Source organism: Inhella gelatinilytica (assembly GCF_016093295.1).
Classification (GTDB): domain Bacteria; phylum Pseudomonadota; class Gammaproteobacteria; order Burkholderiales; family Burkholderiaceae_C; genus Inhella; species Inhella gelatinilytica.
In genome coordinates this window covers 112,569-169,389 of record NZ_JAEDAL010000004.1, presented here as the reverse complement: position 1 = coordinate 169,389, position 56,821 = coordinate 112,569, and the positions used below count along the sequence as shown (strand labels likewise).

Below are 56,821 nucleotides of genomic sequence, written 5' to 3'. Positions count from 1 at the left end.
GTGCAGGTGCCGATGGAGTTTGTCCAGGATGGCGTCATTACGCTCAATGTGAGCTATGACGCGACACAAGGTTTGCGGCTGGATGACGAAGCCGTGACCTTCAAGGCGCGGTTTGGTGGCGTGGTTCGTGAGGTCATGGCCCCCATGAGCGCGGTGTTGGCCATCTACGCCCGCGAGAATGGCCAGGGCATGGCCTTTGCCCCCATCGAAACCGAAGATCTGGCCAGTGACCTGCCGCAGCAGGACGCGGAGGGCGCCGAGCCCGAACCGTCCCCTGCTTTGCGGTTGGCGCCGGTGCCCACAAGTTCTGGTGATAATCCGCCCCCCGAACCTTCACCCACCGGCCCGCGGCCGGCGCTCAAAAGGGTGAAGTGATTGATGCGGGTCGTGCTGTGAGGCGCGACCTGGACGCCGGCTTAGCTCAGTTGGTAGAGCACCCGCCTTGTAAGCGGAAGGTCGTCAGTTCGATTCTGACAGCCGGCACCATCCCTCAGGATTGGGTCAGCACTTTGATTCGGAGTGCGATGCCAGCGCCCATGCGTTCGGCCAAGAGCAAATCCAGGTGGGGTTTCAATTGCCGCAGCTTCGCGGCAGCCGCTGCGTTCTGGACCAACAAGGTCCACCCGGACTCGTCCACCGGGCCGGCCTGCACCACGCCGCGTAGCGAGGGGGGAATGGCCACCTTGACGCACTCCAAGCAGTCTCGAGAGGCCGCCATCCGTCGCCCGAGCTCTCGAAGCGGATCGCTCGCGCGCAAGGCTTGCTGGACGCTGAGCGGGGCGGGTACCGCGGGCGGGGTGGGGCGGCTGGGACGCATGGGCACAGTGTAGGGCGCTGATAACATTCGCCGCTTTGCCGCGCGCAGCCCTTGTGTTGCGGCGTCGCGCCCCCACCTGCTCGGGTTCTCGCCCGGGTTGGGCGCTTCCAACGATTGATTGCTCCCATGTTGCCCAAGCTTCTTACCGCCATCTTTGGCAGTCGCAATGAGCGATTGCTGCGCCAGTACCGCCGCGCGGTGGCCACTATCAACGCGCTGGAGCCCCAGATGGAGGCGCTCAGCGACGACGGATTGCGTGCCAAGACGGCTGAATTCAAGGTGCGCGTGGCCGGCGGAGAGAGCCTGGACAACCTCCTGCCCGAGGCGTTTGCCGTGGTCCGTGAGGGCAGCAAGCGGGCGCTCAAGATGCGTCACTTTGACGTCCAGTTGATTGGCGGCATGGTGCTGCACAGCGGCAAGATTGCGGAGATGCGCACGGGCGAGGGCAAAACCCTGATGGCCACGCTGCCGGTGTACCTGAATGCACTGACGGGCAAGGGTGTTCACGTGGTGACGGTGAACGACTACCTGGCGCGCCGTGATGCGGATTGGATGGGCAAGCTGTACACCTTCCTGGGTTTGACGGTGGGGGTGAACCAAAGCCACGTGTCGCGCGATATCAAGCAAGCGGCTTATAACGCCGACATCACTTATGGCACCAATAACGAGTACGGTTTCGATTACCTGCGCGACAACATGGTGCAAGGTACGGACGAGCGCGTCCAACGGGGTCTGGCCTATGCGATCGTGGACGAAGTGGATTCGATCCTCATCGATGAGGCTCGCACGCCCTTGATCATTTCGGGTCAGGCGGACGACCACACCGAGGTTTACCTGCGCATCAATGCCATCGCGCCCAAGCTGAAGAAGCAGATCGGCGAGGCGGACCCTCGCACCGGCGAAGGGGTGATCGAACCGGGTGACTTCACGGTCGATGAAAAGTCGCACCAAATCTTCTTGACGGAAGCGGGCCACGAAACGGCGGAGACGCTGCTCAATGAGGCCGGATTGCTGCCCTCGGGGGCCAGTCTGTATGACCCGAGCTTCATTTCCCTGGTCCATCACCTCTACGCCGCCCTGCGCGCTCATCACGTATTTCAGCGCGATACCCACTACGTGGTGCAAGACGGTGAGGTGGTGATCGTCGACGAATTCACCGGCCGCCTCATGACGGGGCGCCGCTGGAGTGAGGGCCTGCACCAAGCTGTCGAAGCCAAAGAGGGTGTGGCCATCCAGGCCGAAAATCAGACGCTTGCCTCCATTACCTTCCAGAACTACTTCCGTATGTACGGGAAGCTGGCGGGGATGACGGGCACCGCGGACACCGAAGCCTACGAATTCCAGGAGATTTACGGCCTAGAGACGGTGGTGATTCCGCCCAACCGCCCCACGATTCGCAAAGACGAGCTGGACCTGGTCTACAAGAGCACGCCAGAAAAGTATCAGGCCGTGCTGAATGACATCCGCAATTCGCACGAGCGTGGCCAGCCGGTTCTCGTGGGCACGACCTCGATCGAAAATTCGGAAATCGTGGCCAAGTTGCTTGAGAAGGCCAAGCTTCCGCACAACGTTCTGAATGCCAAGCAGCATCAGCGTGAAGCGGAAATCATTGCCCAAGCAGGGCGCCCGGGCATGATCACCATCGCCACCAACATGGCGGGCCGCGGCACCGACATCGTGCTCGGCGGCAATGTGGAAAAACAGGTTCAGTTGCTGGAAGCCGATGTAAGCATTCCGCAGGGCGACAAAGCGACGCGCATCCAAAAGCTACACGATGAGTGGCAGGGCTTGCATGACCAAGTGAAGGCTGCTGGCGGCCTGCGTGTGATTGCCACGGAACGTCACGAAAGCCGACGCATTGACAACCAGCTGCGGGGTCGCTCCGGACGGCAAGGTGACCCGGGCAGTTCGCGCTTTTATCTCTCGCTCGATGATTCGCTGATGCGCATCTTTGCCGGCGAACGCGTCAAAGCCATCATGGAGCGCCTGAAGATGCCCGATGGCGAGGCGATCGAAGCGGGCATCGTGACCCGGTCGCTGGAAGGTGCCCAGCGCAAAGTGGAGGCGCGCAACTTCGACATCCGCAAGCAGTTGCTGGAGTACGACGATGTGGCGAATGATCAGCGCAAGGTGATCTACCAGCAGCGCAACGACATTCTGGAGGCGCAAGACTTGCTGCCGCAGATTCGTCACCTGCGCGAAGGGGCCGTGACCGATGTGGTGCGCGCCCATGTCCCGGTTGAGAGCCTGGAAGAGCAATGGGATTTGCCGGGCTTGCAGCGTGTGCTCAAAGACGAATGGCAGTTGGACCTGGATCTGCTCGGGCTGACACAGGCGTCGGACTCCATCACGGACGAGGATATCTTGGCCAAGGTCATCGCGGCGGCCCATGAGCGCTTCGAGGGCAAGGTGCAAATGATTGGCGCCGAGCACTTCACGCCCTTCATCCGCATGGTGCTGCTGCAAAGCATCGACCACCGCTGGCGCGAGCACTTGGCGGCATTGGACTACTTGCGTCAGGGCATTCATTTGCGCGGCTATGCGCAGAAAAACCCCAAGCAGGAGTACAAGCGCGAAGCATTTGAGTTGTTCTCGCAGCTCTTGGATGCGGTGAAGATGGAAGTGACCCGCGTGCTGATGAACGTTCGCATCCAGACCGAGGAAGAGGCCCAGGCGGCCGCAGAAATTGCGGCGGCGCAGGCGGAGACGCCGCGCAACGTCACTTACACGCACCCGAACGAAGACGGCTCGGTGTCGCAGGAGTCGGAGCCGAACGCTCAGCAATTCGTCGGTGTCGGCCGCAATGATCCCTGCCCCTGTGGCAGCGGCAAGAAGTTCAAGGCCTGCCACGGCAAGCTGGCCTAAGCGGGGTTTGACTGGGTTGGACGAGGCCGCCTGCGGGCGGCTTTGTCGTTTCTAGAATGGCCGGCTGTCCCTTTGGAGTCCGCCATGCCCGTTGATTTGCAAGCCCCCAACCCCCAAGACCTGCTGCCCGTGGCGGGGGTGCGAATTGGTACCACGATGGCGGGCATCCGCAAGCCGGGGCGGCGGGATTTGTCGGTGTGGCTGTTGGATGAAGGCGCGGCGGTGGGCGGCGTGTTCACCCAAAACCGCTACTGTGCCGCGCCGGTGCAGGTGTGCCGCGAGCACCTGCAGGACTCCTCTATTCGGGCGCTCTTAATCAACACAGGCAACGCCAATGCAGGCACCGGCGCCGATGGCCTGGCGCGCGCGCGTCGCAGCTGCACGGCCTTGGCGGCCAAGCTGAACGTGGCGCCCCAGCAGGTGTTGCCGTTTTCCACCGGTGTGATCATGGAAACCCTGCCGGTGGAGCGCATTGAAGCCGGGCTGGATGCTGCCGTGTCGGCCGCCGCGCCGACGCAGTGGTTCGAGGCGGCCCAGGCCATCATGACCACGGATACCTTGCCCAAGGCGGCTTCCCGGCAGCTGCAGATTGAGGGCCGCACCGTCACCCTGACGGGCATCGCGAAGGGGGCGGGCATGATCCGCCCCAATATGGCCACCATGCTGGGGTTTATCGCCACTGACGCCTGCGTGGCCCCGGCGCTGATGAATGCCCTGGCGCGGGAGGCTGCCGATGCGTCGTTCAACCGCATCACCGTGGATGGCGACACTTCAACGAATGACAGCTTTGTGGTAATCGCCACCCAGCGCGCCGGCCACACACCGATCACGGCACTGGACAGTGCCGCGGCGCAAGCCCTGCGGGCGGCACTGAACGAGCTGGCTGTGCAGTTGGCCCAGGCCATCGTGCGTGACGGCGAGGGGGCCACCAAATTCATCCGTGTTCAGGTCGATGGGGGGCGCGACGAGGCTGAGTGCCGTCTGGCCGCCTACGCGATTGCGCACTCGCCCCTGGTTAAAACCGCCTTCTTCGCCAGCGACCCCAACCTGGGGCGCATCCTGGCCGCGGTGGGGTATGCGGGCATTGCTGATTTGGACCAGAACCGTATCGAAATGCACCTGGGCGAGGTGCATGTGGTGACGGCGGGTGGACGCCACCCTGAATACGTCGAGGCTGAAGCAGCCGAGGTCATGGCGGGATCTGACGTCCTGGTGCGGGTGAACCTGAACCGCGGGGTGGCCAGCACGACGGTTTGGACCTGTGATTTCAGCGAAGAGTACGTCCGCATCAATGCGGACTACCGCTCCTGATCAGAAATCGACGGCGCGGGTCTTCCAGCCCCGTGCCACCATGGTGGCATTGACGATCTGGGCTTCTGCACGGGTCGCAAAGGGCCAAACAGCAGCGCGCCACCCTTGCGGCGTTTCAAAGACTTCTCCTTGCAAGTCACCCTCGCGCACGGTGGCCTGCAGGTGGGCCTGCATCTGCGACAGGCGCTCTTCAGCCTCGGCCTTTTTGGCAAAGGCCGGACTGACCAAGGCCACTTGGGGGCCGGCCGCGGTCGGTGCGGCGCGAATGTGCTCGGGCTTGTCGGCTCCGGACCGGGGGCGGTCGCGCCCGGTCAGCGCGGGCGGGGCGGATTCACGTTCGCCCGCCTCAGACTGAATCGCTGATTTCGGCGATCGGCGACTCGCTTTTTCTGCCGGAGGCGGGCCGACCAATTCGGATGCGGCCGGTTTGGGCGGTCGCACCCGATGGACCGGCCCAAGTCGAGGCCGGATGTCCGGTTCGCCGTCGGCGCGCAGCGGCACCGAGGCCTTGGATCCGGGCGATGACGTCCCCACCGGATGGGGCGGCCCGCCACTGCTGGGGGTGTTGGCAGTCCCGGGCGCTGCGCTGGCGGCGGCGGGGGGAAAGACCGGTGCTGACGGGATCGGACCCGGCTCAGGCGGGTCGCTGGCCGGCGCGGCACTCTGAACCGAAGGCGCGGAGGGCGCCGCCGAGGCGGAAGCGGCCGTGGCTGGTGCCGAGGCCGGCGCGAGCGGGGTCGGAGATCCTGAAGACCGTGCCGATGGGGCGCTGGCGGGGGCCTGAGGCGATCGAACCGGCTCGTTGGAAGGGCTGGGGCGATCCAAGATGGCCGCCATGCCCAGGGCCCCCGCGCCAGCAATGAGCAGGCCGGTTCCGGTCAACTTCAGCCGATCCCAATGGCGGTGGCGCCCCAAGACCTTTAGCTTGCCCTGTGATTCACCAATCAGCACCCGAATCTTGTCGCCGCGGTATTCGATGGCGGCCGTGAGTAACCAGCGCTCTGTTGGCCAAGCGCCGTGACAGGCTTCCGCGAGACGTTCGTCAACCTGGATGCGGCGCAGCGGCCAGTCTTCCGTCCCCTCCAGCACGTGCACCCAGGCGCAGTGGCCGGCGAAAGCGTCCACCGCTCTGGGTGCGATACCGTCGATGAAGGTCTCTGAAAAAACGCGCCAAGGCCCGGCGCCGCCATTCCCGCGCCGCCAGCGATGCCACCCCAGCGACTTCGGTCGGGGGGGGGCGGGCGGTGCCGCCGGTGCATCAAGGCTCGGTTCCGCTGCTTGGCTGGCACGCATATAGGGCAAGCCCACCCAGCCCACGCTGTGGATGGCTTCCCCGCGGACGCGCCGTGCCAGCGGGTGGCGGTTGTGCCACTCGCGGACCACGCGTTCGATATCAGCCAGGGTGACGGTCATGGGGAAGAGCGAAGGCCGAAGCATCGCGATGCTACGCGGTCGACAATGCCCCCCATGAGTGAATCAGACCCGGCGCAGGCGCGCTTTTTGGTTTTGTGTGCGGAGGCCCTGGTCTCTGGCGCCGGTTTTCAACTGCAGCTGAGTCATCCGTCGGCTGCAGCGGGGGATCTGGAGCGCATCCGCTTGCGGCCCGTGCGCCTTCAGGGGGGCGAAAGAATTCAGGTGGTTTGGCGTCACCGCACCCGGGATCTGACTCAGAACCTGCTCCCCGGTGAGGTGCCCTCGCTTTTGGCTCAGTGTGTGGGTTCACAGATGCGGTCCGCCACGCTGTTGATGCCACAAGCCCATTGGCAGCTGGATTTCAACCGCAAAGGCCGTGGTCGCTTGAGTCAGCATCCGCTGCGGGCTGTCGCCGCTCCCGCTGGACCGGACACCCAAGCGCAGGCTCACAACCGCGCCAAGCCGCGCTGGCTGGATCTGCAGCAACCGGCGTGGCACGCCCTGGGGGTGGCACAGGCGGGGCGTGACAGCGTGGCACAGCTGGTGCCGGCCATGGCGCGCAAGTGGCGGCAAATCAATCACTTTGTGGAGCTGTTCGATGCAGCGCTTCGTACCTCCGGTATTCCCCCGGGGGCTCGGGTGCGGGTGGCGGATTTCGGGTGCGGGAAGGCCTATCTGACGTTTGCCGTGCACGAGCACTTGCTGAAGCAAGGCTGGGTACCGGATGTTCGTGGCGTGGAGCTGCGGTCAGATTTGGTGGAGGAAACCGAGGCCATTGCGCGGCGCTTGGGCCTGACCGGACTGCACTTTCACCAAGGGGACGTGGGCCACGCCAAGGTGGAGCCGCTGGACGTGATGATTGCCCTGCATGCCTGTGACACGGCCACGGACCACGCCTTGCATCACGGCTTGCGCGCCCAGGCTCGCATCATCTTGACTGCGCCGTGCTGCCACAAGCAACTCCGAGGGCAGTTGCAGCCCCCGGGGGTCCTGAAGCCGTTGTTCAAGCACGGGGTACACCTCGGGCAGGAGGCAGAAATGCTGACCGATGGGCTGCGCGCCCTTTTGCTGGAGGCGCAGGGTTTTGATACCCAGGTGATCGAGTTTGTCAGTCTGGAGCACACGGCCAAGAACAAAATGATTCAGGCCGTTCGACGCCCACAAGCCAATGCGACGGCACAAGCCCTGGCGCAAGAGCAGGCGACCGAGTTGATGGCGTTCTGGGGTGTTCGGGAGCAGGCCCTGAAGGCTCTGCTTGAGCGCACGACCTAAAAAACGCCAGCCGGCCCCGGGGATGCGGCCCCGGGGCCGAGCCAGCGGCGCACAGGCTTCGCCCATGAACACCCGAAGGCGTGGGGCTGCGAAGCGTGCGCGCAGTCGGGGATGCGGCCCCGACCGACTGACGCAAACGGTCCGGCGAGGCCGGTGCTCGTCGCTTGGCCCCGGAGGACTTCAGCGCGTCGTCTTGGGATGCATCTTCGCGGGGCGCTCCCGCGACTCAAAGCTCGAGAAATCCGCCCCGACCGGCCTTAATGACTGGTTCGGTTTTGTCGGCCTTTTCCACGCGCTGCGGGGCGTGTGGCGCCGATTGGGCCCCTTGTCGTGGCATCTGAGTCTTGGGCCATTGACGGCATCGAGGTCGCCTGCGTTAGGGCAGGAGCAAGGGTGGCCAGGCCGGGCTGCGTCCGAAATCCGACGACGGCCACCCCGGGGTGCTGGGGGGATGATCTACGCCGGATCAAAGGGCTTTGGCTTCGTCAAATGGGGGGTATGGCGGGTTTACCCGAGCTTGTTCTGGATCAAGGCTGGAGCCGAGGGCCTGAGGTAGCGGCATAGAATGCGCCGCTTTTCCGCCGACCCCAATTCGGGGCCGGGCCTTGCACTCATGGCAACCGCACCTGCGGTTGCGACGTGAACCGCAGCAACCGGAGTCGAACTGCAGACATGAATAACGCACACAAGAAAGCCCTGCATGGCATGGGGCACCTGGCGCAAGCCGGTCTGGCCTTGGCGGCCGCGGTCGGGGCGCCGGCAGCCTTCGCCGTGAACGATCTTCCCGGTGGCCCGGCGGTCAATCAATTGAACTTGCATCCGCCGGTGACGCAGATCGCAGCGTGGCAAATGGATCTGCACGTCATGATGATGTGGATCTGTACCGCCATCTTTGTGGTGGTCTTCGGCGTGATGTTCTATTCCATCTTCAAGCACCGCAAATCGCGGGGTGCGAAGCCGGCCAATTTTCACGAATCGGTGGCGGTGGAAATCGCGTGGACGGTGGTGCCGTTCATCATCGTGATCGGCATGGCCTTGCCGGCTACCAAGGTGGTGGTCGCAATGAAGGACACCACCAACGCCGACATCACCATCAAGGCCACCGGCTACCAGTGGAAGTGGGGCTACGACTACCTGAATGGCGAGGGCAAGGGCATTGGCTTCCTGTCGTCGCTGGACCCGGCTCAGCGCGAACAGAGCGACAGTGGCAAGCCTGAAAAGGTGGACAACTACCTCTTGAAGGTGGACAACCCGCTGGTGGTGCCGGTGGGTAAAAAGATTCGCATCATCACCACCGCCAATGACGTGATCCACGCCTGGATGGTGCCAGCCTTTGGGGTGAAGCAAGACGCGATCCCCGGTTTTGTGCGGGACACGTGGTTCAAAGCTGAAAAGGAAGGTGACTTTTACGGCCAGTGTGCGGAGTTGTGTGGCAAAGAACACGCCTACATGCCCATCCACGTGAAAGTGCTGTCGGCTGAGAAGTACAGCGCCTGGGTGGCGGACGAACTGAAAAAGGCCGCTGCTAAGGCCGATGACCCCACCAAAGAGTGGACGCAAGACGAGCTGATGGCCCGGGGCGAAAAGGTGTATAGCGCCAACTGTGCGGCTTGCCACCGAGCCGATGGCAAGGGGGCCGGCCCGATCAAGCCTTTGGATGGCTCGGCCATCGTCACGGATGCCGACAAGGGCAAGCAAATCGCTGTGGTGCTCAACGGCGCCGCCAACGGCACGATGCCGGCCTGGAAGCAGCTCAACGACGTCGAGTTGGCTGCGGTCATCACGTACACCAAGAACAGCTGGTCCAACAAGACCGGCCAGATCGTGCAGCCGGCCGAAATGGCCGCTGCCCGCAAGTGATCTGAGAAGGAATTGACATGAGCGCAGTGATGGATCACCACGCCCACGGCCACGATCACCATGACGATCACCATGCCCCCACGGGCTGGCGCCGTTGGGTCTTCGCGACCAACCACAAAGACATTGGTACCTTGTACCTGCTGTTTGCCTTCACCATGTTGATGGTGGGCGGCCTCTTGGCGCTGTTCATTCGCGCTGAGCTCTTCGAGCCGGGGCTGCAGTTCTTCAACCCCGAGCGCTTCAACCAGTTCACGACCATGCACGGTCTGATCATGGTGTTCGGCGCCATCATGCCGGCCTTCGTGGGCTTCGCGAACTGGATGATTCCGCTGCAGATTGGCGCATCGGACATGGCCTTCGCGCGGATGAATAACTTCAGCTTTTGGCTGATGATTCCGGCGGCCATCATGCTGGTGGCGAGCTTCTTCATGCCCGGTGGTGCGCCTGCCGCCGGGTGGACGCTCTACGCGCCGCTGACCCTGCAGATGGGGCCCTCGATGGATGCCGGCATCTTCGCGATGCACATCCTCGGCGCCTCGTCCATCATGGGCTCGATCAACATCATCGTCACCATCCTGAACATGCGCGCTCCGGGCATGACCTTGATGAAGATGCCGATGTTTGCCTGGACCTGGCTGATCACGGCGTATCTGCTGATCGCCGTGATGCCGGTGTTGGCCGGTGCCATCACGATGACCCTGACGGATCGTCACTTCGGCACCACCTTCTTCAACCCCGCCGGCGGCGGTGACCCGGTGATGTACCAGCACATCTTCTGGTTCTTCGGTCACCCCGAGGTCTACATCATGATCTTGCCGGCCTTCGGCATCGTCAGCCAGATCGTGCCGGCCTTCGCGCGCAAGCGCCTGTTTGGCTACGCCTCCATGGTGTACGCCACGGCTTCGATCGCCATCCTCTCGTTCATCGTCTGGGCCCACCACATGTTCGCCACCGGCATGCCGGTGACGGGCCAGTTGTTCTTCATGTACGCCACGATGCTGATTGCCGTGCCCACGGGCGTGAAGATCTTCAACTGGCTGGCCACGATGTGGCGCGGTTCGATGACCTTCGAGACCCCGATGCTGTGGGCTGTGGGCTTCATCTTCGTGTTCACCATGGGCGGCTTCACCGGTCTGATCTGCGCGATGGCTCCGGTGGACATCCAGATTCAGGATACCTACTACGTGGTGGCGCACTTCCACTACGTGCTGGTGGCCGGTTCGTTGTTCGCACTTTTCGCGGGCGTGTACTACTGGGGCCCGAAGTGGTCCGGTGTGATGATTTCGGAGTTCCGTGGCAAGCTGCACTTCTGGGGTTCGTTGGTGTTCTTCAACATCACCTTCTTCCCCATGCACTTCCTGGGCCTGGCCGGTATGCCGCGCCGTTACGCCGACTACCCCATGCAGTTCGCCGATTTCAATGCGGTGGCCTCGATCGGTGCCCTGGGCTTTGGTCTGATGCAGGTTTACTTCTTCTTGGCCGTGGCACTGCCCATGCTGCGCGGTAAGGGCGAGAAGGCACCGCAAAAGCCCTGGGAGGCCGCGGAAGGCCTGGAGTGGGAAGTGCCGTCGCCGGCGCCCTTCCACACTTTTGAGACTCCGCCCAAATTGGATGCCTCGGCAACCAAGGTGATTGGCTGATGAGCCCCGAGCAAGAGAAGGCCAACCGCAAGCTGGGCTGGATTTTGCTCAGCGTGGCGCTGGCGTTCGGTCTGGGTTTCATGGCCAAGATGATGTGGCTTTAAGGGATCCAGGGTGAGCACGTCGTCCTGGCTGAACCGGCTCAAAGTGGCCAACCGTGAGCTTTTTTTCAAGCTCGCGGTGGTGGCACTCCTGATGTTTGGCTTCGGGTATGCCTTGGTGCCTTTGTATCGCGCCGTTTGCGAGGCACTGGGTATCAATGTGCTCAGCCTTTCCGAGCGCCGGGAGCAGGCCAAGAATACGCAAGTGGACGAGGGGCGCTGGATCACGGTTGAGTTTGATGCCAATGCGCGGGGTCCCTGGGACTTCAAGCCTGAAATCAGTCAGATGAAGGTTCACCCGGGCCAGATGGCGACGGTGATGTACACCTTTCGCAATCGGCAAGACCGGGTGATGGCGGCCCAAGCCATTCCGAGCTATGCGCCCAAGCAAGCGGCCTCTCACTTCAACAAAGTCGAGTGTTTTTGCTTCAACGAATACACGCTTCAGCCTGGCGAGAGCAAGGAATGGCCGGTGGTGTTTGTGGTCGATCCCAAGTTGCCGAAGGACGTCCACACCATCACGCTGTCCTACACCTTCTTTGAGGTGCCAGGCAAGAAGCTGGCGTCGCTGTGAAGGCCGGGCGAGTGGATCCGGTGGATGAATTGAAAGAGGCCGTGGCTCGGCCCCTGTCTTTTGGGCAAACGGTGCGGGCCGTGGCCTGGAGTTTTTTTGGTGTGCGCAAAGGGGCTGAGCACGAGGCCGATATGGCACGGCTCAATCCGGTGCATGTAATTGTTGCTGGCGTGATTGGGGCTGCGCTTTTTGTGTTGGCCTTGGTGATGCTGGTGCGCTGGATCATTGCCTCAGGCGTGGCCAGCTGAGTTTGGTAGAGAAGAACCATTCGAGGAGAACCTGAAATGGCAGCTGCAACCCCTGGGGCCGCGCCCCATTACTTTGTTCCGGGGCCGTCGCGCCACCCGGCTATGGCGGCCTTTGGCCTGTTCTTCGTGATCCTGGGCGCGGGCCAGTGGGTCAATGGCCAAGGTTGGGGCGCTTATTCGCTGGCTTTTGGCTTGCTGTGGTGGCTGTTTGTGCTCAAGCAGTGGTTCGGCGATGCCATTCGCGAAAGTGAAGGCGGCCTGTACAGCGATCGCATTGATGTCTCCTTCCGTTGGAGCATGGGCTGGTTCATCTTTTCGGAGGTGATGTTCTTTGCGGCCTTCTTTGGGGCGCTGTACTGGGCCCGGGTGCACTCTGTGCCCATGTTGGGTAACGCGGAGCATGCGCTTTTGTGGCCAGACTTCAAGGCCCTGTGGCCGAGCACTGGCGGCGGTACGGCCTCCCCTGCGGGCACCATTGAAGCCTTCCAGACCATCGGGCCATGGCCCCTGCCGACGGTCAACACCGCGCTGCTGTTGACCTCAGGCCTGACGCTGACCATCGCACACCACGCGCTGATCGCTGGCAATCGCGCTAAGACCATCCAATTCATGTGGTTGACCGTGTTGCTCGGTATTACGTTCCTGTTCGTTCAGGGCTACGAGTACATGCACGCCTACCGTGACTTGAACCTGAAGTTGAGCTCCGGCGTGTTTGGGTCCACCTTCTTCATGCTGACCGGCTTCCACGGCTTTCACGTTTTTGTCGGCATGCTGATGTTGCTCTTCATCACCCTGCGTCTGCAAAAGGGACATTTCACGCCAGATCGTCACTTCGGTTTTGAAGGGGCTGCCTGGTATTGGCACTTCGTGGACGTGGTGTGGTTGGGGCTCTACGTTGTGGTTTACTGGATGTAAGCCCCCAGATCCCTCCAAAGCAAAGCGCCGCTCTGATGCGGCGCTTTTTAGTTGGTGGTCGGTTCAGCGGCCCAGCGGGTTCGCACGGGGCTGAATCCACCCCAATTTCCAAGCCAGCAGGATCAGCGCGAACAAGGCGATGGAAATGAGCACGCGAGCGAGCAGCGCGCGGGCCATGGCTTTGGTTGGGGGGTGCCCTTGCGGAGGACGTCTCAACATGAACACGCCAGCTGCGGCCAAGGCGCCGAGAATGCCCACAAAGGCGACGAGAAAAATCCAGTTCATGGGGCCCCATCCGGTATGCAGCGAAAACGTTTAATTGTGACTCTCGCTGCTGCCGCTGGCGTGGTCGGCACCGCCGCGCTGGGCCTGTGGCAGGTGAATCGAGCCCATGGCAAGAGAGCCTTGCAGCAGGAGCACGCTCAACGCGAGAGGGCTCCGGCAATCGATGGGGCTCAATTGGTCGCACGGCCTAACGGGGATTGGCATCGCCAACCGGTCCGATTGCGCGGACGTTGGCGGCCCGAGGCTCAGTTCTGGTTGGACAACCGGGCCCATGACCGTCGTGCGGGGACCATCTTGGTCACGCCCCTGGCACTTGAAGGCGGGGGGGTGCTCTGGGTCCAGCGGGGGTGGCAGGTGCGTCAACCTGGACAGCACGGGGTGCCGCCATGGCCGATCTCGCCGCCGGGTGTTGTTCAAGTTGAGGGGTATTTGGCGCGCCAGGCCTCACAAGCCTATGACCTGGGAGGCCCAAGGACGGGGCCACTTCGGCAAAATCTTGACCTTGGGGTCGCCTCCCGTGAGATGGGGCTGCCAGTCTTGCCTTGGGTAGCCTGGCAGACCGGCCCAGGTTGCGCGCCGCTGCAGTGCAATTGGCCTCCGCCAGAAGACGGGATTCATAAGCATTGGGGTTATGCCGTGCAGTGGTTCGCGCTGTCGGCTTTGATATTGGGTTTGTATGTCTGGTTCCAACACCTCCAACCACACCGCGCCGGTGCACGATCCGGCTCAACTGACGGTTCACGAATTGAACGAAGTTGAGAAACTGGCCGATTGCGACCGCACGCGGCGGGGGCGACGCATGATGGCCTGGGTGGTGTTTTTGTGCGCTCTACCGGTACTGGCGAGTTATTTCACTTTCTATGTGATTCAGCCGCGCGGCCAGGGCTACGGTGACTTGATCACGCCATCGCTCGAAATGCCGGGGGATCTGGCTTTGCGAACGCTCTCGGGCGAAGCGGTGTCCCCAGGGGAATTGAAAGGCCAATGGCTGCTGATCGTGGTTGACGGGGGCAGTTGCGTCGGCGATTGCGAGCAGCGGCTTTTCATGCAACGGCAGTTGCGGGAGATGCTGGGCAAGGAGCGCGAAAAACTGGACAAGCTCTGGTTGATCAGTGATGACGCCGCTGTTCGCCCTGAGTTGTTGACGGCGCTCAATCAAACCCCGGCCTTCCGCGCCTTGCGTGTGGATGGGGCGGCGCTGTCGCGGTGGTTGGCCCCGGCGGCCGGTCAGGGACAAACGGCCCATTTGTATTTGGTCGATCCGCTGGGGCGTTGGATGTGGCGGGCGCCGGCGCAGCCGGAGCCCGCACGAATCAAGAAGGACCTGAGCCACTTGATGCGGGCCAATGCCGGCTGGGATCGGGCCGGACGATGACTGGCGTGGACTTCTCCCCGCTGATTCAGCTGATGCTGCTGGGATTGGCGCTGGGTGCTGTGCCGCTGGCCGTATGGGGCCTTCGAACCCGAGGGGTGCCTGCGGCGGTGCGTCTGCGCCGCTTGTGCTTGCTGACCGCCTTCTTGACCTTTGACTTGGTGGTCTTCGGGGCGTTCACCCGGCTCTCCGATTCCGGTTTGGGCTGCCCCGATTGGCCTGGCTGCTATGGCGAAATGAGCCCGATCGCGGCGCATGCGGACATCGCCGCTGAGATGGCCCAGCGTCCGCATGGGCCGGTGACCCACACCAAAGCGTGGGTTGAAATGGTCCATCGCTATTGGGCCAGTGCGGTTGGTTTTTTGATTCTTGTGCAGGCCGGGCTGGCCCTGTATTGGCGGTCGCACTTGCATCGGTCGGTCCCGTGGCTGGCCGGAGCCAGCTTGGTTTGGGTCGTGATTCAGGGGGTGTTTGGTGCCTGGACGGTTACCTGGGGCCTGTTTCCCGCCATCGTGACGGCCCACCTGCTGGGTGGTTTGATTCTGCTGGCGCTGCTGGTGTCGATGGCTTGGGCCTTGGATCGGTCTACTTGGTGGGCCAGCGCCGGTCAGCGTTGGGCGCTGCGAGGGGCGCTGGGATTGACTGTGTTGCAGATTCTGCTCGGCGGCTGGGTGAGCACCAACTACGCGGTCATGAGTTGCCCCGACTTCCCAACCTGTCACGGGCAGGCGTGGCCACCCATGGATTGGGCGCAGGGTTTTGAAGTGTGGCGTGAATTGGGCGTGACCGCGGGCGGTGAAGCGTTGCCGGCTTCGGCATTGACTGCCATTCACATGGCCCATCGACTGGGTGCTTTGGCGGTAACGTCCGCGCTCCTGGCGGTGGCCTTCGCCCTGCGCAGGGGGCAGGCGCGGGCGGCGCTAGGCTTGGTTGTGTTAACGACGGTGCAGGTGTTTACGGGCATCTCAAATGTCGTCCTGGGTTGGCCCTTGGTGGCGGCATTGGTGCATTCCGCGGGAGCGGCGGCTTTGTTGGTGCTCCTGTTGCATCTGTCGCTCGGGGCGTCAGAAGGTCAGAAATCATGAACACCCTTGAAGCCCGGCCTCCGTTGTGGCGGCAGTACTACGCGCTCACCAAGCCGCGTGTGGTGCAGTTGATCGTCTTTTGTGCCCTGATTGGCATGGCTTTGGCCGTTCCCGGTCTTCCTTCGGGGGCCGAGGCCGCGGTGATGCTGGCGGCCTGCTTGGGTATTTGGCTCGTGGCCGGCGCAGCGGCGGCCTTTAATTGTTTGATTGAGCAGCGTATTGATGCGCAAATGAAGCGAACGGCTTGGCGTCCCACAGCGCGAGGCGAGCTGTCACCCCGGCAAGCCTTGGTTTTTTCCGCGATTTTGTGTGCCGGCGGCGCGGTGGTCTTGCTCGTTTGGGTTAATGCCTTGACCCTGTGGTTGACGCTCGCAACGTTCGTGGGCTACGCGATTGTTTACACGGTGTGGCTCAAGCCCACGACCCCACAAAACATCGTGATTGGGGGCGCTTCCGGGGCCATGCCGCCCGTGCTGGGTTGGGCGGCCATGCGGGGCGACTTGGGCGCCGAAGCCTGGCTCATGTGCTTGATCATTTTTCTTTGGACGCCGCCGCACTTCTGGGCGCTGGCGCTGTACCGCGTTGAGGACTACAGACGCTCCGGCTTGCCCATGCTGCCGGTGACGCATGGCAGCGAGTTCACGCGCTTGCAGGTTTGGCTTTACACCTGGATCTTGCTGGCGGCCACGCTGTTGCCCTTTCTCATTGGCATGAGTGGCTGGATCTATCTGGTGAGCGCGCTGGTCCTGGGCCTCCGGTTTTGCCATTTGGGGTGGAAACTGTGGCGGCGTTATTCCGACGCCCTGGCGCGGCAGACTTTTTGGTTTTCGATTTGGTATTTGACGCTGCTCTTTGCAGCGCTCTTGGTGGACCACTATGTACCGCTGTGAGTCAGGGCTAAACCGACGGTCGTTTGGCCTTTCCTTGGCGGCTGCCAGCAGCGTTCTGGCGTGCCAACCCGTGAGCCGTTTTGAAGGCATAGATTTAACCGGTGTGGGCTACGCACGCGACTTTGAATTGCGCACGCCGGAGGGCCAAGTGCGGCGCTTGGTCGACTACCAGGGGAAGGTCGTTGTGCTCTTCTTTGGGTACACCCAGTGCCCCGATGTGTGCCCCAGTACGCTGGGGGAACTCAAGTTGGCCAAACAGAGATTGGGTGCCGCCGGTGAGCGTGTTGTGGGCCTCTTCGTGACGGTGGATCCCGAGCGCGACACGCCCGCCGTATTGAAGGATTACATCGCGCACTTTGGACCGGGCATGGAGGCTTTGTGGGCCCCACCGGAAGCCCTCCCCGCACTGGCCCAGGAGTTCAAGGTTTTTTTCGCCAAAGTGCCGCGCAAAGGTGCTGACGGCTACAGCGTGGACCACACAGCGGCGAGTTTCCTCTTCGACGACAAGGGCAGGATTCGTGTGTATCTGCCGTATGGGAAACCGCCGCAGGCGCTGGATCACGACCTGCAGCAGTTGCTCAAAGGCGGCTGATCAAGCGGATGCCAGAGTGGCGCGCATCTTCTTGAGTGCAGCCGTTTCGATTTGACGGATTCGCTCCGCACTCACCCCATATTCCGCCGCCAACTCGTGCAGGGTTTTGCCACCGCTGGCGTCGTCGTTGACATCCAGCCAACGGGCCTCCACGATTCGGCGGCTGCGGGCATCCAATTGCTCCAGCGCATGCGTCAAGCCGTGGCTGGCCAACTGGTCGCGGGCTTGGCGTTCGATTTGACGGCTGGGCTCGTGGGTGTCGTCGCTCAAGTAGTGGATGGGCGCCAGAGCGCCGCCTTCTTCCTCGTCAGACGGGGCTTCTAAGGCCACCTCACCCCCGGCGAGCCGGGTTTCCATCTCCACCACTTCGTCTGCGCTGACGTTCAGACTGCGGGCGACTTGGTCAATTTCTGCTGCGGTGAGGGCATGTCGGACCGGGTCTTCGGCCTGGGCCTTGAGGTCATGCTTGAGCGAGCGCAAGTTGAAAAACAACTTGCGCTGGGCCTTGGTGGTGGCCACCTTCACGAGTCGCCAGTTGCGGACGATGTAATCGTGAATTTCCGCTTTGATCCAGTGCAGCGCATAGGAAACCAGCCGCACACCTTGGTCAGGGTCAAAGCGCCGAACCGCCTTCATCAGGCCGACATTGCCCTCTTGAATCAGATCGCCTTGCGGCAACCCGTAGCCCAAGTATTGGCGCGAGATGGACACGACCAGCCGCAGATGGGACAACACCAGCCGGCCTGCAGCGTCGACATCTTCGTGGTCGCGCAGACGGCGGGCGCTTTCGGCTTCTTCCTCAGCGGTGAGTAACGGCAGGGCGTGGACGGCCCGAATGTAGGCGTCCAAATTGCCCAACGAAGGCACCATTGCCCAAGGGCTTCGCAGGGCGAGGCTGGTCGATGCAGTGGTAGCGGTCATCCTGAATCCTCCAACTGCGAGGCTTGGCTCGCATTCGGAAGATATTAGCACTCAATGGTGGAGAGTGCTAACGAATCAAAGGAGCCCCTCAGTCGCCGAGGGGGGTCACTCCGTGAGGCCGAATTCCGGACTCGTGACCATGCCCTGAATGTCCAAGAGGATCAGGATGCGGTCACCCACCTTGCCCAGGCCGGTAACAAAGCGCGAATCAATGGCTGCGGCGATATCGGGCGCTGGCTTCACCTGGTCATCCTCCAACTCCAGCACGTCGGACACAGAGTCCACGACCATGCCGAGGATGCGGTGCCCCACATTGAGCACGATCACCACCGTAAAACTGCTGTACTGGGCTTCGCAATTCAGGCGCAGTCGCAAGTCCATGATGGGCACGATTACGCCCCGCAAATTGACGACGCCCTTAACAAAGCTTGGCGCGTGCGCGATCCGGGTGGGGTTCTCATAGGACCGAATTTCCTGCACTTTCAGGATGTCGATCCCGTACTCCTCGCCGCCGATGCGAAAGGTCAAGAACTGCTTGCTGGGCTTGCTGCTGCCCGTTGTTGCTGCACTGGGGGAAGAGAGCACCAAATCCGTAGAGCTCATGGCTGCCTGGGCTTGCGGTTGAGAAGGATGTGAGCCATTGTGCCAAGACCGCGCCGCCGTCAACTTGGCACACACCCGAATGTCCCTGGGAAGATCCCTGAGTGGCGTGGCCCCTCTCACCCGTGGAACAAGGAAAACGCCCCCTGTCAAGCGGATTGATACGCTAGGAATAGTGGTTGAGAGATCGAATTACCCTAGATATAGTGTTTGCCTGAGATCAAAAAAGCCCCGCCCGAACTGAGCCGACTGCGAAAAATTTGGCAGTGAACAAGCAGTCGAGGCGGGCGAAATGAACGGTCATCCGAGTCGCCCCGTGTGGGGCGGCGCCTGGGTCGGCTCCGAAGTCGACCCCAAATCCACCACCACTGAGGAATCCATGCACGACGCCTTTGTTGCCGCTGCTCCCCTGACCGATCGCCCGGTCACCCTGAACCCCGAGCCGCAGAACCCGGTATCCGCCTATTTGGCCTACCACATCATTCGCCGCAACGGTGCGGTGGTGGCTTTTGAGCCCAGCAAGATTGCGGTGGCTTTGATGAAGGCCTTCTTGGCGGTTCATGGGGCGCAAGGGGCGGCGTCGGCCAGTGTGCGTGAAACGGTTGATGGACTGACGGAAGCCGTTGTGCGGGCCTTGCTGCGCTCGCGTCCCGGCGGCGGCACCTTCCACATTGAAGACGTTCAAGACCACGTTGAATTGGCCCTGATGCGTGGGGGGCACCATGAAATTGCTCGGGCGTACGTGCTGTATCGCGAGCGTCGTGCGTCGGACCGTGCGGCCAAAGGCGAGGCTCCTGTTGCGCCGCCGCCAGCCGAAGCCTTGCACGTGTTGGATGGCGGCGTTCGCAAGCCCCTGGATTTGGCCGCCTTGCAGGCGCTGATCGAATCGGCCTGCGCGGATTTGGGGTCGGAGGTCAAGGCGGCTCCCATCCTGGCAGAAACCCAGCGCAACCTGTATGACGGCGTCGCACTCGATGAGGTCTACAAGGCGGCCATCTTGTCGGCCCGCACCTTGATCGAAAACGAGCCCGGCTACACCCGGGCGACGGCGCGCATCCTGTTGCACACCATCCGCAAGGAAATCTTGGGGCGCGAAACCACCCAAGCTGAAATGGCGCAGCGGTACGTTGAGTACTTCCCCAAGTACATCAAGAAGGGGGTTGAGGCCGAGTTGCTCGATCCGCGGCTCGCGCAATACGACCTGGCCAAACTGGGCGCCGCGCTCAAGGCCGAGCGCGATCTGAACTTCGACTACCTGGGTTTGCAGACGCTGTACGACCGCTACTTCTTGCACATCAAGAAGACCCGCATTGAAATGCCGCAGGCTTTCTTTATGCGCGTGGCCATGGGGTTGGCGCTCAATGAAATTGACCGCGAGGCGCGCGCGATCGAGTTCTACGAGGTGCTGTCGAGCTTTGATTTCATGAGCTCCACGCCGACGCTGTTCAACAGCGGCACGTTGCGTTCGCAGCTGTCCAGCTGCTACCTGACAACGGTTGCAGATGACCTCGACGGCATCTACGAGGCCATCAAGGAAAACGCGCTGCTGAGCAAGTACGCCGGCGGCTTGGGCAATGACTGGACCCCGGTGCGCGCGCTGGGCAGCCACATCAAGGGGACGAACGGCGAGAGCCAGGGCGTGGTGCCCTTCCTGAAGGTTGTCAACGACACCGCGGTCGCGGTCAACCAGGGTGGCAAGCGCAAGGGTGCGGTCTGCGCCTATCTGGAAACCTGGCACCTGGACATCGAGGAGTTCCTGGAGCTGCGCAAGAACACGGGCGACGATCGCCGCCGCACCCACGACATGAACACGGCGAACTGGATTCCCGACCTGTTCATGAAGCGGGTGATCGAAGGCGGTGAGTGGAGCCTGTTCTCGCCCAGCACCACGCCCGATCTGCACGACCTCATCGGCGCCGAGTTCGAGAAGGCCTATGTGGCCTACGAGGCAAAGGCCGCGCGGGGCGAGATCAAGCCTTACAAGAAGGTCGGTGCGCGCGAGCTGTGGCGCAAGATGCTGACCATGCTGTTTGAGACCGGCCATCCCTGGATCACGTTCAAGGACGCTTGCAATGTGCGCTCGCCGCAGCAGCACTGCGGGGTGGTGCACTCCAGCAATCTGTGCACAGAAATCACGCTGAACACCAACGACAGCGAGATCGCCGTCTGCAACCTGGGCTCGATCAACCTCGCGCAGCACCTCAAGAACGGCGATGTGGACCACGACAAGCTCAAGCGCACGGTGTCGACGGCCATGCGCATGCTCGATAACGTGATTGACATTAACTACTACGCGGTCAAAAAGGCGCGGGACTCCAACTTGCGCCACCGCCCGGTTGGGCTGGGTTTGATGGGCTTCCAGGATGCGCTGTATCAACTGCGTACGCCCTATGCCAGCCAAGCCGCCGTCGAATTCGCGGATCGTTCTATGGAGGCCATTTGCTACTACGCCTACTGGGCCAGTTCGGAGTTGGCTCAAGAGCGCGGCCGTTACAGCACGTATCAAGGCTCGCTGTGGGATCGTGGCATCCTGCCCCTGGATACCCTGAACTTGTTGGCCGAGCAGCGGGGCGGTTACGTTGACGTGGACCGCAGTCAGACGTTGGATTGGGAGGCGCTGCGCGTTCGAATCCAGCACCACGGCATGCGCAACAGCAACTGCGTCGCCATTGCTCCCACGGCCACGATTTCAAACATCATTGGTGTGGACGCGTCCATTGAGCCCAGCTTCGGCAACATTTCTGTCAAGTCCAATTTGTCCGGCGAATTCACCGTGGTCAACGAGTACCTCGTTCGGGACCTGAAGAAACTCGGGCTGTGGGATGAAGTGATGGTCATGGACCTCAAACACTTTGACGGTTCGTTGCGCCGCATCGATCGGGTGCCCGAGGACCTGAAGCAGTTGTATGCCACGGCATTTGAGGTGGAGCCGCAATGGCTGATCGAGGCAGGCTCGCGCCGTCAGAAGTGGATCGACCAGGCGCAGAGCTTGAACATCTACATGGCGGGCGCGTCGGGGCGCAAGCTCGACGAAACCTACAAACTCGCTTGGACGCGTGGGCTCAAGACGACCTACTACCTGCGCACCATTGGTGCCACGCACGCCGAGAAGAGCACGGTGGCCAAGGCGGGGCAACTCAATGCGGTTTCCAGTCATGCTCCCATGGCCGCTGCGGAGCCTGAGTTGCCGGCGACCGATGCCAAGTTCTGCAGCATTGACAACCCCGATTGCGAAGCCTGTCAGTAACTCGGTCTCTGCAATTTCAGTCATTGGATTGTTTGATTAAACGTTCAATCCTTTGAACAAAACCCCATTTCGATGTCCTGTGACAACGAAATGGGGGATTGAATGCAAATTCAAACCAAAAAACACTTGGTGATTTGTATTCATCACTTTGATAATTTCGTATAGAGGAACGCCCCATGTTGAATTGGGAAGACGAAGTCAAATCCACTCCCCAACTGGCCACTCACGGTGGCGAAGTTGCCGCCTCAAAGAATGCGGCCAGCGTTTCTGTCTCTCCGTCGGCAACTGGCTCTTCGTCCGCGCACCGCCGTGTGAACGTAGCAGACAAGCGCATCATCAATGCGCAGACTGACGTCAACCAGCTGGTCCCCTTCAAGTACAAGTGGGCCTGGGAGAAATACCTCGCTACCTGCGCCAACCACTGGATGCCGCAGGAAGTGAACATGAGCCGCGACATCGCGCTCTGGAAAGACCCGAACGGCTTGAGCGAGGACGAACGCCGCATCATCAAGCGCAATCTCGGCTTCTTCGTCACCGCCGACTCGCTGGCCGCCAACAACATCGTGCTGGGCACCTACCGCCACATCACGGCGCCCGAGTGTCGCCAGTTCCTGCTGCGTCAGGCTTTTGAAGAAGCGATCCACACCCACGCCTATCAGTACATCGTCGAGTCGCTCGGCCTGGACGAAGGCGAGATCTTCAACGCCTATCACGAAGTGCCGTCGATCCGGGACAAAGATGAGTTCCTGATTCCGTTCATCGACGCGATCATGGACCCGGCCTTCAAGACCGGCACCTTCGAGGCCGACCAGACCCTGCTGAAAAGCCTGATCGTGTTCGCCTGCTTGATGGAAGGCCTCTTCTTCTACGTTGGCTTCACGCAGATCCTGGCCATGGGCCGGCAGAACAAGATGACTGGCGCTGCTGAGCAGTACCAGTACATCCTGCGCGACGAGTCCATGCACTGCAACTTCGGCATTGATCTGATCAATGCCCTGAAGCTGGAGAACCCGCAGCTTTGGACGGCGGAGTTCAAGGCCGAGATCAAGGCTCTGTTCTTGAAGGCTGTCGAGCTGGAGTATCGCTACGCCGAGGACACCATGCCGCGGGGCGTGCTGGGTCTGAACGCAGCCATGTTCAAGGGCTACCTGCGCTACATCGCAAACCGCCGGGCGGTGCAAATTGGCTTGGATGCGCTGTTCCCGAACGAGGAGAACCCGTTCCCTTGGATGAGTGAAATGATTGACTTGAAGAAGGAGCGCAACTTCTTTGAGACCCGCGTCATTGAATATCAAAGCGGGGGCGCGCTGAACTGGGATTGAACGTCAAGGCCGGTGGCTGCGCTGACTGTGCTTTGAATCGAGATTGACAACAAGCCCTAGCGGAAAGGCGCTCCTTTCCGTTGGGACACAAGAATTCGTTCAAGGTTGCTTGAGTGACCGTGAACGAATGGTCGTACCGGCCCTGTTACGCGTGGGGCTGGGCGATGGTTCCTCCCCTTGATCAAGGAGATTCACATGGCAACTGCGAAGAAAGCGGCTCCGGCCAAGAAGGCGGCAGCTCCGGCCAAGAAGGCGGCAGCTCCGGCGAAGAAGGCGGCAGCTCCGGCGAAGAAGGCGGCAGCTCCGGCGAAGAAGGCGGCAGCCCCGGCGAAGAAGGCGGCAGCCCCGGCGAAGAAGGCGGCAGCTCCGGCGAAGAAGGCGGCAGCTCCGGCGAAGAAGGCAGCGGCTCCGGCGAAGAAGGCGGCAGCCCCAGCCAAGCAGGCCTCGCCCACCAAGTCGCCCCCGGTGAAGAAGGCCGCCGAGAAAAAGGCAGCCCCCACGAAGTCGCCTCCGGTGAAGAAGGCCCCTTCGGCCAAAACGACGCTCAGCCCGCAAGCGGCTTGGCCGTTCCCGACCAGCAACAAGCCCTGAGGGCCTGTTCAGGGCGGTGGTGAGTCGGCCGCCCGTGTTTGTTGGAGGAAAACCGCCTTCGGGCGGTTTTTTTCTGGCCGGGTCAGGCTGGGGCCATCTCCGGGGTCAGGGCTGGAAAATGCCCACCTCATACCCATTGAGCCGCTCATCGACCGTGAACGTGGCTTCCATTTCCAACTTGTCACCGGGCACAAGCCGTTGGACCTGGACACCGAGCTCGGCCGGGCTGAGGCTGCGACGCAGCAAGGGCTTGCCCTCCCGATCGGTGAGTAGCAAATCCAGTGAAGGTGGGGTGACGGGCCAAGGGCCTTGATGGTCAAGGCGCACTCTGAGGTGATAGGCCTGACCTTGGGGGGTGGGCTGCAGACTGGAGGCCGCCACGACCAGTCCGTCCAGGCGACGAAGCGCCACAGGCTCACAGTTTGTGCAAACTTTCTGCCACGTTGCTTCGGCCCAGGGCCAACGGGCGCGAATCTCGTCCCTTGACAACCAGGCCCACTGCGCCGGCACGGCGACCAGGAGCAAAACGGCGCTCAAGACAAACCCAGCGGTGGTCTTGGACGGGCGCGCAGGCGGCTCCGTGACGGAGCCAAAGAGCAGCGACTGTCCGGTTGGGTAGGGTTCCGACTCCGGAGGCGCTACGGAAGGGGACGCCTCAGCGCCAAGCAAACTGCGCATCCGGGCTGTCGCGTCTTCGGGTGCTGGCCATTCATCCGGCAAGCCGGGCTCGGTGCCTTCTGTGTGGGCGTCAAGGGGCTGTGTCGGCGAAGCAGGCTCATCCGTCCAAACGGGCTCGGGATCACCGGCATCCGGCCAGTCCCGAGCAAGTCTCTGAGGTGCCGCCTCCAATTCGCTCGTGAGCGCATCGGCAGGGGGCTCGGCGGGCTCGGGGCGGAACGTGGGTCCCGCATCGAGCCGAGACTCCTGCAGTGGCTCGGATGGGTTAGCGGCCTGTGGCCGAGCTCCCGGTGTGGGGACCGAGATCGTTTCGCCGGACTGAAGATCAAAGAGCTGTGACTGGGCGTTAAAAACACCATCGCAACGGCCACATCGCACAAACCCTTCACTGACGCGCAACTGGTCAGCGGCCACGCGGAAAACCGTGGCACACGTGGGGCAGCGCGTCGCCCAGGTCATCGCACCCCCGCCAATAACACCCAGCCTTCCTCTTGATCCGCCACGTGCAATTCAACCCATGGCGCATAGGTGGCCTGGAGCTCCTGAACTTGACGCTCCAACAGGCCGGCCAAGATCAACGGAGCGCCGGGTTTGAGATGGGCGCACAGCAAGGGCGCGAGCAGTTTCAGCGGCGTCGCCAAGATGTTGGCCAGCACCATGTCGTAGGCGCCCACGGCCAACTCGGGTAGACCCACGCGAACGACGACTCCATTGGTCTGGGCGTTGTAGTCGGTGGCCGTGACCGCAGCAGGATCGATGTCCACTCCGGTCAGGTCGCGCGCTCCCAAGAGGCCCGCCGCGATGGCCAAAATGCCCGATCCGCACCCGTAGTCCAAGACCCGGCGGCCCGCGAGGTCGCCCTGCCGTGCCAGCCATCGCAGGCACATGCGTGTGGTGGGGTGGGTGCCCGTACCGAACGCAAGCCCTGGATCCAATCGCATGACCGTACGGGCTTGCGCTGGAGCCTCATGCCAACTGGGAACAATCCAAAAACTGTCCGTGATGGGAACCGGGGCGAACTGCGACTGGGTGAGCCGAACCCAATCTTGTTCATCCACCGGCACAAGGCCTTGAACGTGGACGTCTTGGGCGAACGGCTGCGCCAGTAACGTGGTGAGCGTTTCGGTGGCCGCTGCTTCCTGCTCAAACAAGGTCTTGACGATGCTGCGCTGCCATCCGGCGCGAGGGGCCGGCATGCCAGGCTCGCCAAACAGGGCTTGCTCGTCAGGGCTATCGGCATCCGCGTCTTCCACGGTGACCGACAGCCCTCCAAGTTCCATCAGGGCATCGCTGACGGTCTCGACCTGCTCCTGAGGGCAGATCAGCGCAAGCTCGAAAAGGGTGCTCATCGCTTGTGCTGCTGCATCCAGTGTTCGAGATAGTGGATGCTGGTGCCGCCCTCGACAAATTTCGCGTCCACCATCAATTCGCGATGCAAGGGGATGTTGGTCTGAATGCCTTCCACCACGGTTTCCGCCAGGGCCGTGCGCATGCGCGCCAGGGCCTGCTCGCGGGTGTCGCCGTGCACGATGATCTTGCCAATCATCGAGTCGTAGTTCGGCGGCACAAAGTAATTGGTGTAGGCATGCGAGTCAACGCGCACGCCCGGGCCGCCGGGGGGGTGCCACATGGTGATGCGGCCCGGCGACGGCACGAACTTGACCGGATCCTCGGCGTTGATACGGCACTCGATGGCGTGGCCGCGCATCTCGATTTGGCGTTGGCTGAACGGCAGCTTCTCGCCCGCCGCGATCAGGATCTGCTGCTTGACGATGTCGATCCCCGTGACCATTTCGGTGACCGGATGCTCGACCTGCACGCGGGTGTTCATTTCGATGAAATAGAACTCGCCGTTTTCGTACAGGAACTCAAAGGTGCCCGCGCCGCGGTAGCCGATCTTCTTGCAGGCGGCCGCGCAGCGATCGCCCACCTTTTCGATCAGGCGGCGCGGGATGCCGGGAGCCGGCGCCTCTTCGATGATCTTCTGGTGGCGGCGCTGCATCGAGCAGTCGCGCTCGCCCAGCCAGACGGCGTTCTTGTGCTGGTCGGCCAGGATCTGAATTTCCACATGGCGCGGGTTCTCGAGGAACTTCTCCATGTAGACGGCCGGATTGCCGAAGGCCGCGCCCGCTTCCGAACGCGTGGTTTGCACGGCGTGCAGCAGCGCAGCCTCCGTGTGGACGACGCGCATGCCCCGGCCGCCACCGCCGCCCGCAGCTTTGATGATGACCGGATAGCCGACCTCACGCGCGATGCGCACGATTTCCTTGGGGTCTTCGGGCAGGGCCCCTTCGGACCCTGGCACGCAGGGCACGCCAGCTTTGATCATGGCCTGCTTGGCGCTGACCTTGTCGCCCATGGTGCGGATGGCCGCGGGCGTGGGCCCAATGAACACAAAGCCGCTGGTTTCCACCCGCTCGGCAAAGTCGGCGTTTTCGCTCAGAAAGCCGTAGCCCGGGTGAATGGCTTCGGCATCGGTCACCTCCGCGGTGGCGATGATGGCCGGCATGCTGAGGTAGCTTTGCGCCGACGGGGCCGGGCCGATGCAGACCGCCTCGTCCGCCAGCTTGACGTACTTGGCTTCGCGGTCGGCCTCGGAATAGACGACGACCGACTGGATGCCCAGTTCACGGCACGCTCGCTGGATGCGCAGGGCAATCTCGCCTCGGTTGGCGATCAGAATCTTTTTGAACACAGCGACCGCCTTACTCGATGATGAACAGCGGCTGGCCGAACTCCACGGGTTGACCGTTGTCGCAGTAGATCTTGGTGACGGTGCCCGTGGCGTCGGCCTCGATCTCGTTCATGATCTTCATCGCCTCGATGATGCACAGGGCCTCACCGGCTTTGACCTGCTGGCCGATCTCCACAAACGCTTTGGCGTTCGGGCTCGAGGCGCGGTAGAAGGTGCCGACCATGGGCGATTTCACAATGTGCCCGGTGGGGGCCGCTTCAGCAACTGGGGCTGCGGCAGGCACGGCGGCGGCTGGCATGGGCATCGGCGCAGCCATGGGCATGGGGGCCATGGCCATGGTCTGAACCACCGCGGCAGCCGCGGGCGCACTCTTCACGATGCGAACCTTGCCATCGGCCTCGGTGATTTCGAGTTCCGACACGTTCGATTCCGAAACGAGGTCGATCAGGGTCTTGAGTTTGCGCAGATCCATGGGGATTCCTTGTTATGTACCGAGCGTCAAGCCGCTGGCGCGAGACGGACGAGGGCTGCCTGCAAGGCCAATTCATAGCCTTGTGCCCCCAAGCCACAGATGACCCCCACGGCTTGATCGCTCAAGTAGCTGTGGTGGCGGAAGGGCTCGCGTCGGTGAATGTTGGACAAATGGACTTCAATAAAAGGCAGGGCGACACCGGCCAGCGCATCGCGCAGGGCGACGCTGGTGTGGGTGTAGGCGGCAGGGTTGATCACAATGAACCGCGTGCCGTCGTGGCCCGCAGCTTGAATGCGGTCCACCAGCGCCCCTTCGTGGTTACTTTGGAAACTACTCAGCGCCACACCCGCTTGCTGAGCGAGGCGCGCCAGCCGCTCGTCAATGTCTGCCAACGTTTGGCGGCCATAGACCTCGGGCTCTCGCGTCCCCAGCAAATTCAGGTTGGGGCCGTGCACGACCAAAATGCCCACTAGAGAGCCTCGCCTAAAAGTCCAAAACCCCGGACTTTACGCCTTTTCGTTACAAATCCGAACCAAATGCCGGTCAGAAGGGCGAGGAAGCCCGGGAAATCCCTTTGTTTCGCAACCTGCTAGACCGCACCGCCTGGCGCACCGACACCGATGGGGTGGCCGGGCTCGCCGTGTTGAATCAGCTGTTTGACAAAGGCGGCATGTTCGCGGCAGATGGAGCGATAAGTTGTTTGATTGCGCTGAGTTACTGCGATTCCAGCAGCCGTCGCAAGCCTTCACGGTCCCCGCGCCACGTTCGGCCTTGTCCATCCGGCAGCAGGGCCCCCCGCCGATCGATCGGATCCAAAACCGCCAGGTGCACGGCCACCGGGTGTGCGAAGCCGCGGGGTGGGCGAGCCCAGACGATCAGCGTGTGCAAGTCGCGGCCGCGGCCATCCCGCTGACTGGGGCCAGCTTCCGGCCGCTCTCCGGCATTGAGCAAGCCAATTTCAGGTGCTTTCGCGTCATCTGCAAACAGTTCGAGGTGAATGTCTGACCAATGGTTGGCCGTGCCTCGCCAAACGGCCCCAACCACCAGCGGATCGAATTCGGCCAGCCGATCCATCCACTGGAGTGCCAAATCCCTGAGTGCGCGCAATTCGGCGGGCTGCGTGTCCGCCTGAAACAGGCTGAGGTGTTCCCGCAGGGCCTCTTCAACACACTCGTTGCTGGGCAGGGCCGTGCGAGGGGGGAGGTCCAGGTCTTTGAGGGCCCGTTTCTTGGCCGCCCCCCAGGAGAGCCCGTCGTCCGCAATCAAACGCGCAGCAGTCTGGGCGATTTCAAGGTCGAGTGTCATGGAAGCGGGGTGGCTTGGTGAAACCGCATTTGCCAGCCGTCTGGGCCGTGCAGCCAGATCGAACTGCGCCAGGCCGGGTGGCTGCCCAGGGCGCGCCAACTCGTTTGCCAGCAGTTGGTGGCGAGCTCGACGGCCTGCTCGTCCGCGCGCTGGGCCGCGGTCCCCGTGCCTCGCAGCTCAGCCATCACCTCGGTTCGGCTCCAGCGACGGCCGCTCCGCCCAAACTCGAAAAAGTCCGGGTGCAGCAGGGCGTCGAAGTCGAGACCCTGGGCCAAGCGATCCTCCAGCGCAAAAAGGATGACTTTCATGGCAGTTCGACCGCTGGCATGCGGGCTTGAATGGTCGCGCTGCGTCCGAGGAGATAGGGCGAGGTCGGACGTTTTTCAAAGCGCTTGGGTGCGGGGAGCATGACCGCCAGTCGGGCGGCCTGGGGCGCGCTCAACTGCGACGCCGGAATGCGGAAATAGTGTCGCGCGGCTGCTTCGGCGCCAAAGACACCTTCCCCCCATTCCACGTGGTTCAGATAGAGCTCCAGGATCCGTTCTTTACTGAGAAAAAGCTCCAGCCCCAAGGTCAACAGGGCTTCTTGTGCCTTGCGCGCCATGTGGCGTTCGCCACTCAGGAAGAGATTTTTTGCCAGTTGCTGGGTCAGGGTCGAACCGCCCACCACCTTGGCCGGTTGGGTCACGGATCGCTTGGCGGCTCTGGCTTCGGCTTTTTCGTTGCGTTCCCAGGCTTTTTCCACCGCATCCCAGTCGATACCGCCGTGCTCAGCGAACCCCGCGTCTTCGCTGGCGATGACCGCCCGAGCCAGTTGGGGCGAAAGGCGCGGCAGCGGTTGCCACTCTTGGCGCCAAGGGACTTGCCCCTGCGTGCGCAAGAGGCGCATCGCCTCACTGCGCTGGAACGTGGTGGACTCAAGGTCCACCAGTGCCATCAGGCCGATGCGACCCGCGAAATAGAGCTGAAGGCTCACGACGAGCAAGGTGGCCAGCAGCAGCAGACGCAGCACTTTTTTCATGCTTCGGGCACGATTTGACGCAATTCATTGAACACGGGATTCGTGTCCGGTCGCACGCCATGCCAGCGCTCAAAAGACAAGGCGGCCTGCTCGACGAGCATGCCCAGGCCGTCTCGGGTGCTGGCACCTTGGTCCCGGGCCGCTTGCAAGAAGGCGGCGGCGGCCGGGCCGTAGACCATGTCCAGCGCCCAGGCGCCCTTTGCCCACAGACCCTGCGGCAGGCTGAAGGCGCTCCCGCCCAAGGCCGCGCTGGTGCCGTTCAGCACCCCATCGAACCCGTGAACGGGGCACTCCCCCCAGGGCAGCACGGCCAGGGGAACGCCCAGATCCTGGTGACGGTCGAGCAGGGGGCGCAGTTTCTCGGGGCTGCGGTTGCAAAGGGTCACGTGCGCGGGGCGAAGCGCCAGCAGCGGGGCCAAACATCCGGCCACCGCGCCGCCCGCCCCCAAGATCAACAAGCGCCGACCCGCGACGGGGAAGCCGGCGCGTTCCGTCAAATCACGGCACAGGCCCGCCCCGTCGGTGTTGTCCGCCCAAAGGCGGCCTTGGTCCGACCAGCCCAGGGTGTTGGCGGCGCCAGCGCGCTGGGCCCGGTCGCTCGAAAGTTCCGCCAGGCTCAGCGCCTCAGGCTTGAACGGCAACGTGACATTGCATCCCTTCAAGCCCTGCAGCCGCAAAGTCCGCAAGGTTGCGGCGAAGGCACCCACCGGGGCCTCGATGGCCTCATAGTTCAGGGTGATCCCGGTGAGGGCGGCGAACCGGGTGTGAATGTGAGGCGACCGACTGTGGGCAATCGGGTGACCGATGACGGCGTAATTCGGGTGATCCATGGTTCAAGGCTGGGGCAGCTCAACGGCCGTTTGAAGGCCTTTGTCGCGGTCGAACTGAAAACGGGCACTCAGAACCAACACCTCAGCTTCCTGGCGCATTTCCCGGGTAAACGGACCAAAGGGCCCCGACGCTCGCACGATGGCCACGGCGCGGCGATCCAGTTGTGCAATGCCCGAACTCTGGACGATTTCGGTGGCTTGGAGTCGACCGTCTGCCGCCACGGAAAGGGTCATGGTGAGCTCACCGTACAGCCGCTTTCCCTGCGAGGTCGGAAAGTCTGCCGTGCCCCGGGCTTCGATGCGGCGGCGCATCGCGTCGTAGTACTTCGCGTAGGCCACTTCTTGAGTGGCCGGGCTCACAAAGCGCTGGCGCGGACCCGCAGCATCTTGGTTGACCCGACGCTCGATTTCGGCCATCAGGGCGAGCAATTGGCGCCGGCGCTCCGCCTGGGCCCGTCCTTCCGCGGTGGCGGCCTCGCGCTCGGGGTCGGGTGGCGGCAGTTTGGCCAATTCACGGCGCGCCTGGGTGAGCAGCTGGCGCTGCTGCTGTTGCAGTACTTGAACCCGTTTGCTTTGCGTGGGGTCAATCGCATCCCCCCACTCCATGTCGGCAGCAGGGGGCAACGGGGATTGGGGGCGTGCGCTCGGGGCCGCGTCGCCGCCGCCGTCCAGCGAGGCCTGCGCCAGCGCTCTGGGTGTTTCGGGTTTTTTTTCACCCCGGGTGTTTACCAGCACCACCTCCAGCCTCTCCTGCGTCCAACGCCGCAAGGCGCTATCGGGTGTGGCCACCTGAACGAACAAGACCGCTAAGTGCAACAGGCCCGACAGGGCCAAGGCCAGTTGCAGCGGCTTGGGTTCAGGGGTGAGGGCCAAATTCATGGAGGAGGAGGCGCTTCCGCGTCACTGAGATCCACAGCAATGGTCAGTGAGGTGGCATTTTGTAGGCTCTCCTCCTCGTCATCGGTATCGGACTCGTCGCCTTCCGCCGCCGAAGCAGTCAATCGTTCAGTCAGACTGGCGTGCAACTCCAGCGTGAGCAAGTCGATGCCCGTGATCCGCACCCGCACGGCGCTGCCGCGCTCCAAAGTTTCGCAACCCAGGGCCTTGAAGACCAAGGGCAGGGTGTCGGCGCGCACCAACCCGTCGCGCATAACGCTGGCGGTGAGTTCAAGGAGGCCCTGCTGCTGAAGGTACACCAGGGTCCAATAGCGTTCGATCTGGGTTTGGAAACCGTTGTATGCGCTGTACGCAGCATCGAAGCTGGAGAGGATGGCGAAGAGGTTGGCGTCCTTGGGTTTGAAGGGCGCCACCAGGGGGGCCGTCTGGCCATGTCGCACGGCGGCAATCAATTGCCACTGGTTCACCAGGTCGACATAGCGGCGCAGGGGGGAGGTGCACCAGGCGTAGCACGCGACCCCCATGCCCGCATGCGGGAGGGGTTTGATGCCCATGCGCACTTTGATGCCCGGCGCCAAACCCGCTTGACTGCGGTACAGCCCCGGCAGGCCCATTTCGGCGAGCCAGGCCCCCCACCGACTGTTGGCCAAAATCATGGCTTCGGCCACGATCAGGTCCAGCGCCGTGCCCCGCGCTCGCTGCCCGATCCAAACCGTTTCATCCCCCCGTGGGGGCTCAAGGCGTTCGCCTTCCAGCTTGAAGCTGTAGTCCGGGCGGTTGAAGCTTTCCGGCTTGCCACGCACCTGTTCGCGGCCCAGCTTGAGGTGCCGTGCCAGCCGGTGGGCAAAGGCGAGCTCGGCGGCAAACGCATAGTCGGCGGGCGCTTCACCCGCAAGCGAGGCCTCCGTAATCACACCATCGAGCTTGTCGTGCCGCAGATTGGCTGCGATGGGAACGGCTTCGATGCGGGTCTCACTGCCGATGAGTTCGAGTGTGGACTCGTTGAACTGGCAATACAGGCTGAGGGCTGGGCAGTCGCGGCCTTCGGTCAAGGTGTAGGTCTGGACCACCTCATCGGGCAGCATGGTGACCTTCCAGCCCGGCATGTAAACGGTGGAGAGCCGGTTGCGCGCGATCTGATCCAGCGCCCCTTCGGGTTGAATCGCCAGGGCGGGCGCGGCAATGTGAATGCCAAACGTGACCGTGCCACTGCCCAAGCCCTGAACCGAGAGTGCATCGTCGATTTCCGTCGTGCTGCTGTCATCGATTGAGAACGCCGCCACGGTGGCGCGGGGCAACGCCCCAATGGCCGGGGCTTCCAGCGCGGGGAAGCCGGTCCCCTTGGGAAACTGTTCGAACAAAAAGCGTTGCCAGTGGAACTGGTACGGGCTGCCGATGGCGCCAGCGGCGGTTAGCAGGTCCAGCGGAGCCTTTTTGGTCAGCAAGGCAGCCTGAACCAAGGCCTTGTACTCGGGACCATTCTTGTCGGGTTTAAACAGCAGCTTGTAGATCTGCGCGGTGATGGCGTCAGGGCAGCGGCCCTCGGCCAACTCGCTGGCCCACGCTTCGATCTGGGCTTGTTGCTGCTTCTTGCGTTCAATGGCCAGCAGCGCCGCCTGCACCTGCTCCTGCGGCGCTTTCTTGAAGTTTCCGCCTTTGCCCGCCCGCCGGAAGTAATGGGGCGCTCCGGTGAGCGCCAGCCAGGCCGCAGCCCGCTCGGTCACGCTGGGCTTGTCAGAAAAATAATCGGCCGCCAGGTCCGCAAAGCCAAACTCACCGTCGGGGGCGAATTCCCAGGCGAGGTCCAAGTCCATCTCAGCCGCCAAGCTTTGGGCAGTCGACAGCAGCTCCCCGGGTAAGGGCTTTTCAAACTGCAGCAGGGCCTGCGCCCCCTTGATCTTCACGCGCTTGCCCGAGTCCAGCTCCACTTGCAGTGAGCTTTCGGCTTCGGAAAGGATGCGGCCGGCCTGAGCCTTGCCGCTGTCATCAAACATCACAAACATAGGGCGGGATTGTGGCCGACGCCCCGCCCCCGGCTGGCTGCCCTGCAGCGCGATCAGCGCGGAATTTGATACTGGGCGCCGCCCATGAGATCAATGCCGCAGGCCAGATCCGAGACCCAGTCGATGAACTGGCGGACGGCGGGACCGCGCAGCGGCGCGCCGTGCTGCGGCACGATCATGTCGATCTCCAGCGGTCGAACCATGTCCGCCCACAGGCGAAGAATCTTGCCCGACACCATGTAGCGGCGATGGAACCCTTCCATGTACTTCAGGTGCGGTCCGAGATCGGAGATGAATTCGGACGGACTCAAGTCCGCCCCAAGCGACGCCGCCAGATCACCCGAAAACAGGATCTTGCTGACCGGGTCGTAAAACTGGAAATTCCCCTCGGCGTGGAGAAAGTGGGCCGGCAAGGCCCACACTTCAAACGCGTCAGCGCCGTCACCCAAAACCAGCCGGGCGCCCTCATCTCCGAGCCCCTGAATGCGGCCTGCCGTCTTGCCGGGTTTGCAGAAGTGGGGGGCGAACCGCTCCCAAAGGCGGGAGATGTAGACCGTCGCTCCGGTCGACGTCATCCACCGGTCCAGCGAGGCAATGATGTCCGGGTCCGCGTGCGAGGCCAGAATGGCCGCCAGTTTGTGGGGCGGAAAGTGCCGGCCCATGCCCAAGAAAAGATCGTTGTAGGCCAGGTTTCCCCCTGGGTCCAGGATGGCCCCGGTCTCTCCGTTGACCAGCAGAAACTGGTTCGACTGCACCCCTTCGCTTCCGCTCAGCTCGGAAAACATCAGGCACTGGTGCTTGCCTTGTTTGAATAGGGTGATCGTCGACATCGGGATTCCAGTTGGAGTGGGGTGGGGATGGGGGAATCCGGCACTGTAGGAATGCTGGCGTTCACAGGTGTTGACGGCCATCAAGACGAACTGCCTAAACTGAACCTGATTTTGGAAAGGTTGCGTCATGCGGAAGGCTGTTTGGGGGGCGGTGCTGTGGGGAGTAGCGGGGTTTCAGGGCGTCCAGGCGACGCCAAGCCCCCCGGATACCCCCCAAAATCCGGTGCAGGATCGTTACCACGGGGTGACGGTGACGGACCCCTACCGCTGGATGGAGGACATGCAATCTCCAGCGTTTCAGCAGTGGCTGCGATCCCAGGCCGATTTCACGGCAGACCAACTCAAGGCATTGCCGGGACGGGATGCCTTGCGCGCCCGCCTGGGCCAACTGGCTGATGCGGGGGTGACGACCAGTCACTACCGGCGAGCGGGCACGGGTTTGGTCTATTTGAAACGCGAGCCTGGCCAGAATCAGCGCCGCCTGTGGTGGCGAGAAGGGGTCTCGGGCCCCGAGCGGCAGTTGCTGGACCCGCTGGCGGTGCCAGGATGGCCGGGCCAACACGCCATTGATTGGTTCAGTCCGTCGCCCGACGGTGCGACGGTTGCGCTGGGACTTTCCAGTGGCGGCAGTGAAAACAGCACCTTGGTTTTGCTGGATGTGGCCCGTGGCGCGTTGGCGCCGTTGCGGTTGACGCACACCGGTTTGAATGAGGATGGCATTGCGTGGTTGCCGAATGGCAAGGGGTTCTTTTTTAACCAGCATCCGGCTGACGAGCGCTACAACAAAAGTGCGGTGTACTTTCAGTCGGTGGAAGGCGGCGCGCCGCGCCGGGTTTTTGGCTGGGGCATGCCCGGGCGCCGTTTTGCCGTTTCGGACCTACCCTATGTCAAGGTGAGCAAGGGCTCGCCGTGGGCGGTGGCCGAGGTGTTGCACGGCGATGCGAGGGACAAGAGTTACTTTGTGGCACCGCTGACGGACGTACTCCGGCGCGGTGATCGTGCTCCGTGGCGTACCGTGGTCACGCCCAAAGACCGGGTGGGCGCCGCGACCCTGGAGGGGCATCGACTGCTACTCCTGAGCCAAAAGACGCATCCCCATCGCAGCGTGGTGGCGCGCCCGATTTCGGGTGGTCGGGATCAGGTGATCTTGGCGCCCAGCGACCAGATCTTGATGGAGATGGCCCGCGGGGAGGGCGAGCTGCTGGTACGGAGCTTGGACGCGGGGGTGAGTCGGCTGACTCGGGTGTTGCTCCAGGCGGGGGGCACGCAGCAACTGCCGCTGCCGTTTGATGGCACGGTGCGCGAAACCCTGCCCCTCCCCGGGGGCGAGTGGTTGGTTCGGCTGGAGGGCTGGACGCAGGCGCCGCAGACAGTGGTGGTGGGGCAGGACACGGTGACACGCCCCGTTGATCTCCAGCCGCCCAGTTCGATTGCCACCGCCGGATTCCAGGCGGAACGGGTGATGGTCACCAGCCACGATGGTGTGCAGGTGCCGCTGTCCCTCTTGTTCCCGCGCGGGGCCCAAGGGGCCTTGCCCACCATCCTGACCGGCTACGGAGCCTATGGCATTACCCAGGAGCCCAGATTCCGCCCGGCGCGCTTGGGTTGGCTGGAGCGGGGCGGCCGCTTTGCCATCTGCCATGTGCGCGGCGGTGGCGAGTTGGGCGAGGCGTGGCATGCGGGCGCTCACATCCTGAACAAGCAGAACACAGTGAGCGACTTCATCGCTTGCGCCCAGTACTTGATTGATCGCGGCTTGACCCGTCCGCAGTGGTTGGCGGGAACCGGTGGATCGGCGGGGGGCATCACCATTGGCGGCGCCATCAACCAAGCGCCCCAGCTCTTCGCTGCAGCCCAGGCGGCCGTTGGGGTGAGTGACATGTTGCGCATGGAGCTCACCCAGAACGGGGCCCCCAACGTGGCGGAATTTGGCACCGTCAAAAACCCTCTGCACTTCAAAGCCATGCTTGCCTTGAGCCCCTACCACAACGTGAAGGACGGCCGGGCCTACCCTGCGGTTATCGTCACCACCGGCGCCAATGATCCGCGCGTAGATGCCTGGATGCCGGCCAAATTCGCGGCTCGGTTACAAGCGGCGACACAGGGTCGCCCTGGAGCCAAGCCTGTTTGGTTGCGCGTGGACTACGAAGCGGGTCACGGCATGGGCTCGTCCATCAGTTCGCAGCTGGACGAGCAAGCCGATGTCTGGAGTTTCTTCTTGTGGCAGATGGGAAAAGCGCATCCGTTGGTGCGAGCTGAAGGGGGACAGCCCCAATGAGCAAGGCCCCTGTCGTTCGTTCCATCGACCTCCTGCAGGGGCCTCGGGCCCAGGCCTATGCGTTCTATCGTCATGCCCGGCAACCGCGCTGGGGATTGACCACCAGGCTGGAGGTTGGCGCGCTACTGCAGGCGGTGAGCGCGATGAAGCCCCAGATGGCCGCGCTCAGCCCTTTGCTGGCCTACCACCACGCCCTGCTGCGCGCACTGGATGCGGTGCCTGCGCTGCGGCAGCGCCTGAGCAACGACGGTGGGGCCGTTGAATGGACGCAGGTGGATGCCTCGATCACGCTGGCGCGTGAAGACGGCAGTTTTGCTGTCGCCTACTTGCCGTATGCCCGCCAGCTGCCGTCGTTTATTCCCTCGGCCCGGGCGGCCATGGATCAGGCCCGAACGCCGGGCACTGACTGGGGCATCGGTCGGCCTCATGGGGGCTGTGTGTACACCACCACATTGCCCTGGCTGGATTTCACCCACTTCCAACACGCTCACACAGCGGCGGTGGACGATGCCACGCCCCGAATTGCGTTTGGACAGTTTTGCGCGCACGGCGGCCGGGTCGAGATGGCGATGAACGTCGAGGTTCACCACGCGCTGGTTGACGGCTTGCACGTGGGCCAGTTCGTGCAAGCTTTTCAGGCGCTCCTGAATCAGCCCGACACCTGGCTCAGCAATGCTTCGGATCCCGACGAGCCCACGGGACCCGCGGGCTCGGTGTCGATTTGAATGGGGGCCGCGGCTTAGAGCATCATCCCGCCGGTCACTTCGAGGACCGTGCCGGTGACATAAGCGGCGGCATCGCTGGCCAAGAACGCGTAGGCATTGGCAATGTCCTCGGCCCGCCCGAAGCGCCCTAGCGGGATCTGCTCCACCAGCATTTCACTGACTTTGTCGGGGATGGCGGCGGTCATGGGCGTTTCAATAAAGCCCGGTGCCACCGCATTGACGCGGATGCCCTTGGGCCCCAGCTCCCTGGCCCAGGTTTTGGTCATGCCTATGACGCCCGCCTTCGCGGCGGCGTAATTGGTTTGCCCGAAATTGCCGTGCAGCCCCACCACCGAGCTGGTGTTGATGATGACCCCTTGCTGGGCGGCCACCATGGCGGGCGTCACCGCTTGCGCGCCATGAAACACGCCGCGCAAGTTGATGTCGATGACGGCGTCGAATTGGTCCACGCTCATTTTTTCAAAGCGAGCGTCGCGGGTGATGCCGGCGTTGTTGATGAGCACGTCCAAGCGACCCCAGCGCGCCAAGAGGGCCGCGACCGCGCCGTCCCACACCGACCGGTCGGCCACGCTGCCCGCGTGCTGCAGGGTTTGGGCCCCCAATGCTTGGCATTGGGCAGCCACGCCCTCCAGGGCACTGGCGTTCATGTCCAGCAGCGCCAAACGGGCCCCTTCCGCAGCAAAGCACAGTGCCGTGGCGGCGCCAATGCCTTGGGCGGCACCCGAAATCAATACAACGCGGTCAGTAAAACGGGGATTCATGAGGAACGGGTCAGGGTTGGGTCAAAAAACGAATCAATTCGGCCTGCCAGCGCTCGAAGTCGGACAGGGCGTGGTCCGAGTGCGCGAGAAGCAGGGTGCGGCCAATGCCATAGCGGCCCATCATCTCTCGCCAATCCAGCAACTCGTCTCCCTTGGCGATCAGGGCAAACCAGCGGGCGGGGTGGGTGAGTATGTCGGCTTGCAGGGCCTGGAGTTCCTGAACGAACTCCGGCTGAAAGTAAAAGGCTTCGTCGGGGCGGTGCCAGTAGTGCTGCTCGCCGATGTACGCGGCCAAATCGCGCGCCGGGTCTACCGCAGGGTTGAGCAACGCGACGCGCCAGTGGGGGCGCCGATTGCCGAGGGCGGCGGCATAAAACCCACCCAGCGAACTGCCCACCACGGCCACGCCGTCCTCCGGCCAGTCCCGCACGAGATCGCCGATCAGCGCCATCGCCGCCTGGGGGGAGGGGGGCAATTGGGGGCAGACCCACGTCAAATCCGGCTGCTGGGAAGCCCATACGGCCATTTGCTGCGCTTTCACCGACTGGGGGCTGGAGCGAAAACCGTGCAGGTAGAGCAGGTGGGTGAGGGGGGCGGGGCGGGGCATGACGAACCGCAGTGTAGGCAGTTGGGCGTTAGGCTGCCGCCCCTGTGACGATCCGCACCCCGGGTTGATCGCCTTGACGCTGAGGGGCGTGGCTGGAACAGTGGCGCCCTTTTGGCCCGCTTGCTGCGGGCAGTTTGGGTTTAAGAAGGAATCCCTTGATGAAATCGACCAAGAAAGTGGCCTCGCTGTGGGCCTTGTCGGCGGTGAGCCTGGCCTTGATGGCTGCGACCGGCGCCCAAGCCCAAACCCCGCCGGCCAACGGCGCAGCCCCCGCTGCAGCCCCCAGCCCCGCCCAAGCCGCTGCCATGGCGGCGGCCCGCGCCGCTGCGGACGCCACAGCGCTCAAGCCCTTCGCCGACGTCAGCAAAGACGCCAAGAGCCAAGACGGTGTGTTCTCGATCTGGAAAAAAGACGAGAAGACCTGGCTTGAAGTTCCGCGGTCGATGCTGAACAAGCCCTTCTTGTTCACGGTCAATATCGCCAATGCCGTGGGTGAGCGTGGTCTGTACGCCAGCCAAATGGGCTTTGACGTGATGGTGGAGTTCCGCCTGGTCGGCCGCAACCTGCAGCTGGTCGCCCTGAACGACATGTTCCGCGCCAAGGCGGAGGGCAAGGCCTCGGTGGCCCAGGCCTTCTCGCCCAGCTTGCTGGCCAACACGGCCGTGGCCAGCGCCGACCATCCGGAGCGCAAGAGCTTCCTGGTGGACGCCAGCTTCCTGCTGTCCGACTTCCCGATGTACTCCACCCGCTTGGAGATGGCCTACCGCATGCCCTACGGGCTGGACCGGGCCAACTCCAGCTTCGTGGCTACGCGCGCGGATGCCCAGCTCTCGACCTTCACGGGCCGCATGCACTTCGCCACGCCGCGCATCCCGGCTCCGCCGCTGATGCCCATGCCGGTGCCGATGCCCCCGCCCCCGCAAACCCTGCCGGACCCCCGCAGCCTGTTTGTGGACTATGTGATCAACCTGCGCGCGCTGCCCGAGCAGCAAGCCGCCGTGCGTCACATCGACCCGCGCCTGGGTCATTTCATGACCAGCTACACGGACATGGATTCGGACATCAAGCCGAACAACCGCGTTCACATGCTGAACCGCTGGCGTCTGGAAAAGGCTGACGCCGCTGCGGCGGTGTCGGAGCCCAAGCAGCCCATCGTGTACTGGCTGGACAAGAACATCCCTGCCCGCTACCGCGAGGCCGTCAAGGCCGGCATCCTGGAGTGGAACAAGGCCTTCGAGAAGATCGGCTTCAAGAATGCCGTCGTGGTCAAACAGCAGCCGGATGACGCTGACTGGGACAACATGGACGCCAACCACGCGTCCATCCGCTGGTTCGTCGGCGCGGACGTGGGCTTTGCCATCGGCCCGAGCCACGTGGACCCGCGCACCGGTGAAATTTTGGATGCAGACATCGGCATGAGCGACGTGTTCGCCCGCGGCTCGCGCCGCTTCCTGGCCGAGGATGTGAGCGGCCACGCCAGCCATGGCGACCACGACCACAGCCCTGCGGCGCTGCCGCGCCTGGGGTCCAAGCACCAGCACGCGGCCTACTGCAACTACACCGAGCAAGCCGCCTCGGAGATGAACTTCGCGATGGACCTGCTCGAGGCGCGTGGGGACATCGCCCCCGACAGCCCGGAAGCCGAAGCCTTCGTGAACGCCGTCATCAAAGACGTCATCATGCACGAGGTGGGCCACACCCTGGGTCTGAAGCACAACTTCAAGGCCTCGACCGTGGTGACCCAGGCTCAGCTGAAGGACAAAGCCTTTGTCGAAGCCAATGGCCTGTCGGCCTCGGTGATGGACTACAACGCCTACAACATCCCGCTCAAGGGCGAGAAGCCGACGGCGCTGACCAACACCCAGCTGGGCGCCTATGACTACTGGGCCATCGAGTACGCCTACAAGCCGCTCGATCCGGCGACGGAAAAGCAAGAGCTGGACAAGATCGCCAGCCGCTCGACCGAGCCGCAGCTGATCTACGCCGATGACATGGACGCAGGCGTGGGCGGCCCTTATGACGGCATGGACCCGCTGGCCAACCGTTTTGACCTGGGCGACGACCCGCTGGGCTACTTCCAGAAGCGCTTGCAACTCAGCAAGGAGCTGTGGGAGCGGGTGCAGACGCGCGGCTACAAGCCGGGCGATGACCCCACCCGCGCGCGCCGCTCGTTGATGGCGGGCTTCCAGCAACTGGGTCGCGGTGCCGAATCGGCGGCCAAGTACGTGGGCGGCATGAGCGCCTCGCGTGAGGCGCCGGGCACCAACGGCAAGTCGGCGTTCACGCCCATCGCCCCGGCCAAGCAGCGCGAAGCCCTGAAGACGCTGACGGCTGGCCTGTTCAGCAGCGACAGCTTCAAGTTCCGTCCGGAGTTCCTGAGCAACCTGCAACTGGACTACAACGAGTGGGATCGTGGCGTTCCGGCGGACATCGGGGGCGCCGTGCTGCGCCTGCAGATGAGTGCGCTGAGCCGACTGATGAGCATCCCCACGGCCAAGCGTCTGCTGGACCTGCCCGGCTACCTGTCGGAGAAGGACCGCAAGGGCGCGATCAGCCTGGCCGAGGTCTACGGCAGCGTTCAGGGCGCGATCTGGAGCGAGCTCAAGACGGGCGCTGAAATCGACCGCACCCGCCGGGCCCTGCAGCGCGAGTACCTGCGCGGCCTGATCGGCACGCTGACCCGTGGTGGCGCGGTGTCCGGCCTGGCCATGCCGGCCGACGCCCTGGCGATGCTGCGCTGGAACGCCCGCCTGTTGCAGGCCGACCTGCAAGCGGCGGCAGCCAAGGGTGGCTCGGTGGAGACCCGCGCCCATGTGGCCGAAAGCCTGAGCGCGCTGAGCGAAGCCCTGAAGGCGACCATGGTTCGCATGTAAGGCGAAGCGGCCTTAGGGCCGCAACGACCCCAAAAAAGGGCCGGCAGTCTTGGACTGCCGGCCCTTTGTCTTGGTGGGCAAACCGCGGCCCTGAGGCCCGGGCGGCCTGACCAGCGCAAAGGTGCTGGGTCAATACAAGTCTTCCAGGGTACTGGTCACTGGCATGATGCTCTTGAACTCACAAGGCGCCCAGCCCCTCAGAAGGCGCCAGTGCGCACTTGCAGTAGGGCGCAGTTTTTGGCTTGATGAAAACGCAGAGAACAAGGGAAAACGTCATGCTCGACAAGTACTTGCCATCGAATGACCGTGCCGCATGACGCAGCACCGGTTGTCATTGCGCGGTCTTCTGATAACAGGTTGGGCGTCAACACAGAAGCCGTTTGTGCTGCCCCGTCTCTCCACCCTCTTGCCAATGCGTCCGGCGGGGGGTATTCGTCAGGCGTCTATGCGATTGGCAATTTCGCTCTCAATGCTCGTTCTTACCGGTTGCGGTGCATTGCGTTCGCCAACCATTGCAACCATAGCAACCGTTCAGGCTGCGCCCCCAGGGTGCGAGATGACGATCGAGGGGTATTTTCCGGATATGGCCCACGATCCAATTGGCCTCATCTTCAGTGGAAGATCCAAGATCACGGCTAAGGTACTGCTCCCATCTCTCGCCGGCACAATTGATGGCCGCCTAGTGAAAGTCCAATACCAGGGGGAGCGCGGTGAGCCCTGGGGCGGCAATACAAAGCTGAAGGGGACTGTCGTCTTTCAGTCCAATCAGGTACGTATCTCCCTCTCCCACATCGTCAGTGAACAACTGTCCGACCCGATGCTTTTCAACGGCAGCTACACACTGATCGGTGCAACGACTTGCTCAGATCGCCTGTAGCTGCCGCCGTCCACCTGCATCATGACGCTGACGCCCAACCCCTCCATCAAGCGGACAGTCGCCGGCACGCCGACCTCCGCCGCTCATGTCGAACTTTGAGCGACTGCTCCCAGGCCAGTTGGTGAACCCAGCCGACCAGCCGCTTGGGGTCGACAAGAGCCTCCGAAACGTCCGAGCAAATCCAAGTTTCTAGTCGTAACACAGCGACTTGGGCGCAGTGCGCTCCTCGATCCCTTAGGCCCGGGCGGCCAAGCTCCGGAGGAGCCGCTCATGGATGCCGCCAAAACCCCCATTGCTCATGCAGAGCAGGTGGTCGCCCGGTCGGGCCGCGGCCAGGACTTGGCGCACCAAGGTTTCGATGTCGTCTGCAACCAGGGCTTTGTCCTCCAGCGGGAGCAGCGCGGCCCGGGCGTCCCAGCTCAGGCCCCCTTGGTGGCAGAAGCTCAAGTCCGCCTCTTCCAGCGCCCACGGCAACTGGGCCTTCATCGTGCCCAGCTTCATGGTGTTGGAGCGCGGCTCGAAGATGGCCAGCAGCCGCTCGTTGGGGCCGATGCGTCGGCGCAAGCCTTCCACCGTGGTGCGGATGGCCGTAGGGTGGTGGGCGAAGTCGTCGTAGACCTTCACGCCGCCGGCCTCGCCGCGCAGCTCTAACCGGCGGCACACGCCCTCAAAGCGGCTCAGGCTGGTGGCGGCAGCGTCCAGCGGCACGCCAACGCTTTCGGCCGCAGCCAAGGCGGCGAGTGCATTGAGCTGGTTGTGCTCACCGCTGAGGCCCCACTCCACGCGGGCCACGCGCAGGCTGCCGCGCAGCACATCGAAGGCATGGGGCTCGCCCCGGGCGCGTAGCATGCCTGGCTCTTCCTTGCGGGCGCCAAAGGCTTGCACGGCACTCCAACAGCCGCGGGCCAAGACGCGCTGCAGCGCCTCTTCGCGTGCGTTGACGATCAAGCGCCCCTCGCTGGGCACCGTGCGCACCAAGTGGTGGAACTGGGTTTCGATGGCCGCCAAGTCCGGGAAGATGTCGGCGTGGTCGTACTCCAGGTTGTTCAGGATGGCGACCCGGGGCCGGTAGTGCACGAACTTGCTGCGCTTGTCGAAAAAGGCGGAGTCGTATTCGTCGGCTTCGATGACGAATGGGGCACCGGCCTGACCGAGGCGCGCGCTGGTGGGGAAGTTTTTCGGCACGCCGCCGATCAAATAACCGGGCTGCAGCCCCTGATCCTCCAGGATCCAAGCCAGCATGGCCGTGGTGGTGGTCTTGCCGTGGGTGCCGGCCACGGCCATCACCGCTCGGCCCTGCAGCACGTGTTCTTGCAGCCATTGCGGCCCACTGGTGTAAGGGGCGCCGGCGTTCAGGATGGCTTCCATCAAGGGGTTGCCGCGGCTGACGACGTTGCCCACCACGTACAGGTCGGGCTTGAGCGCCATCTGGTCCGGGGACCAGCCTTCGATCAGCTCGATGCCCAGCTGCTGCAGCTGGGTGCTCATGGGGGGATAGACGTTGGCGTCGCAGCCAGTGACGGTGTGGCCGGCCTCACGGGCCAGCGCGGCCAGGCCTCCCATGAAGGTGCCGCAGATGCCGAGTATGTGCAGGTGCATGATGGAACAACGGGCACCCGAGGTGCCCGTGGGGATTCAATTCAAAAGGAAGGGGAGGGGTCAGGCCCAGGCCTGCTCGGCTGCCGCCAGCGTGGCAGCGATGTCGGCGTCGGTGTGCGCGGCACTGACAAAGCCGGCCTCATACAGCGCGGGCGCGAAATAGACCCCTTGGTCCAACATGGCGTGGAAGAAGCGGTTGAAGGCCGGGCCATCGGTCTTCATGACTTCCTGGTAGTTCTGCGGCAACTGCGGCAGCAGGAAGAAGCCGAACATGCCGCCCTCGCTGTCGATGCTGAAGGGCACGCCCCGGCGATCCGCCACCGCTTTGAGGCCCTGGACCAAGCTGCGGGTTTTGGCACTGAGGCTCTCAAAGAACCCGGGCTGGCTGATCTCTTGCAGCGTTGCCAGGCCGCAGGCGGTGGCTACCGGGTTGCCCGACAAGGTACCCGCCTGGTAGACCCCGCCCAGGGGGGCCAGCTTGGCCATCACGTCGCGCCGGCCTCCGAAGGCTGCCAGCGGCATGCCGCCGCCGATCACCTTGCCCAGCACGGTCAGGTCGGGCGCAAAGCCAGGGATGGCCTGGGCATAGAGGCCTTGGGCACAGGAGAGGCCCACGCGGAAGCCGGTCATCACCTCGTCCAGGATCAGCAGCGCCCCGTATTGGGTGCAGAGCTCGCGCAGGCGTTTCATAAACGGCACGCTGGCCCGCACGAAGTTCATGTTGCCCGCGATGGGCTCGATGATGACCGTGGCCAGCTGATCGCCATGGGTCTGGAAGGCGGCTTCGAGCGCTTCGACGTCGTTGTAGGGCAGCACCAGGGTGTGCTGGGCCACCTCGGCCGGCACGCCGGCGCTGGTGGGGTGGCCAAAGGTGGCCAGGCCCGACCCCGCCTTGACCAGCAGGGCGTCGGCATGGCCGTGATAGCAGCCCTCGAACTTCACCATCAGGCTGCGGCCGGTGAAGCCACGCGCCAGGCGGATGGCACTCATGCCCGCTTCCGTGCCCGAGCTGACCAGACGCACCTGCTCGATTGAGGGCAGCAGCTTGATGATGGCCTCGGCCAGTTCGATCTCGCGCTCCGTGGGGGCGCCAAACGAAAAGCCCTCCAACACCGCGCGCTGCACGGCCTCGACCACCTTGGGGTGACCGTGGCCCAGGATCATCGGCCCCCAGGAGCCGATGTAATCGACGTACTGCTTGCCGTTGGCATCCCAAAAATAGGCTCCTTGGGCACGGGCGACGAAGCGGGGCGTGCCGCCCACGGCGCGGAAGGCGCGAACCGGCGAGTTGACACCACCCGGAATCACAGCCTGGGCGCGCTCGAACAGAAATTGATTGCGGTCCATCATCACAACTACTTTTCAATGCATGCGTCGGGAAGGGGGCGAGCTCGTATTGCCCTCCGCGTCGGGCTCAGAGCCGGCGGGCCCGGACCCGCCCGGCGAGTCGTCTCCCATTTCGTCTTCGGGCGGAAGGGCCCAGAAATACCGGTCGGGAATGATTTGGCCCATGCCGGGCTGGAAGCCCGCATCCAGACTTTGGTCAAGAAAGGTCAAGGCCTCCCCGACCGCCTCGTGCAAGGGCAAGCCCTCGGCCAGCAACGCGGCGAGGGCGCCGGACAGGGTCTCGCCGGCGCCGATGAAGCTGGCTTCAAAGCGCTCGAATTTCTCGCCGGTGATCGGGCCTTGAGGTCCCGCCAAGACGTTGTCGACATGCTGATTGGGCACCACGATGCCCGTGACCAGCACATGGGCTGCGCCGGACTGATGGGCGGCGTTGGCCAGTTCACGGGGCGAGGCCGGGCGGCTGTTGTCCCATTCGGGCAGCAAGAACTCGGTCAGTGCGGCGTGTGAGCCCACCAGCACCTGCGTCTGCGGCAGGACCAACTCGCGGAGCGCGTCGTGATAGCTCACCTGCTGCTCGTCGTCGAGCCAAGGTGTGGCCCCCAAATAAGTCACCAGGGGCAGGTCCGGATAGTCCGACAGCACCTCGGCGACCGCGGCCACGGTTTCGGCCGAGCCCAAAAAACCCACCTTCCAGCCTTGAATGGTGATGTCCTCCAGCACGGCGCGGGCCTGCTCGACCACCAACTCGTCGTCCAGTGGGTGAATGTCGAACGACTCGGCGGTGTCGCGGACCAGGACCCCTGTGACCACGGGCAATAGGTGCGCGCCCATGGCGGCGGCCGTGGCTTGATCTGCGGCCAAGCCGGCGGCCCCGGTGGGTTCGCTGACGTTGAAGCTCAGCACGCAGGGCGGGGCCGTCGCATCGTCGGCCGCCGCATCGGGCGTCTCGAGTTGTGGGTTCATGGTGGTGGAGTTGCAGCCGCAAGTGCCGCGCGTTTAGCTGCTTTAGGGCCCGCTTGACCCTCGGGCCTTCCCCAGGGGAAAAACGGACGGGCCACTGAGGGAGCGTGTCTAGAATCGATTCATTGTAGTAAGCCCTCCATTTCGGGGGGGCTCTTCGAGGAATTCAGTTTGTCGACCACTGTGAGCACTGAGCTTTGCACTTGGATGTGCCTGACTTGCGGATTCATGTACGACGAGGCCGCGGGCGATCCGGAACATGGCATTCCCCCTGGAACGCGCTGGGCTGACGTGGATCTGAACTGGACCTGTCCCGAATGTGGGGCCAGAAAAGACGACTTTGAAATGGTGCGGGTTTGACCGAGTTCAACGGGAAAACCAGGAGGGCCTATGTCCAATGAAGCAATGCTCAAAGTGCTGGTGATCGATGACAGCAACACCATTCGCCGCAGTGCGGAGATCTTCCTCAAGCAGGGGGGGCATCAAGTGGCGTTGGCTGACGACGGTTTTGATGCGCTGGCCAAACTCAGCGATTTCAAACCCGACTTGGTGTTTTGTGACATCCTGATGCCGCGTCTGGATGGCTACCAAACCTGCGCCATCATCAAGCGAAACGCCGAGTTCACCCATGTCCCCGTCATCATGCTGTCCAGCAAAGACGGACTGTTTGATAAAGCGCGTGGGCGCATGGTGGGCTCGCAGGATTACCTCACCAAACCTTTCACCAAAGACCAACTGCTGCAGGCGGTCCAACAGCACCGCCCCTAAGGCAACCCGAGTGGCATCATGAGTATTCAAAACATCCTGTTGGTGGACGATTCGAAAACCGAGTTGCATCACCTCTCTGAATTGCTGACCAAGCGTGGCTTTGCCGTGCGGACGGCGGAGAACGGTGAAGAGGCCTGGAAACGGTTGGAAGAACAGGTGCCGGACCTCATCCTGATGGATGTCGTGATGCCGGGCCAAAACGGCTTCCAACTGACGCGCGCCATCACCCGTGACGAACGCTATGCCAAGGTGCCGGTGATCATGTGCACCAGCAAGAACCAAGAGACCGACCGCGTTTGGGGGCTTCGTCAGGGCGCCAAGGATTACGTGGTCAAGCCGGTGCAGGCCGAAGAACTGCTGGCCAAGATCAAAGCCCTGGGCTGATGAATCAACAACAGGCCCAGGCATGAGCAACAAACAAGCGCTGCGGGACTTCCAGGCCCGCTTGGCCCAACGACTCCAGGCGGTTCGAGAGCAAACCCAAATCGCCAGTTGGCTGGCCGTGGATTGCGCAGGGTTGGGCCTGCTGTTGCCGCTGTCGCAGGCGGCGGAAATCTTCTCGCCGACGGCCATGACGTTGGTGCCCTACAGCAAACCTTGGATGCTGGGGGTGGCGAACTTGCGCGGTGGCCTGCACACCGTGGTCGATATGGCCCAGTTTTTGGGCCTGCGGACCACCCGGCCCGAAGCGACGGGTGGGCGTCTGGTGGCCTTGAGTCCCGAACTGAACACCAATTGCGCGCTCTGGGTGGACCGACTGCTCGGGTTGCGCAGCGACGATCAACTGACGCGTGTGGCGCCGTCTGAAAACCGGCCACATTTCGCGTCAGAACAGCGACAGGATGACAAAGGGCGCCTGTGGCAAGTGGTGGATCTGGATGCGCTGGTGCGCTTCCAGCCCTTTTTGGACATTGTGAACTGAGGGCTGTCGCCCTTTTGTTTTTCTTCTTCCCGCTCAAAGCAAGACGAGGCACGAGATGAGCCTGCTGGACAAGATGAAGTCTTCCAATGACCGTGGCGCGGACGGCGCACAAGCCGACGCCCCCGACAGCGTGTACGAAGCGGTGCACTTGGAAGGGCAGGCGCAAGACGGAGAGCCGAGCCTGATGCCGCCGCCCGACAGTGCGTTGAGCGGTTTCTCGGACACCGGCGCCGCTCCGACCACCCAATTCAGCACCATGGAGCCGCTGCCCAGCGATGCGACGCCGCAGCGTCGTTTCCGGGGCCAAAACGTGTTCACCTCCCTGGTGGCGGCCGGTCTGGCAGGTACGCTGGTGGCGGTGGGCAGCAACGTGTGGTTGGCCAAACGCAATTCGGATCAGGTGCGGGAAACCGGTCTGGCCCTGATGCAGTCGCAGCGTCTGGCCAAGGCCATTTCGACCGCCATGGTGGGCTCGCCGGCCGCGTTCGACGAATTGAAAGAATCGCTGGAAAAGACGGCGAGCGTGACGCGCAACCTGATGACAGGCGAAGGCACGCTGGCCAAGGCGTCCGGGGCAGCCTTGGAGCAACTCACCCCGCTGATGCCCATGGTGGACCGCGCGGAAAAGTCCGTGAAAGTCGTGCTGGGTACCAAGGACGTGCTGACCCAAGTGGGTACCTCGTTGCGCAACATCAACCGCATGTCGTCGGACCTGCTGGAGTTGGCCGAGGGCGTGGCCGGGTTGGAATTGCAAGGTGGTGGGTCGCCCGTGGAAATTGCGGCCTCGGGTCAGTTGGTGATGCTGACCCAGCGCATTGGCAAGAGCGCCGGTGAATTCCTGACGCAGGAAGGGGTGAGCCCGGAGGCTGTGTTCTTGCTGGGCCAAGACTTGAACTCCTTCCGTGAAATCACGAACGGCCTGCTCAATGGTTCGAAGGACCTGGGGCTGCCTGCGGCGCGTGACGCGCAACTGCGGGACAAGCTGAAGAAGCTGGCCACCGAATTTGAAGCCACGAACCAACAGGCCAAGGCCGTGTTGAACAACATGAGTGGTCTCGTGGCGGCTCGCGAAGCCGCGGGGGTGGTGCTGAAGGATTCCGAACCGCTGCGCAAGGGCTTGGAGACCGTCTCGAATGAGCTGAATGAGGCGGGGGGGTTGGCCTGGTGGCAGATCCTGCTGCTGGCCGCGTCGCTGGGCGCCCTGGTTTACGGGGCGGTGGGCTTCTTGCGCTTGTACATCGCCGGTCAGCAACGCCGTGCGCAGCTGGCTGAAGAGCAGCGCCGCCAAGCGCAGGCCCAGGAATTGGAGGCCAAGCGCGTTAACGACGCCAACCAGGCGGCCATTTTGCGGTTGATGAACGAACTGGCTGCGGTGGCCGATGGTGACTTGACGCAGCAAGCCACGGTGACGGAGGACATCACCGGGGCCATTGCGGACTCGGTGAACTACACCGTGGAAGAGCTGCGTACGCTGGTGTCTCAGGTGCAGGGCACGGCGATTCGGGTGACGGAAACCACGCAGCAGGTTGACCAGACGTCGACCGAACTGCTGGCCGCCTCGACTGAGCAGCTGCATGAGATCCGAGCAACGGGTGACGCGGTGTTGCAGATGGCCGGCCGAATCAACGAGGTGTCGACCGAAGCTCAGGCGGTGGCCCAGGTGGCCCGCCAGTCCCGGGAAGCCGCGGAGCAGGGCCGGGAAGCGATGGAAAACAACCGCAGCGGTATGAACGCCATCCGCGACCAAATTCAGGACACCTCCAAACGGATCAAGCGCTTGGGTGAAACCTCCCAGGAAATTGGTGAAATTACCGAACTGATTTCCGACATTACCGAACAGACCAACGTGCTGGCACTGAACGCCGCCATTCAAGCGGCGTCCGCGGGTGAAGCCGGTCGCGGCTTCTCGGTGGTGGCAGAAGAAGTGCAGCGGCTGGCTGAACGCTCCGCCGACGCCACGCGCCGCATTGCGGCGCTCGTCAAAGCCATTCAGACGGACACGCAAGATGCCGTGGCCGCTATGGAGCGCTCAACGGCTGGGGTGGTGCAGGGGACCCGACTGTCCGACGCCGCCGGTCAGGCCCTGGTGGAAATTGATAGCGTGGCCCGCAAGCTGGACGAGATGGTGGGCGACATTTCCAACCGCGCGCTGCAAGAAGCGGCCTCGGCCAACGAAGTGGCCTCCAACATCCAGCACATTTTTGCGGTGACCGAACAGACGTCCGAAGGGACGCGATCGACGGCGCGCATGGTGCACGAACTGTCCCGTTCTGCTGATGCTCTGAAGAGCTCGGTGGCCCGATTCAAGGTCAGCAACGCCTGATTTCACCTGCGGCTTGGGTTCACATGACCTCGTCATCCATTCCGGAACTGAACGACTCTGCCGATCTAACGCCGCTGGCGTGGGTCCAAGAAGAAGTCCGGCGCACGCTTGAGGGTGTGCACAAAGTCTTGCGCCGTACTGTGCGCGAGTTCGATTTGCGCAGCGCCACGGGTCAACACGACCCGGAGCAATTCACCCTGACCCTGACCCCGGTGGCCAACCATCTGCATCAGGTTGCCGGCGTGTTGCGCATGGTGGGGCAGCCCGAGGCTGCCCATTTGGCGCGGGCCAACGAAGGGCTGGTGCGTCGCATCTTGGCCGAGCAGCGCATTGGCGCGGACGAGGCCGAAGCGCTGGAGCGGGCCGACTTTGCGCTGTTGACCTACATCACGCGGTTGTTGGCGGGCAACCCGGTGTCCCCGTTGGGGTTGTTCCCCACCTACCGACGAGTGCAGGAGTTGGCGCAAGCCGATCGCATCCACCCGGCGGATTTCTGGGCCAACAATTTCAGTTGGCAGACCCTGCCGCCGCCGCGCTTGAGTTCGTCGCCACCGCCCTTGGAGGCGTTGCGCTCGGCGTTTGAGACGGCTTTGCTGCGGCAAATGCGCCAGGCCACCACGGCCCATGCGGCCCAGTTGGCGGAGCTCTGTGTGGGGTTGGCGGTCGCCTTTGGCGACGAGCCCCAGGCCAGTTTCTGGCAATTGGCGGCGGCGCATTTTGAGGCACAGGCGCTTGGGCAGATTGACGCCGATGCCTTCGTCAAACGATTGGGCTCTCGCTTGTTGGCCCAGTTGCGGAACCACGTCCAAGGGCATGCGGCGCCGGCTGATCGGCTGGTCCAAGACCTGTTGTTCTATTGCGCGCAAAGTGGTGATCCGCCCGAAGGGCGCGCTCCGCACTTGCAGGCGGTGCGTGTGGCCTATGGGCTCGATGGCGTGCTGACGGGGGACTATGCCGATGAAACGCTGGGGCGCATTGATCCGAGCCTGATCACCCAAGCCCTGAAGCGGGTGCACGCGGCCAAGGAGACCTGGGGCGCGGCTGCGGAGGGGGAAATGGCCCGGGCCGCGGGGATGGACGATGCCTTCTCGGCCCTGGGGGAATCGCTCCAAACCCTGTTCCCGCAGTCCGAAGTGCTGGCCCAAACCTTGCAGCGTGCGGCCGTGCTGACCCTGCGCGCGGGGCAGCGGCCCCCGGCGGCTTTGGCCATGGAGATGGCCACAGCTTTGCTGTATCTCGAGGCGGCTTTGGAAGACGCGACGTTCGACGCGCCGGAGCAGGTGGAGCGGGTGCAGCGAGTGGCGCAGCGCGTTCAGGCCGCGGCCTCCGGACAAGCCGACGAAACGCTCGAGCCCTGGATGGAGGAGCTCTTCCGCCGTGTGGCCGACCGCCAAACGCTGGGCAGCGTGGTTCAGGAGTTGCGTCACAGCCTGACCGAGGTGGAACGGCAAGTCGACGAGTATTTCCGGCAGCCCTCCGAGCGGGCGCCCTTGATTCCGGTGCCCAGTCTGTTGCAGACCATGCGGGGGGTGTTCAGCGTGCTGGGTTTGGACCAGGCCGCCTTGACCGCCTTGCGCATGCGCGACGAGGTGGACCGCCTCAGCAACACCGAAGTGGACCCCACGTTGGAAGGGCCGCGTGCGGTCTTTGATCGGTTGGCCAACAACCTGGGCCAACTCGGCTTTTTGATCGACATGCTCGCGGTTCAAGCCCCGCTGGCCAAGTCCATGTTCCGGTTTGATGAGGCTTCCGGTGAGCTCAAGGCCCTGATGGAGCGGGAGCGCCTCGTGGCCGCGCCAGCGGTGCCTGCGGTCGTGCAAGAGACACGCGCGGCCTTGGCAACCGACGACCCCGAAGCCCAGCGGGCGGAATTGGCTCGCTTGGCGCTGCAAGCAGAGGCCGACGATCGGCCGGCCTTGGCGACTGCTGCGGACGCTGCGGCCCGCCACCTGGAATCCGCATTGCCGGCCCTGCCGTCGCTGGATTTGGCCAGCCTTGATTTGCCCTCGCTGGAATTGGAGACGCCCGCACCGGCCGAAGCACCGGCGGCGACCGCCGAGTTGCAGGCGCTGGTGGCTGAACCGCCGCCGGTTTCAGTGGATGCGGCGCCGGCAGCGCTGCCCGCCAGCGATGAGGAGCTGGACGAGGAGATGCTGGACATCTTCCTCGAAGAGGCCGAAGAGGTGCTGGAAACAGCACGCGCTGCTTTGGCGACCCTCAAGGACGATCCCCGCAATCGCGGTGAATTGACCACCGTCCGACGCAGTTTCCATACCCTGAAAGGGAGCTCCCGCATGGTGGGGCTTCAGTCCTACGGGGAAGGGGCTTGGGCCTGCGAACAGCTGTACAACGACTGGTTGGCGGACGAGAAGCCCGCCACCGATGCCTTGTTGCGCTTTAGCTTTGACGCGGTGGAGGAGCTGGCCGCGTGGCGACAAGCCATTGCGGATCACGCGGCGGGCGCCTACACCCCGGTCGCCCTGCAGCAGAAGGCCGACGCGTTGCGACTGGGTCGGGCCCAACCGGCGTCCGTGGTGGACTTTGACCACACGCAACCCCCCGCTGAGATCGAGGTCCATCCCGATTTCGAGCATACGCAACCGGCTTTGGAGGCCGAGGACATGCCAGTCGATGGGGAAACCGCCCCGTCGATCGAGTCGCTGGGCTTGGTCCTGGATTTGGACCTGCCGGCCGAAATGCCCGCGCAAGTGGCTCCCGCGGCAGCCGAGACGCCCGAGTCCGTTGCGACCACGGAGCCCGGGGTGGACGATGGCGTTCCGGCGCCCGACGCGCTGGAGATGGAAGTTCCGGATGCAGCGGTCGAGCCCGAGTTGGTGGCCGAGGAGGCGCTGTCCGAGGGCTTTGACCTCGACCTCAGCGTGCCAGAGCCGGCCGAGCCGGTGGCCGCGCAGGCCTTGCCCGACTTCGAGTTGCAGTTGGATCTCGGCGAGCCGGCTCTTGAAGCCGTGGCCGCCCCGACGTCGATCGCCGAAACGGCCGAAGCCGAGCTGGACTTTGCCCTGGACTTCGGAGATTTGGGTGGTGCGCCCGCCGTCGAGGCCCCGGCCGACCTGTCGGTGGACGTGCAAGGTGGGACGGTCGAAAGAGACGCAACCCCCGAGGACGGTGCAGAGGCGGTGGTGGTGGACACCGCCGACGGGGAGCCGTCGGCCGCGGTGGACGCGCTGAGTGTCGCCGCGGTATCGGACGCTGGAGAGACGCTGGACGCCGAAGCCCTCGTACCGGAAGCGGTGGCAGGGGAGTCGGTCTCGGTGGACTCGACCCTGCCGATGGACCCCTCCGGCGAGACCCTCGAACCAGCGGAACCCGTCACCGAGGCAGAGGTCGCTGCGGCAACGAACGACGACGAAACCCGTCAAATTGGCTCGCTACGAGTGCCGCAAGCCTTGTTCAGCATCTTCATTGGCGAGGCTGACCAGCGGTCTACACGCCTCATGCTGGAGTTGCAAGACTGGGCGGCCCACGCGGATGAGGCGCCTCCGAGCAGCACCGAGGTCTATGCGCATGCCCTGGCCGGAAGTGCGGCAACCGTGGGCTTCGACGCCCTGTCAAGTTTGGCGCGGGCCCTGGAGCACGCCTTGGGCCGGGCGCAGCGCACGCGGTGCTTCTCGGCGGAGGAGACGGGGCTGTTTACGCGGGCGGCGGACGAAATCGCCCATTTGCTCCATCAGTTTGCGGCAGGATTCTTGAAGGAACCGGGTGAGGGGCTGGTGGAGGCCTTGCAGGCCTACCAGCCGCAGATGCCGGTCGCCCTCGATTCCGCGCCCGGTGAATTGCTGGAGGAGGCCCAGTCGGCCGCTCCGCGGTTGGCCACGATCGAGTTCTCCGACGAAGAGTTGGCGGGTATCGACAGCGAGCTCTGGGACATCTTCGACGAAGAAGCGGCCGATCTGCTGCCGCAGCTGCACGCCCGTTTGCGCGATTGGATGGGCCATGCGCAGGACGGCAGTCGGGGTGACGCTTGCATGCGGGTCCTGCACACGTTCAAGGGCGGGGCGCGCTTGGCGGGTGCCATGCTGCTGGGCGATTTGGCCCACCAGTTGGAATCGGATATCGAGGCCCAAATGGCGCGCGGCGACCGCGTGGCCGCGGACTTGCTGCCGCTGCAGGATCGGGGCGACGAACTCGAGGCGGCGTTCGAGGGCATGCGGCAAGCGTTGGTTCGCAAGGCCCAGCGCCCAGCGGTCCCGGTTGCCGAAGTGCGGGCGGCGCCTGAGGCCGAAGCCGTGGATTTGGTTCTGGGTGAGGCCGATTCGAGCGAAGAGTCTGTCGACCTGCTTCTGCCCGAAGACGTGCCGGCGACCGAGGCTGCCGCCGAAGAGATCCCCGAGGTCCCCGAAGCGCGGGTACGCGAACTCGTGCCCTTGCCGGAGCCCGAACCGGAAGTGGTCGTGGCACCCGATGCAGTCGATTGGAGTCGATTCGCTGGTGTCGGGGCGTTCGAAATTTCGAGTGCGGATGCAGCGCCCCTGGTCAGCGGGCAGTCCCTGGTGCGGGTGCGTTCGGCGCTGCTCGACCGCATGGCCGCGCAAGCTGGTGAGGTCTCGATCCGACGGGCGCGGATGGAGAACGAGCTCCAGCAGATGAAGACCGCCCTGCTGGAGTTGGACGACAACCTGGAGCGCCTGCGCACCCAGTTGCGCGAACTGGAGGTGCAGGCCGAAGCACAAATCACATCGCGCCAGGAACAGGCCGCCGCCGCGGGGGATGACTTCGATCCGCTCGAGTTTGACCGCTACACGCGCTTCCAGGAATTGACCCGAATGTTGGCCGAATCGGTCAACGACGTGGCCACGGTTCAGCGCTCGTTGCAGCGCAACGTGACGCAGGGCGAAGACGAATTGGCGGCACAGTCGCGCTTGACACGCGAGCTGCAAGACGATTTGTTGCGCAGCCGGATGGTGGAATTTGATTCGCTCACCGAACGCTTGCATCGTGTGGTCCGCCAAGCGGCCCGCGAAGGCGGCAAGCAGGTCCAACTGGAGGTGCAGGGCGGCGGCATCGAATTGGATCGCGGTGTGCTGGAGCGCTTGATCGGGGCGTTCGAACACTTACTGCGCAACTCGGTGGCTCACGGCATTGAAACGCCGGCCGAGCGCGAAGCGGCGGGCAAGTCGCCCATGGGTTCGATCCGCATCAAGTTGTCGCAAGAGGGCAACCAGGTGCTGATCGCGTTCAGCGACGACGGTGCGGGCCTGAACTTGGCACGCATTCGGGACAAGGCCCTGAAGCAAGGTTTGGTGCAAGACGGGCAGACGGTCAGCGACCACGACCTGATGCAGTTGATTTACGCCCCTGGTTTCTCGACCGCCAGCCAAGTGACCGAATTGGCCGGGCGCGGCGTCGGCATGGACGTGGTGCGCGCGGAAGTGAACACCTTGGGTGGCTACGTGATGACGCGCAGCCAAGCGGGCAAGGGGGCGGAATTTGACCTGCGCGTACCGCTGACGACCGCACTGACGCACGTGGTGTTGCTGCGTTGCGGCGAAGTGCAAGTGGCCGTTCCCGCCAGCTTGGTTGAAACCGTGCTGCGGGTGCCCAATGCGCAGTTGAGCCAGGCCTACGCGTCGGGTCGCCTGCAAATGGGCGCCTGGGACGTGCCGGTGTACTGGATGGGCGGTCTGCTCGCCCACAACGACCATCCCCAACTTCATGGCAAGCATGCTGCGGTGTTGGTGATGCGGTCGGGCCCGGACCGGGTGGCAATCCACGTGGACGAAGTCGTGGGCAACCAGGAAGTGGTGGTCAAAAACCTGGGACCGCAGTTGATGCACGTGCCGGGATTGGCTGGGATCAGCTTGCTGCCCAACGGCGGCGTGGCGTTGATTTACAACCCGGTGGCCCTGGCCGAACGCTATGGTGCGGCAGCCAATGCCCGTGCCCACGAGGGCGGGGCGGAGGTCATTGCACCAGTCGAAGCGGCCGAAGTGCTGGCCCCGCTCATCATGGTGGTCGACGATTCGCTCACCGTGCGCCGGGTGACCAGTCGCTTCTTGGAGCGCGAGGGCTTCCGCGTGCAGCTGGCCAAGGATGGTCTGGACGCCATGGAGCAATTGGCGCGTGACGAGTTGCCGCACTTGATCTTGTCGGACATCGAAATGCCGCGGA

Annotated in this window: 50 protein-coding genes and 1 tRNA gene (2 of these 51 only partly in view); 29 read left to right on the top strand and 22 right to left on the bottom strand. The window is 63.5% G+C overall.

Features of this window, described 5'->3' with window-relative positions; genetic code table 11:
- Together I7X43_RS10385 and I7X43_RS10380 are read left to right on the top strand one after the other, a co-directional pair.
- Positions 1–375 carry the 3' portion of a ClpXP protease specificity-enhancing factor gene (locus tag I7X43_RS10385; RefSeq protein ID WP_246480333.1) on the top strand. Its footprint begins 120 nt before the window's first position, so 375 of the gene's 495 nt are visible here — the last part of the coding sequence; the start codon falls outside the window, past its left edge; its stop codon occupies positions 373–375.
- 35 nt (positions 376–410) lie between these two features.
- Positions 411–486 (top strand) — tRNA-Thr (locus tag I7X43_RS10380).
- A gap of 4 nt (positions 487–490) precedes the next feature.
- Here I7X43_RS10380 and I7X43_RS10375 read toward each other — a convergent pair.
- Positions 491–817 carry a hypothetical protein gene (locus tag I7X43_RS10375; protein ID WP_198100860.1) on the bottom strand — a complete coding sequence of 109 codons (327 nt, stop codon included), beginning with the start codon at positions 815–817 and terminating at the stop codon, positions 491–493.
- A 126-nt stretch (positions 818–943) separates the two neighbouring features.
- Between I7X43_RS10375 and secA the strand changes: the two genes are divergently transcribed.
- Positions 944–3,682: a preprotein translocase subunit SecA gene (gene secA / locus I7X43_RS10370; protein WP_198100859.1), complete on the top strand. Its 2,739-nt coding sequence runs from the start codon at positions 944–946 to the stop codon at positions 3,680–3,682.
- Between the two features lie 84 nt (positions 3,683–3,766).
- Positions 3,767–4,993, top strand: coding sequence for a bifunctional glutamate N-acetyltransferase/amino-acid acetyltransferase ArgJ (gene argJ / locus I7X43_RS10365; protein ID WP_198100858.1), 1,227 nt, complete (start codon positions 3,767–3,769; stop codon positions 4,991–4,993).
- Here argJ and I7X43_RS10360 read toward each other — a convergent pair whose 3' ends face one another.
- Positions 4,994–6,406, bottom strand: coding sequence for a hypothetical protein (locus tag I7X43_RS10360; protein WP_198100857.1), 1,413 nt, complete (start codon positions 6,404–6,406; stop codon positions 4,994–4,996).
- A gap of 54 nt (positions 6,407–6,460) precedes the next feature.
- Between I7X43_RS10360 and I7X43_RS10355 the strand changes: the two genes are divergently transcribed.
- The 7 genes from I7X43_RS10355 to I7X43_RS10330 all read left to right on the top strand — a co-directional run bounded on the left by I7X43_RS10355 (position 6,461) and on the right by I7X43_RS10330 (position 13,016).
- Entirely contained in the window at positions 6,461–7,678 is a 1,218-nt protein-coding gene (locus I7X43_RS10355; protein WP_198100856.1) for a class I SAM-dependent methyltransferase, read from the top strand.
- Positions 7,679–8,383: 705 nt separating this feature from the next.
- Positions 8,384–9,538: a cytochrome c oxidase subunit II gene (gene coxB / locus I7X43_RS10350; protein WP_198100946.1), complete on the top strand. Its 1,155-nt coding sequence runs from the start codon at positions 8,384–8,386 to the stop codon at positions 9,536–9,538.
- 17 nt (positions 9,539–9,555) lie between these two features.
- Complete coding sequence (gene ctaD / locus I7X43_RS10345; protein WP_198100855.1) at positions 9,556–11,178, top strand: cytochrome c oxidase subunit I; 1,623 nt, start codon at positions 9,556–9,558, stop codon at positions 11,176–11,178.
- Entirely contained in the window at positions 11,178–11,282 is a 105-nt protein-coding gene (locus tag I7X43_RS16275; RefSeq protein WP_216860122.1) for a cytochrome oxidase small assembly protein, read from the top strand. Before ctaD ends, I7X43_RS16275 begins: the two co-directional genes overlap by 1 nt.
- 10 nt (positions 11,283–11,292) lie before the next feature.
- Entirely contained in the window at positions 11,293–11,853 is a 561-nt protein-coding gene (locus I7X43_RS10340) for a cytochrome c oxidase assembly protein (protein WP_310737555.1), read from the top strand.
- Between the two features lie 20 nt (positions 11,854–11,873).
- Positions 11,874–12,101, top strand: coding sequence for a DUF2970 domain-containing protein (locus I7X43_RS10335; protein WP_198100944.1), 228 nt, complete (start codon positions 11,874–11,876; stop codon positions 12,099–12,101).
- A 36-nt stretch (positions 12,102–12,137) separates the two neighbouring features.
- Complete coding sequence (locus I7X43_RS10330) at positions 12,138–13,016, top strand: cytochrome c oxidase subunit 3 (RefSeq protein WP_198100854.1); 879 nt, start codon at positions 12,138–12,140, stop codon at positions 13,014–13,016.
- Between the two features lie 63 nt (positions 13,017–13,079).
- On the opposite strand, the gene I7X43_RS10325 is transcribed toward I7X43_RS10330, so the two are convergent.
- On the bottom strand, positions 13,080–13,301 hold the full coding sequence (locus I7X43_RS10325; protein WP_198100853.1) for a DUF2909 domain-containing protein: 222 nt from the start codon (positions 13,299–13,301) through the stop codon (positions 13,080–13,082).
- A 15-nt stretch (positions 13,302–13,316) separates the two neighbouring features.
- On the opposite strand from I7X43_RS10325, the gene I7X43_RS16625 reads away from it, so the two are divergent.
- From I7X43_RS16625 to I7X43_RS10300, 5 genes are all read left to right on the top strand, one after another.
- Positions 13,317–14,060, top strand: a complete 744-nt coding sequence (locus tag I7X43_RS16625; protein WP_375140392.1) for an SURF1 family protein — start codon at positions 13,317–13,319, stop codon at positions 14,058–14,060.
- Entirely contained in the window at positions 13,978–14,676 is a 699-nt protein-coding gene (locus I7X43_RS10315; protein WP_198100851.1) for an SCO family protein, read from the top strand. The genes I7X43_RS16625 and I7X43_RS10315 overlap by 83 nt, the downstream gene beginning before the upstream one ends.
- Positions 14,673–15,758 (top strand): COX15/CtaA family protein, encoded by a 1,086-nt coding sequence (locus I7X43_RS10310; RefSeq protein WP_198100850.1) that lies wholly within the window; start codon positions 14,673–14,675, stop codon positions 15,756–15,758. Before I7X43_RS10315 ends, I7X43_RS10310 begins: the two co-directional genes overlap by 4 nt.
- Entirely contained in the window at positions 15,755–16,648 is an 894-nt protein-coding gene (gene cyoE, locus I7X43_RS10305; RefSeq protein WP_198100849.1) for a heme o synthase, read from the top strand. The genes I7X43_RS10310 and cyoE overlap by 4 nt, the downstream gene beginning before the upstream one ends.
- 70 nt (positions 16,649–16,718) lie before the next feature.
- Positions 16,719–17,240, top strand: a complete 522-nt coding sequence (locus I7X43_RS10300) for an SCO family protein (protein WP_310737554.1) — start codon at positions 16,719–16,721, stop codon at positions 17,238–17,240.
- Here I7X43_RS10300 and rpoH read toward each other — a convergent pair whose 3' ends face one another.
- Positions 17,241–18,161 (bottom strand): RNA polymerase sigma factor RpoH, encoded by a 921-nt coding sequence (gene rpoH, locus I7X43_RS10295; protein WP_198100847.1) that lies wholly within the window; start codon positions 18,159–18,161, stop codon positions 17,241–17,243. It lies immediately after the preceding gene.
- Positions 18,162–18,266: 105 nt separating this feature from the next.
- Positions 18,267–18,764: a chemotaxis protein CheW gene (locus tag I7X43_RS10290; protein WP_198100846.1), complete on the bottom strand. Its 498-nt coding sequence runs from the start codon at positions 18,762–18,764 to the stop codon at positions 18,267–18,269.
- 289 nt (positions 18,765–19,053) lie between these two features.
- Between I7X43_RS10290 and I7X43_RS10285 the strand changes: the two genes are divergently transcribed.
- The 3 genes from I7X43_RS10285 to I7X43_RS10275 all read left to right on the top strand — a co-directional run bounded on the left by I7X43_RS10285 (position 19,054) and on the right by I7X43_RS10275 (position 23,944).
- Positions 19,054–22,008 (top strand): ribonucleoside-diphosphate reductase subunit alpha, encoded by a 2,955-nt coding sequence (locus tag I7X43_RS10285; protein ID WP_246480331.1) that lies wholly within the window; start codon positions 19,054–19,056, stop codon positions 22,006–22,008.
- A 176-nt stretch (positions 22,009–22,184) separates the two neighbouring features.
- Positions 22,185–23,330, top strand: coding sequence for a ribonucleotide-diphosphate reductase subunit beta (locus tag I7X43_RS10280; protein WP_198100845.1), 1,146 nt, complete (start codon positions 22,185–22,187; stop codon positions 23,328–23,330).
- 164 nt (positions 23,331–23,494) lie between these two features.
- Entirely contained in the window at positions 23,495–23,944 is a 450-nt protein-coding gene (locus I7X43_RS10275) for a hypothetical protein (protein ID WP_198100844.1), read from the top strand.
- Between the two features lie 82 nt (positions 23,945–24,026).
- On the opposite strand, the gene I7X43_RS16620 is transcribed toward I7X43_RS10275, so the two are convergent.
- The 12 genes from I7X43_RS16620 to I7X43_RS10215 form a co-directional block, all read right to left on the bottom strand.
- On the bottom strand, positions 24,027–25,058 hold the full coding sequence (locus I7X43_RS16620; RefSeq protein WP_198100843.1) for a zinc-ribbon and DUF3426 domain-containing protein: 1,032 nt from the start codon (positions 25,056–25,058) through the stop codon (positions 24,027–24,029).
- Positions 25,055–25,948 carry a 50S ribosomal protein L11 methyltransferase gene (prmA, locus tag I7X43_RS10265; protein ID WP_198100842.1) on the bottom strand — a complete coding sequence of 298 codons (894 nt, stop codon included), beginning with the start codon at positions 25,946–25,948 and terminating at the stop codon, positions 25,055–25,057. Before prmA ends, I7X43_RS16620 begins: the two co-directional genes overlap by 4 nt.
- A complete protein-coding gene (gene accC / locus I7X43_RS10260; protein ID WP_198100841.1) occupies positions 25,945–27,294 on the bottom strand; it encodes an acetyl-CoA carboxylase biotin carboxylase subunit in 1,350 nt (449 codons plus the stop codon). Before accC ends, prmA begins: the two co-directional genes overlap by 4 nt.
- 10 nt (positions 27,295–27,304) lie before the next feature.
- On the bottom strand, positions 27,305–27,766 hold the full coding sequence (gene accB / locus I7X43_RS10255) for an acetyl-CoA carboxylase biotin carboxyl carrier protein (RefSeq protein WP_198100840.1): 462 nt from the start codon (positions 27,764–27,766) through the stop codon (positions 27,305–27,307).
- A gap of 26 nt (positions 27,767–27,792) precedes the next feature.
- On the bottom strand, positions 27,793–28,230 hold the full coding sequence (aroQ, locus tag I7X43_RS10250; RefSeq protein ID WP_198100942.1) for a type II 3-dehydroquinate dehydratase: 438 nt from the start codon (positions 28,228–28,230) through the stop codon (positions 27,793–27,795).
- A gap of 250 nt (positions 28,231–28,480) precedes the next feature.
- The gene (locus I7X43_RS10245) at positions 28,481–29,071 is read right to left on the bottom strand and encodes a hypothetical protein (RefSeq protein ID WP_198100839.1); all 591 of its coding nucleotides are present in this window, start codon (positions 29,069–29,071) and stop codon (positions 28,481–28,483) included.
- Entirely contained in the window at positions 29,068–29,379 is a 312-nt protein-coding gene (locus I7X43_RS10240) for a nuclear transport factor 2 family protein (protein ID WP_198100838.1), read from the bottom strand. The genes I7X43_RS10245 and I7X43_RS10240 overlap by 4 nt, the downstream gene beginning before the upstream one ends.
- Positions 29,376–30,092, bottom strand: coding sequence for a monofunctional biosynthetic peptidoglycan transglycosylase (gene mtgA, locus I7X43_RS10235; RefSeq protein WP_198100837.1), 717 nt, complete (start codon positions 30,090–30,092; stop codon positions 29,376–29,378). The genes I7X43_RS10240 and mtgA overlap by 4 nt, the downstream gene beginning before the upstream one ends.
- A complete protein-coding gene (gene aroE / locus I7X43_RS10230; RefSeq protein WP_198100836.1) occupies positions 30,089–30,922 on the bottom strand; it encodes a shikimate dehydrogenase in 834 nt (277 codons plus the stop codon). Before aroE ends, mtgA begins: the two co-directional genes overlap by 4 nt.
- A gap of 3 nt (positions 30,923–30,925) precedes the next feature.
- The gene (locus I7X43_RS10225; RefSeq protein WP_198100835.1) at positions 30,926–31,801 is read right to left on the bottom strand and encodes an energy transducer TonB; all 876 of its coding nucleotides are present in this window, start codon (positions 31,799–31,801) and stop codon (positions 30,926–30,928) included.
- Entirely contained in the window at positions 31,798–33,822 is a 2,025-nt protein-coding gene (locus tag I7X43_RS10220) for a ribonuclease catalytic domain-containing protein (protein ID WP_198100834.1), read from the bottom strand. The genes I7X43_RS10225 and I7X43_RS10220 overlap by 4 nt, the downstream gene beginning before the upstream one ends.
- Before the next feature lie 53 nt (positions 33,823–33,875).
- Positions 33,876–34,652 carry an oxygen-binding di-iron domain-containing protein gene (locus tag I7X43_RS10215; protein ID WP_198100941.1) on the bottom strand — a complete coding sequence of 259 codons (777 nt, stop codon included), beginning with the start codon at positions 34,650–34,652 and terminating at the stop codon, positions 33,876–33,878.
- A 127-nt stretch (positions 34,653–34,779) separates the two neighbouring features.
- On the opposite strand from I7X43_RS10215, the gene I7X43_RS10210 reads away from it, so the two are divergent.
- A complete protein-coding gene (locus tag I7X43_RS10210; protein WP_198100833.1) occupies positions 34,780–36,930 on the top strand; it encodes a prolyl oligopeptidase family serine peptidase in 2,151 nt (716 codons plus the stop codon).
- Positions 36,927–37,655, top strand: coding sequence for a CatA-like O-acetyltransferase (locus tag I7X43_RS10205; RefSeq protein WP_198100832.1), 729 nt, complete (start codon positions 36,927–36,929; stop codon positions 37,653–37,655). The genes I7X43_RS10210 and I7X43_RS10205 overlap by 4 nt, the downstream gene beginning before the upstream one ends.
- A 14-nt stretch (positions 37,656–37,669) precedes the next feature.
- Here I7X43_RS10205 and fabG read toward each other — a convergent pair whose 3' ends face one another.
- Both fabG and I7X43_RS10195 read right to left on the bottom strand, forming a co-directional pair.
- The gene (fabG, locus tag I7X43_RS10200) at positions 37,670–38,416 is read right to left on the bottom strand and encodes a 3-oxoacyl-ACP reductase FabG (RefSeq protein WP_198100831.1); all 747 of its coding nucleotides are present in this window, start codon (positions 38,414–38,416) and stop codon (positions 37,670–37,672) included.
- A gap of 10 nt (positions 38,417–38,426) precedes the next feature.
- Complete coding sequence (locus I7X43_RS10195; protein ID WP_198100830.1) at positions 38,427–39,023, bottom strand: YqiA/YcfP family alpha/beta fold hydrolase; 597 nt, start codon at positions 39,021–39,023, stop codon at positions 38,427–38,429.
- A 158-nt stretch (positions 39,024–39,181) separates the two neighbouring features.
- Between I7X43_RS10195 and I7X43_RS10190 the strand changes: the two genes are divergently transcribed.
- Together I7X43_RS10190 and I7X43_RS10185 are read left to right on the top strand one after the other, a co-directional pair.
- Positions 39,182–41,896: a zinc-dependent metalloprotease gene (locus tag I7X43_RS10190; protein ID WP_246480327.1), complete on the top strand. Its 2,715-nt coding sequence runs from the start codon at positions 39,182–39,184 to the stop codon at positions 41,894–41,896.
- Between the two features lie 469 nt (positions 41,897–42,365).
- Positions 42,366–42,773: a hypothetical protein gene (locus I7X43_RS10185; RefSeq protein ID WP_198100829.1), complete on the top strand. Its 408-nt coding sequence runs from the start codon at positions 42,366–42,368 to the stop codon at positions 42,771–42,773.
- 234 nt (positions 42,774–43,007) lie between these two features.
- On the opposite strand, the gene mpl is transcribed toward I7X43_RS10185, so the two are convergent.
- From mpl to thiD, 3 genes are read right to left on the bottom strand one after another with little or no spacing between them, the layout of a single operon-like run.
- Positions 43,008–44,372, bottom strand: a complete 1,365-nt coding sequence (mpl, locus tag I7X43_RS10180) for a UDP-N-acetylmuramate:L-alanyl-gamma-D-glutamyl-meso-diaminopimelate ligase (protein ID WP_198100828.1) — start codon at positions 44,370–44,372, stop codon at positions 43,008–43,010.
- A gap of 60 nt (positions 44,373–44,432) precedes the next feature.
- Positions 44,433–45,722 (bottom strand): glutamate-1-semialdehyde 2,1-aminomutase, encoded by a 1,290-nt coding sequence (gene hemL / locus I7X43_RS10175; protein WP_198100827.1) that lies wholly within the window; start codon positions 45,720–45,722, stop codon positions 44,433–44,435.
- Between the two features lie 12 nt (positions 45,723–45,734).
- Positions 45,735–46,682 carry a bifunctional hydroxymethylpyrimidine kinase/phosphomethylpyrimidine kinase gene (gene thiD / locus I7X43_RS10170; RefSeq protein ID WP_198100826.1) on the bottom strand — a complete coding sequence of 316 codons (948 nt, stop codon included), beginning with the start codon at positions 46,680–46,682 and terminating at the stop codon, positions 45,735–45,737.
- Between the two features lie 204 nt (positions 46,683–46,886).
- On the opposite strand from thiD, the gene I7X43_RS10165 reads away from it, so the two are divergent.
- The 6 genes in view from I7X43_RS10165 to I7X43_RS10140 are tightly spaced (at most 55 nt apart) and all read left to right on the top strand, a layout consistent with a single transcriptional unit that may run on beyond the window.
- Positions 46,887–47,039 carry a rubredoxin gene (locus I7X43_RS10165; RefSeq protein ID WP_198100939.1) on the top strand — a complete coding sequence of 51 codons (153 nt, stop codon included), beginning with the start codon at positions 46,887–46,889 and terminating at the stop codon, positions 47,037–47,039.
- 30 nt (positions 47,040–47,069) lie between these two features.
- Positions 47,070–47,447 (top strand): response regulator, encoded by a 378-nt coding sequence (locus tag I7X43_RS10160; RefSeq protein ID WP_198100825.1) that lies wholly within the window; start codon positions 47,070–47,072, stop codon positions 47,445–47,447.
- A gap of 18 nt (positions 47,448–47,465) precedes the next feature.
- Complete coding sequence (locus I7X43_RS10155; RefSeq protein ID WP_216860121.1) at positions 47,466–47,831, top strand: response regulator; 366 nt, start codon at positions 47,466–47,468, stop codon at positions 47,829–47,831.
- A 22-nt stretch (positions 47,832–47,853) separates the two neighbouring features.
- Positions 47,854–48,369 (top strand): chemotaxis protein CheW, encoded by a 516-nt coding sequence (locus I7X43_RS10150; protein WP_198100824.1) that lies wholly within the window; start codon positions 47,854–47,856, stop codon positions 48,367–48,369.
- Between the two features lie 55 nt (positions 48,370–48,424).
- Positions 48,425–50,692 (top strand): methyl-accepting chemotaxis protein, encoded by a 2,268-nt coding sequence (locus tag I7X43_RS10145; RefSeq protein ID WP_246480325.1) that lies wholly within the window; start codon positions 48,425–48,427, stop codon positions 50,690–50,692.
- 23 nt (positions 50,693–50,715) lie between these two features.
- Positions 50,716–56,821: the 5' portion of a FimL-related protein gene (locus I7X43_RS10140; RefSeq protein WP_198100823.1), read on the top strand. Its footprint extends 212 nt past the window's final position; 6,106 of the gene's 6,318 nt are visible here — the first part of the coding sequence; it begins with the start codon at positions 50,716–50,718; the stop codon falls past the right edge of the window.

Bases quoted from the DNA above. Each gene is read 5' to 3' on its own strand.
- I7X43_RS10375 (WP_198100860.1), bottom strand. From the start codon at position 817: ATGCGTCCCAGCCGCCCCACCCCGCCCGCGGTACCCGCCCCGCTCAGC.
- secA (WP_198100859.1), top strand. From the start codon at position 944: ATGTTGCCCAAGCTTCTTACCGCCATCTTTGGCAGTCGCAATGAGCGA.
- argJ (WP_198100858.1), top strand. From the start codon at position 3,767: ATGCCCGTTGATTTGCAAGCCCCCAACCCCCAAGACCTGCTGCCCGTG.
- I7X43_RS10360 (WP_198100857.1), bottom strand. From the start codon at position 6,406: ATGACCGTCACCCTGGCTGATATCGAACGCGTGGTCCGCGAGTGGCAC.
- I7X43_RS10355 (WP_198100856.1), top strand. From the start codon at position 6,461: ATGAGTGAATCAGACCCGGCGCAGGCGCGCTTTTTGGTTTTGTGTGCG.
- coxB (WP_198100946.1), top strand. From the start codon at position 8,384: ATGGGGCACCTGGCGCAAGCCGGTCTGGCCTTGGCGGCCGCGGTCGGG.
- ctaD (WP_198100855.1), top strand. From the start codon at position 9,556: ATGAGCGCAGTGATGGATCACCACGCCCACGGCCACGATCACCATGAC.
- I7X43_RS16275 (WP_216860122.1), top strand. From the start codon at position 11,178: ATGAGCCCCGAGCAAGAGAAGGCCAACCGCAAGCTGGGCTGGATTTTG.
- I7X43_RS10330 (WP_198100854.1), top strand. From the start codon at position 12,138: ATGGCAGCTGCAACCCCTGGGGCCGCGCCCCATTACTTTGTTCCGGGG.
- I7X43_RS10325 (WP_198100853.1), bottom strand. From the start codon at position 13,301: ATGAACTGGATTTTTCTCGTCGCCTTTGTGGGCATTCTCGGCGCCTTG.
- I7X43_RS16625 (WP_375140392.1), top strand. From the start codon at position 13,317: ATGCAGCGAAAACGTTTAATTGTGACTCTCGCTGCTGCCGCTGGCGTG.
- I7X43_RS10315 (WP_198100851.1), top strand. From the start codon at position 13,978: ATGTCTGGTTCCAACACCTCCAACCACACCGCGCCGGTGCACGATCCG.
- I7X43_RS10310 (WP_198100850.1), top strand. From the start codon at position 14,673: ATGACTGGCGTGGACTTCTCCCCGCTGATTCAGCTGATGCTGCTGGGA.
- cyoE (WP_198100849.1), top strand. From the start codon at position 15,755: ATGAACACCCTTGAAGCCCGGCCTCCGTTGTGGCGGCAGTACTACGCG.
- rpoH (WP_198100847.1), bottom strand. From the start codon at position 18,161: ATGACCGCTACCACTGCATCGACCAGCCTCGCCCTGCGAAGCCCTTGG.
- I7X43_RS10290 (WP_198100846.1), bottom strand. From the start codon at position 18,764: ATGAGCTCTACGGATTTGGTGCTCTCTTCCCCCAGTGCAGCAACAACG.
- I7X43_RS10285 (WP_246480331.1), top strand. From the start codon at position 19,054: ATGAACGGTCATCCGAGTCGCCCCGTGTGGGGCGGCGCCTGGGTCGGC.
- I7X43_RS10280 (WP_198100845.1), top strand. From the start codon at position 22,185: ATGTTGAATTGGGAAGACGAAGTCAAATCCACTCCCCAACTGGCCACT.
- I7X43_RS10275 (WP_198100844.1), top strand. From the start codon at position 23,495: ATGGTTCCTCCCCTTGATCAAGGAGATTCACATGGCAACTGCGAAGAA.
- I7X43_RS16620 (WP_198100843.1), bottom strand. From the start codon at position 25,058: ATGACCTGGGCGACGCGCTGCCCCACGTGTGCCACGGTTTTCCGCGTG.
- prmA (WP_198100842.1), bottom strand. From the start codon at position 25,948: ATGAGCACCCTTTTCGAGCTTGCGCTGATCTGCCCTCAGGAGCAGGTC.
- accB (WP_198100840.1), bottom strand. From the start codon at position 27,766: ATGGATCTGCGCAAACTCAAGACCCTGATCGACCTCGTTTCGGAATCG.
- I7X43_RS10245 (WP_198100839.1), bottom strand. From the start codon at position 29,071: ATGACACTCGACCTTGAAATCGCCCAGACTGCTGCGCGTTTGATTGCG.
- I7X43_RS10240 (WP_198100838.1), bottom strand. From the start codon at position 29,379: ATGAAAGTCATCCTTTTTGCGCTGGAGGATCGCTTGGCCCAGGGTCTC.
- mtgA (WP_198100837.1), bottom strand. From the start codon at position 30,092: ATGAAAAAAGTGCTGCGTCTGCTGCTGCTGGCCACCTTGCTCGTCGTG.
- aroE (WP_198100836.1), bottom strand. From the start codon at position 30,922: ATGGATCACCCGAATTACGCCGTCATCGGTCACCCGATTGCCCACAGT.
- I7X43_RS10225 (WP_198100835.1), bottom strand. From the start codon at position 31,801: ATGAATTTGGCCCTCACCCCTGAACCCAAGCCGCTGCAACTGGCCTTG.
- I7X43_RS10220 (WP_198100834.1), bottom strand. From the start codon at position 33,822: ATGTTTGTGATGTTTGATGACAGCGGCAAGGCTCAGGCCGGCCGCATC.
- I7X43_RS10215 (WP_198100941.1), bottom strand. From the start codon at position 34,652: ATGTCGACGATCACCCTATTCAAACAAGGCAAGCACCAGTGCCTGATG.
- I7X43_RS10210 (WP_198100833.1), top strand. From the start codon at position 34,780: ATGCGGAAGGCTGTTTGGGGGGCGGTGCTGTGGGGAGTAGCGGGGTTT.
- I7X43_RS10205 (WP_198100832.1), top strand. From the start codon at position 36,927: ATGAGCAAGGCCCCTGTCGTTCGTTCCATCGACCTCCTGCAGGGGCCT.
- fabG (WP_198100831.1), bottom strand. From the start codon at position 38,416: ATGAATCCCCGTTTTACTGACCGCGTTGTATTGATTTCGGGTGCCGCC.
- I7X43_RS10195 (WP_198100830.1), bottom strand. From the start codon at position 39,023: ATGCCCCGCCCCGCCCCCCTCACCCACCTGCTCTACCTGCACGGTTTT.
- I7X43_RS10190 (WP_246480327.1), top strand. From the start codon at position 39,182: ATGAAATCGACCAAGAAAGTGGCCTCGCTGTGGGCCTTGTCGGCGGTG.
- I7X43_RS10185 (WP_198100829.1), top strand. From the start codon at position 42,366: ATGCTCGTTCTTACCGGTTGCGGTGCATTGCGTTCGCCAACCATTGCA.
- mpl (WP_198100828.1), bottom strand. From the start codon at position 44,372: ATGCACCTGCACATACTCGGCATCTGCGGCACCTTCATGGGAGGCCTG.
- hemL (WP_198100827.1), bottom strand. From the start codon at position 45,722: ATGATGGACCGCAATCAATTTCTGTTCGAGCGCGCCCAGGCTGTGATT.
- thiD (WP_198100826.1), bottom strand. From the start codon at position 46,682: ATGAACCCACAACTCGAGACGCCCGATGCGGCGGCCGACGATGCGACG.
- I7X43_RS10165 (WP_198100939.1), top strand. From the start codon at position 46,887: ATGTGCCTGACTTGCGGATTCATGTACGACGAGGCCGCGGGCGATCCG.
- I7X43_RS10160 (WP_198100825.1), top strand. From the start codon at position 47,070: ATGTCCAATGAAGCAATGCTCAAAGTGCTGGTGATCGATGACAGCAAC.
- I7X43_RS10155 (WP_216860121.1), top strand. From the start codon at position 47,466: ATGAGTATTCAAAACATCCTGTTGGTGGACGATTCGAAAACCGAGTTG.
- I7X43_RS10150 (WP_198100824.1), top strand. From the start codon at position 47,854: ATGAGCAACAAACAAGCGCTGCGGGACTTCCAGGCCCGCTTGGCCCAA.
- I7X43_RS10145 (WP_246480325.1), top strand. From the start codon at position 48,425: ATGAGCCTGCTGGACAAGATGAAGTCTTCCAATGACCGTGGCGCGGAC.